The following is a 42,913-nucleotide window of genomic DNA, read 5'->3' on the forward strand; positions in this document are numbered from 1 at the left end:
CGATTGTGGCGAAGTGGTTAACGCACCTGATTGTGGTTCAGGCATTCGTGGGTTCGATTCCCATCAGTCGCCCCATAAAAGTCACATTTTTATTTCCGTGACATATACTATCAGTGGGCTATAGCCAAGCGGTAAGGCATCGCACTTTGACTGCGACATGCGTTGGTTCGAATCCAGCTAGCCCAGTAGTGCGGAAGTAGTTCAGTGGTAGAACACCACCTTGCCAAGGTGGGGGTCGCGGGTTCGAATCCCGTCTTCCGCTCCAATATTAAGGCGGCATAGCCAAGTGGTAAGGCATGGGTCTGCAAAACCCTGATCACCGGTTCAAATCCGGTTGCCGCCTCCAAATGTAATGCCGGTGTGGCGGAATTGGCAGACGCGCACGACTCAAAATCGTGTTCCTCTGGAGTGCCGGTTCGATCCCGGCCACCGGTACCACATCGCGGGTGTAGTTTAGTGGTAAAACCTCAGCCTTCCAAGCTGATGATGAGGGTTCGATTCCCTTCACCCGCTCCAACTTACATACGACAGACTTTCTCTTTATGAGGAAGTCTTTTTTATTGTTTACATTTCAGCATATTATTTTCAATCCCACTTAATCATTTGCAAACCTCGTCTCTACCCAAAATTCACAACCTTTTCATTTACCCAATATCCACCAAAACAAAACCCATCTAGTCAAAATAGTGCACCTTCTTCGTCAATTGAGTTCCCCTATTTAAGAAAGCGCTACCATTATAATGAAAGAAAGCGATTACACAGTTAGGGTGGTGATACGGGTGGAACCAAAGATTCAGACTGGACCAGTGAGCCCGGATGTACAAATGAAGGCAGTGACGAAAAAAAAGTTCAAGTATAAGAGCTTGCTGACGTACGCTGCCTTTGTTGGACCGGCACTTTTATTTTTCTTAGTGATTCAGATTCTTCCATTCTTGATGGGTGTGTATTATTCCTTCACCTCATGGAATGGTGTCAGTTCGGTTGTTGAGTGGGTCGGATTGGATAATTATAAAAAGATCTTCACTGATGACAAGACGTTCTTTAACTCGTTCATGTTCACGACGAAGTTTATGTTTGCGGCAGTGATCATCAGTAATTTGATTGGTTTCGGATTTGCTCTGTTACTGAATGCCGCATTGAAGACGCGCAATATTCTGAGGACGGTATTCTTTATCCCAAACGTCATCGGGGGATTGTTACTCGGGTTTATCTGGCAGTTCATCTTTGTTAAGGGTTTCGCGTCACTCGGGAATATGACGGATATCGGATTCTTTAAAATGCCATGGCTTGGTGATGAGAAGACGGCTTTCTGGGGTATTGTCATCGTATTTGCATGGCAGATTTCGGGGTATATGATGGTCATTTATGTAGCGGCGTTGCAAGGGGTGGACAATTCACTGCTTGAAGCAGCGAAGATAGATGGTGCATCGAATTGGACGCTCCTGACGAAGATCATCATTCCATTGATACTACCGGCATTCACGATTTGTTTCTTCTTGACGATTTCGATGGCCTTTAAAATATTCGATCTGAATATCTCGCTGACAGGCGGCGGACCGTTCAATTCTACACAATCTGTGGCGATCAATATCTATCAGGAAGCTTTCCAGAATAACCGTTATGGACTTGGGACGGCGAAGTCGATTCTGTTCTTTGTGGTAGTGGCTGTGTTTACGACAGTCCAGGTGATGGTGACGAAGAAGAAGGAGGTTGAGGCATAATGGGCAATCGTTATACGAAGAGAACGTTTGTATTAGAAATCATCGGGATTGTGATCGGGCTCATTTTCCTTATCCCTTTTTACTTCGTGTTGGTCAACTCGGTGAAACCATTTGCTGCGATTTTGATTGATGCGGCAGCATGGCCGGAGGAATTTATGTTTTCCAACTATGCCAAGGTGTGGGAGGTTATTAATTTCCCCCGTGCTTTCTGGAATTCGCTAGTCATCACAGTTTTCAGTAATATCGGATTGGTGATCATCAGCTCCATGGCGGCGTGGAAAATGGTACGTACGCCTGGGAAGTTCAGTAAGATTCTGTTTGTCATCTTTGTATCAGCCATGGTGATTCCTTTCCAAACGGTGATGATCCCCTTGATGAAGGTTGGGGGGACATTGGGACTGACAAATAGCATTCCTGGTCTCATTATCATGTACTTTGGGTTCGGAGTGCCACTTTCCCTGTTCTTATATCACGGATTTGTGAAAACTGTCCCGATTGAAATCGAGGAATCAGCGATGATAGACGGCTGCAGTCAGTTTGGCGTGTTTTGGAGAATCGTCTTCCCGTTACTGAAACCTATTACAGTTACGGTGATCATTTTGAATACATTGTGGATCTGGAATGATTACCTGCTTCCACTCCTTGTATTACAGGATGCGGAACTGCGGACGATCCCACTTGCAGCCAGTTCGTTCTTTGCCCAGTATACGAAGCAATGGGATATGGGCCTTGCAGCATTGGTGCTTGGTATAACACCAGTCATCATATTCTTCTTATTTTTACAGAAGCATATCATAAAAGGGATTGCTTCAGGTTCGATCAAGTAGATATAAAGTTTCTGTCAAAATGGTCTATCATTGATACAGAAATTTATATAAAATATTTTATATCAGGGAGGTCAATCCATTTATGAAACGTATTTTATTACTTTGTATGTCTTTAGTTTTAGTATTTGGAATCATTGCAGGTTGTTCTTCTAAAGACAAAACAAGCAGCTCAGGCGGGGAGTCCGGTTCAGGTGATGATGTCGTGACACTTAATTTCTTCCAGTTCAAAGTTGAAATCGCCGACCAGCTTCAAGAAATGATCAAGGAATTCGAAGCAGAGCATCCGAACATTAAGATCAAGCTTGAAACAGTTGGCGGAGGTGCCGATTACGGTGCTGCCCTTAAAGCGAAATTCGCGTCTGGTGAAGAGCCGGATATTTTCAACAATGGTGGATTCAAAGAGTTAGAGCTATGGAAAGAGAAGCTTGCGGATCTTTCCGGTGAGCCATGGGTAGAGCATGTCCTTCCGATCGGGAAAGTTCCGATGACGGATGAGGACGGCAAGCTTTATGGTATGCCAGTTAACTTGGAAGGTTATGGTTTTGTTTACAACAAAGATTTATTTGAAAAAGCAGGCATCACTGAGCCTCCTAAAACGATTGATGAGCTGAAAGATGCAGCGAAAAAGCTTGAAGCGAAGAAAATCACTCCGTTCTCAGCTGGTTACGGTGAGTGGTGGGTAATCGGTCAGCATTTACTGAACATTCCATTTGCACAACAGGAAGATCCGGATAAATTCATTGCTGGACTTTATGACGGATCTGAGAAGATTGTAGGAAACGAGAAGTTCAAACAGTTCAAAGAGGTACTGGACACTGAGCTTAAATATGCCAACGATAATCCTTTAACGACGGATTATAATACGCAGGTTACCCTATTTGCCTCTGGTGAAACAGCGATGCTTCAACAAGGGAACTGGACGGAGAACATGATCACTGAGATCAATCCTGATATTAACATGGGCTTCCTACCGATTCCAATCAGCAATGATGAGAACGCAGATCGCCTTCCTGTCGGTGTGCCGAATAACTGGGTACTGAATAAGAACTCTAAGCACCTTGAAGAAGCGAAAACATTCTTGGAGTGGATGGTTTCTTCTGAAACAGGTAAGCGTTATATCACAGAAGAATTTGCGTTCATCCCTGCATTTGACAATATCGAGCCGAATGGTCTTGGTGACCTGGGTCAATCCATCCTTGACTACTCTAAGGATGAGAAGACGATTCCTTGGACTTGGTTCAAATGGCCGGATGGAGCGAACAAAGAATTCGCTGCGACCATCCAGGAGTATGCAGCCGGAAAAATTGATTATGATACTGTACTTGAGCGATTCCAACAAACATGGGATAACTTGAAGTAAACAGAGTAATGGAAAGCATGTCTATTAAAGGCATGCTTTCTATTTAATAAGTTTAGTAGGAATATTTCGAAAAAACACTTCCAAGAGCGGGGAATAACACTTTATACTAGTGTATAAGTGAGACCTGGGAGGTCCGTCCCTCATGTTAAAGACAAGCATTCGGAATAAGTTGATTGCGCTGTTGATGATTACGACAATCGTGCCGTTTGGCAGTTCGATCATTATTACATATTTGTATACGAAGGATTCGATTGAGGAGCAGGTGGTGAAGGAGAGCAGTAACCTCCTTTATCAGGGGAAGGTGAACCTGGAGAGCTATATCAATGAGCTCAACGGGTTATCGCTGTCCCTCTATAATAATCCCGATTTCATTAATTTCATGAGGTCACCGGGTAAGGAGAATAATTACCTGACGATCGGCATCGTGAAGAATATTGTGCAAACGATTCTCTACACAGGGGACACGATCAACGGAGTACGCATTTCCTTTGCCGACGGAGACCGGGTCATTTCGGCAACGAAGCGTTCCACCGTTGTGTTCTCCAATAGAATAAAAGATTCACAGTGGGAATACTTCAGAAAAGCAGAACGAAGCCCGTACAATATGTACATTGAACCCACAAATAGCCAGGAAGAAGAGAACATTAACCGGTCGAAGGAAATCATCACGATCCACCGGGCATTTCGAAATGTCCCCGGGGATGAAGTGTTGGCCTATATTTCGCTGGACATCTCACCTGATAAAATCATCGATTTGAGCAGGAATCTCTATAACCCAGAATCAGAGGAATTTTATTTATTATCTTCAGAAGGGGAAATGATCTACAGCTCGGATCGCGACGTATCGGATGATGGAAACAATCAGAAGTGGATCAGAAGAATCATGAAGTCAAAGGATGTCTCAGGGACACTTGAGTGGAAGGAAGATACCTTCAACGGGGTGATGATGTACGATCAGCTTCCAGCTTCCGCCGGCGGATGGTTCCTGGTGAAGAGGGTATCGTATGCGAACCTTTATGAAAGCGCATTTAGTGTGGCGAAAATCAATATTTTGTTCGGGGTCCTTGGATTGACCCTCGTGGTGCTGGCGACTCTGTTTGTTTCCTTTAAAATTACATCACCAATCCGGATACTGCTTTCAAATATCCAGGAGGTTGAAAAAGGGAATATGAAGGTACAGGCCGAATCATTCGGCTTTGATGAAATCGGGATCCTTGGAAATCGGTTTCAGCAGATGATCGAGCGGATCAATCATTTGATCAACAGGGAATATAAGCTGGAGCTTGAAAACAAAACGAATCAATTAAAGGTTCTGCAGTCGCAGATCAATCCCCATTTTCTCTACAATGCTCTCCAGTCCATAGGGACGATTGCACTTAAGAACAAGGTTCCGCAAATATACTCCCTGATCACCCATTTATCTAAAATCATGAGGTATGGGATGAATATGGAGGAGGATGTGGTTCCTTTAAGCAAGGAAATCAACTATACGAACGCTTATCTCCTTTTACAAAAGGAGCGGTTCGGCGAAAACCTGGAGTACAGTGTCGAAGTGGACGAAGAGGTGAAGGAGGTCCGGGTTCCCAAAATGATCCTGCAGCCCCTCATAGAAAACTACTTCAAGCACGGGTTCGACATCCGTGATGGAGTGGGGAGGATTGACCTGACCTGCTTTCAGGATGGGACAGAACTCGTGATGATCGTCCGGGACAATGGAGCAGGGGTGACAGCAGAAAGGCTCAGGGAAATAGAAGAGCACTTCAAAGCAGATGCATGGAATAAAACCGGTGAAGAAACCAATATCGGGCTGAAGAATGTTTATGTAAGATTGAAGCTTTACTATGACCATAAGGCCACTCTTCTGCTTATGAATCATGAAGCTGGAGGCTTTATGGTCACCATGAGGCTGCCATTACGAATGGAGGGTGAGGCAAATGAAAGCAATCATCATTGACGACGAAAAGCATGTTCGTGAAGGGTTACTTTTGTTGGCGGAATGGGATAAGCATGGCATTCACACCATCCTCGAGGCGGAAGATGGAGACGAAGCCATCGAATTGATCAAAAAGCACAGGCCAGAGATCATCTTCACGGATATGCGGATGCCGAAGAGGGACGGCATCAGCCTGTTAAAGTGGCTTCATGCCTCTGATCTGACAAGCAAGACCATCGTCGTGAGCGGGTACGATGACTTTGAATATATGAGAAACGCAATCCACTATAAGAGCTTCGATTACATTCTGAAACCGATTGAACCGGATGTACTGAATGACACGTTGAATAAAGCGGTGAAGGAATGGGAGGAGCAGGCACGCTCAAGAAAATCTCAAGTAGAGGAAAGCCGGGTCATGAATGAGGTGAAGCCCCTTTACTGGGATCGATTCTTCTCAAACCTCTGTTCGAAAGAGGGCATTACAAAAGAGATGGCAGAAAAAGTTGAAAAAGAGTTCGGTGTGTCCATCGAGAAGTTGCATAAGACTGTGGCACTCCTGCCGATCAAGCCGATCGTAATGAAGTCCTTTCAAGGAGACCGGGATCTTGCCTTTTTTACCATCATCAATATTTGCAATGAGCTTTTACGAAAGCAGAACGATGGGGTTTGTTTCCGGAATAGCAACAAAGAAGAAGAACTTGTTATTCTCTTCTGGAATCATAAGCATGTAACGTATTTATTAGAGGAAATCCACTCATTGATCTATCAATATGGAAGGGTTTCCCCGGTCACGGCTCTAGGTAGGAAGTCGAGAAAGGTGAAGGAAGCTTATGAATCTGCTCTTGAAGTGTACTCCAGGCATCCTCTGCTTGCCCAAAAGAAGTTTGTCACCCACCTGGATGTGGAGACAGGGTCCCATCTCCATTTATTGGATCACTCCAATGAATTGAAGTGGGCGATTCTTTCGGGAAGCAGGGAACAGGTCCAGTCCCAGCTGGAAGGGATCTTTTCTAAATTAGAAAACAGTCATATTCTATCCCTGGACCAGATTCAGGTGTGGGAGGACCAGTTTGAGATCCTGCGGAATAATTGGTTGAAAGAATACGAGATCAGGAGTCAAGAAGCTTTTTACCGGGGCAGGGATTATTGGAGGGAGGACGGCTCCTTTTCCTTCAGGAAATTTAAAGAGGAAAAGACGAAAGAGTTTATCGAACTCATTCAGACGCTGACACAGGCTAAATATCAAAAGGAAAAAAACAATATGCAGTATATTGAGGAATATCTGCAGCAGCATTACCAGGAAGATATCAATCTTCAAGATATTGCCGACAGGTTCTACTTAAGCAGGGAATACATTTCCCGTAAGTTTAAGCAGGATTACGGGGCAACCATCACAGATTATGTCACGAATATCCGGATGGAAAAGGCAAAGAAGCTCCTTGAGAATCCTTACTTGAAGATTTACGAAGTGGCCTATGGTGTAGGGTATGGAAATGAAAAATATTTCAGTAAAGTGTTCAAAAAACATGCAGGCCTCACACCAAATGAATACCGGCATGCACAAACTTAACTTGGGGGTTTTACAATGATAAATGTAACAGTATGGAATGAAAATCGTCATGAACAAAAGAATCCGAAAGTGAAAGAAGTGTACCCTGAAGGAATTCATGGTGCCATTGCCTCTTTCCTCGGAGAAGCGTCCTATAACGTGAAAACCGCTACATTGGATGAAGGGGATCACGGGTTAACGGAAGATGTACTGGAAGGTACGGATGTATTGGTCTGGTGGGGACACATCGCCCATGAGGAAGTGAAGGATGAAGTGGTGGAACGGGTGAAACAGCGGGTTCTTGACGGAATGGGCTTGATCGTCCTTCATTCAGGTCATTTCTCTAAAATATTCAAAACCTTGATGGGGACCTCTTGTGACCTTAAGTGGCGTGAAGCCGATGAGAAGGAACGAATCTGGATCGTGGACCCGAGCCATCCGATCACAGCCGGTATAGGGGAATATTTCGAGCTTGAAAAAGAAGAAATGTATGGGGAGCATTTTGACATCCCGGCTCCTGATCAGCTTGTGATGGTAAGCTGGTTCGAGGGTGGAGAAGTGTTCAGAAGCGGGTGTACGTATCAGCGTGGGAACGGAAAAGTATTTTACTTCCGTCCGGGACATGAAACCTATCCAACATATTACAATGAAAATGTCCAAAAGGTCATCGTCAATGCAGTGAAATGGGCTGCACCGGTGGATCATGCAAGACCTGTATATGGTAATGCAAAACCGCTCGAAGAAATCAAAGGAACAAACTGATAATAGAGGAGGAAAAATCATGAATACATTAAAAATCGGGGTCATCGGATGTGGGAGCATCGCTCAGCACCGTCACATTCCGGAATATGCAAATAATAAAAACGTTGAAGTGGTCGCGGTGTGTGACATCGTCGAAGAACGGGCATGGAAAATCGCCGATGCAGTCGGAGCGAAAGCCTATACCAATTATAAAGAACTGCTGGCCAACGCTGATGTGGAAGCAGTGAGCGTATGTACACCGAACTACCTGCATGCACCGATTTCCATCGATGCCCTGAACGCAGGAAAGCATGTACTATGTGAAAAGCCGATGGCGACTTCAAGTGAAGAAGCAGAAAGTATGATTGATGCATCCGTAAAAAGCGGAAAAAAGCTGATGATCGCTCACAACCAGCGTTTTGTCCCTTCGCATCAAAAAGCGAAGCAGCTGATTGAAAACGGTGAAGTGGGCAAAATCTACAGCTTCCGTTCGGCATTCGGCCACGGTGGTCCTGAAGGCTGGAGTGCTGATGGCAAGGATAGCTGGTTCTTCAAAAAGGATGAGGCGTTCATCGGTGCCATGGGAGACCTTGGTGTTCATAAAACAGATCTTCTTCGTTACATCTTAGGGGAAGAATTTACCGAAGTCGGCGCCTTTGTGGAAACAAGTGCAAAGGAAAATGCCGATGTGGATGATACGGCAGTATGCGTATTGAAAACGGAAAGCGGTACAATCGGCACCCTTGCAGCAAGCTGGTCTTATGTGTCCAAAGAAGACAACTCGACAATCATATATGGTGAGAAAGCGATTCTCCGTTTAGAAGATGATCCGGTAAACTCCCTTGTCGTGCAATATGTAACGGGGGAAATAGTGAAGTATGAGCTTGGCGGCATCCAAACGAATGACGAGGGAGGACAGTCGAATTCCCGCGTGATCGATCAATTTGTACACTGCATCCTTCATGATGCAGAGCCTCCCGTACCGGGTGAAGAAGGAAAGAAATCACTTGGGGTTGTTTTGGCTGCTCTTGAATCAAGTGAAACAAAACAAATTGTAAAGCTATAAAGGGGTATGCGAGCAATGACCAAACTTCGGATGGGAGTGATCGGCGTCGGGGGGATCGCCCAGACGCGTCACATCCCTACTTTTATTAAACTATCAGATTCTGTAACGATTGAAGCGATCAGTGATATCAATCCCGTCACGGCCCAGACCGTGGCAGAAACCTTTCCCATTCCGAACGTCTTCAGTGATTATCGCGACATGTTCGGGCATGTGGATGCCGTAACGATTTGTACTCCGAATAAATTTCATGCGGAAATCACGATTGCCGCCCTCAAAGCGGGTCTTCACGTGTTTTGTGAGAAACCGATGGCCATGACTCCTGATGAATGTGAAAGAATGATCGATGCCGCCGAAGAATCAGGGAAGGTTCTGGCAATCGCTTATCATTATCGTTTTATGAAGGACTCCCGTGCGGCGAAGCGAGTGATCATGGAAGATGAAATCGGAGAACCGATGGTCGCCAGGGCAAGAGCGATCCGCCGCCGCAAAGTACCGGGCTGGGGAGTGTTTACCAATAAGGAGCTTCAAGGCGGCGGCAGCCTGATCGATTACGGATGTCACTTCCTCGATTTATCCCTATGGCTTCTCGGAAATCCGGCACCTGTTGAGGTGACGGGGACGACCTATAACAAACTTAGTAGAATGCCCGATCAAGTGAATCAATGGGGGGATTTCGATAAAGAGAGCTTTGAAGTCGATGACCACGTGACCGCTTATATCAGATTCGATAACGGTGCATCCATGCTTTTTGAGACGTCCTGGTCTGCAAACGTGAAGAGTGACGAAGAAAGCATGAGCATCTCAGGGGTAACGGGAGGAATCGATTTATTCCCGTTCCAAATGAACCAGATGAAGCACGGCATGCTTCTGAATAGTGATGCGGATTGGGTTCCCGGTGAAGATGATCCGAGTCTTCCCCAGGCAAGGAACTTTATCAACAGCTGTCTCGGTTTAGAAGAATTGGTTGTAAAACCACAGGAAGCCATGCAGGTGTCCCAAATCATAGATGCCATTTATAAAAGCAGTGAAACCGGACAAAGTATCCGGTTGAAATAGGAGGAAGCGTATATGAAACTAGGTGTATTTACAGTACTATTCTCACAAAAGAATTTGGAAGAAATGCTCGATTATGTAAAAGAAGCGGGACTTCACGCAGTGGAAATCGGCACGGGTGGATATCCCGGGAATGCCCACTGTGACCTGGACGCCCTTTTAGAAAGCGAAGAAAAGAGAAACGAGTACTTAGAGAAGGTAACGTCACGGGGACTCCAGATCAGTGCGTTCAGTTGTCACGGAAATCCGATTTCACCTGATGCTTCCTTTGCTGAAGAATCCCATGTTGCCCTACAGAAAACGATCAAACTTGCCGGGTTGATGAATGTACCTGTTGTGAACTGTTTCTCCGGAACAGCAGGGGATCATGAAGGAGCCAAGCATCCGAACTGGCCGGTCTCACCTTGGCCGAATGAATACGGGGATATCCTGAAATGGCAGTGGGAAGAAAAGTTGATTCCGTATTGGAAAGAGATAGGGAAGCTTGCAGAGGATCATAATGTGAAAATCGGTCTCGAGCTCCACGGGGGGTTCCTTGTACATACACCGTACACGTTATTGAAGCTTCGTGAAGAAACATGCGAGGCGATCGGTGCCAATCTGGACCCTAGTCATCTTTGGTGGCAGGGGATTGACCCGGTTGCAGCGATTAAGATCCTTGGTAAAGAAAATGCGATCCACCATTTTCATGCGAAGGATACGTATATCGACCAGGATAACGTCAACATGTACGGTCTGATGGATATGCAGCCATACGGCAGCATCCAGACAAGAGCGTGGTCCTTCCGTTCGGTGGGCTGTGGACACAGCTTGCAGGAATGGTCGGATATGATGAGTGCCCTGCGTACATTCGGATATGATTATGTCGTCAGCATCGAGCATGAAGATCCGATCATGTCGATTGAAGAAGGATTCGGCCGTGCCGTGAAGAATCTAAAGTCGATTTTGATTGAAGAGCAGCCGTCGGATATGTGGTGGGTGTAAGTTTTATGAGAAGGGGAGTCCATTGGGCTCTCTTTTTTGAGTGGGAATTTTTTGGGTGGATTCAACCATCTGCTACTGTTTGAATATCAAGATTCATGAAAAGGCAGGAGGAGCTGCTACAATTTTCAAAATCTTATTTAAATACATCGGATACGATCCTTCGTCATCTTTTAAAATAGATCCTCTATCCTTTAAAGAAGCAAAAGTAAAAAAATTAGCGGAGTTTTTCCGGTTACATTCAGAATGGAACTTGTTTTGGGGCAAATAAGGGGAGATTTTCCGGTTGTGAAAGAAAAATCACCCATTTTGGTATTCGTTTGAGTAAATAGGCGGAATTTTTCCTTCTATTTAGCGGCTCTGTTGTTCGACCTGATCTCCCAACCGATAAGTGAAGCCCCTCTTGAACGCAAAGGTTGTTTATTGATCAGCTATAGCAATCAAAAAAATTGGTCATCAAAAATGCATTGCAAATGACGGAAGTTTTGCCACTCTTTTTAAAATGTACATTTCTTATTGTCTATCATCCTAATCATGTAAATTGATTCGTCATAGTTTATGGGATTTTGCAGAAGCCTTGAAGACGTATAGTCATTCATACGTCTTCAAGGCTTTTAAAAAAATGCACTGAAAACGGAATCCATCATAAAAAGGTTTCCTGCTCCGAATTATCCACCAACCACTTCATAGGACCCTTCCCCACCATGGATCCCGATGAACATTTCCATCAATGATTTCGTCAGTTTTCCGCTTTCTTCTTTAGAAAGGGAAGGCTTAAGGAAGATGATTTGAACGGCATCTTTGGTTTCCTCGCCAACAGGGGCACGGGCCGAATCGACGAATGGACTTCCGAAAGGTCCGTCCCCGTCACAGGCGACGATGAGGTTATCCAGGGAGTTTTCCCGGCCGTTTAGCCCTGTGTAGGTTTGTCCGGTTCCCCCCACTTTTAATTCGATCTGTTTCCCCTTGAGCTCTGCACAGTCGTAGATGCCGATTGGCACTTCGTATTGAAGGGAGAAGAAGTTATTGAGATCGATGGCAGAATTAATGGTAGTCAGATAGTTTTGTTTTTTGACACGGCGGAAAAGGGCCTCGGCTGAATGACGGTAACGGTTCGGATCTTTTCCTGTACTCTTGAAGATTTCCCTCCATGCGGCAATCCCTTCAAGTTCGGTCACGCTCTTATCATGAAGGTCAAAGAAGATCGATTCCTGAAACAGCTGAAGTCTGCCTTTCAGCATTTGAGGAGAAGAACCGACTTCGATATGATGATATTGAATGAATCCGACTTTGAAATCGGGGATTTTACTCGTAATGGATGAATCAATTGTGATTTCCACTTATTTTCCCTCCACATTTGTTTTAAAATAGTTTATCATAATACTCACTGCCATTTCACAAATGCTTAGTTAAAAAAATTCAGAAAGGAGGTAAGGTCTATGGATATGGATCAATTAAAACAGGATATCATTCGGTACAGTAAGGAGATTGGAATAGATAAGATTGGCTTCACCACTGCCGATACGTTCTCTGAAATGAAGAACCGGCTCCTTCGTCAGGAGATGCTCGGGTATCAATCCGGGTTTGAGGAAAAGGATATTGAGAAGCGGGTGGATCCTTCCTTGATATTTGGTCAACCGAAGTCAATCATCGCCATTGCCCTTGCCTATCCTTCTAAAATGAAGAATGCCCCCCAGAGCAAGCGGGGAGAAAGACGGGGGATTTTCTGCAGGGCATCATGGGGGACGGATTATCACCATGTGCTCAGAGATCGTCTTTCAAAGCTTGAGGAGTATATTGTTTCCAGAGTCCCACAGGCACGTTTCAAATCCATGGTGGATACGGGGGAACTCGTGGACCGGGCCGTGGCGGAACGTGCAGGGATTGGCTGGAGCGGAAAGAACTGTTCGATTATTACACCTGAATTCGGCTCTTATGTGTATTTGGGGGAAATGGTGACAAATCTGCCATTTGCACCGGATACACCGATGGAAGACCAGTGCGGGACGTGTAATAAATGCGTAGACGTATGCCCAACGGGTGCCCTCATTGAAGGAGGGCAGCTGGATTCCCGGAAATGCATTGCCTTTTTAACCCAAACAAAGGGCTTTCTTGCTGATGAGTACCGGGTGAAGCTTGGCAACCGCCTGTACGGATGTGATACCTGTCAAACCGTTTGTCCTGAGAATAAGGGAATGGACTTTCATTTTCATGAAGAGATGGAGCCTGACCCGGAAATCGCAAAGCCGCTGTTGAAGCCGTTATTAACCATCAGTAACCGTGAGTTCAAAGAAAAATACGGTCATGTATCGGGTTCCTGGAGAGGAAAGAAGCCCATTCAGCGAAACGCCATCATTGCTCTTGCTCACTTTAAAGATGTTACGGCAGTAGATGACCTGATCCACGTCATGGAAAATGATGTGAGGCCCGTCATGAGGGGAACCGCAGCATGGGCCCTGGGGAAAATCGGTGGGGAATCAACTGAAAAAGCACTCCTCATACAGCAAGCGGCTGAAACGGATGAAGAAGTCTTAGAAGAAATACAAAAGGGTCTTAACTTAATACGCCAGAAAGGATAAACTCATCATTTCCCTTGAGTTTATCCTTTTTTGTTTTGAACGGTATGAGTGGAGCATAACAATTAGTGAGGAGGGAAGACGATGATCCGAAAGCTGTTAATGGAAAAAGTCCAGCATGTAATCGAAGAATATACTTCTCGCAGTCAAACAGATTACGAAAGTGACAAAGTGAGAAGGAAAAAAGTATCTTGTCAGGGGCGCCACGCAGAGATTGTGAAGGTGGATGCAACCGGAAAGGTCCTCCGTGTTACACAAGAAAGCAATGAGACTCAGACCATTTTATATGATGTTCATTATAAATATCTCATCAAACAGGGGGCCCTGCTCTATTTGGAAGAGGAGGTGGAGAATCGAAGGGCGGTCTTTTACAATGATAAAATGTATGAAGATGGAGAAACCCAGATTCATCGTGAAGAGAGTGTGAGAGAAGAGGAGAACGTCACTCATGACGAAGAAGAAAGAGTGACGTACCGGTATGACCGACTCAGTGCCGTTCAATATGCAGAACGGTGGTGGAACAGCTATAACCCGGCATTCAAGAAATTCGAGAATGATTGCACGAACTATATTTCGCAATGCCTTCATGCAGGAGATGCTCCGATGCGTGGATATCCCACCAAGGGGAAGGGGTGGTGGATGCGGAATCAGAACTGGAGTTACAGCTGGACGGTGGCGAATTCCTTGAGGTGGTATATCCCTAATTCGACGATCGGTCTTCGCGGGAGGCTTGTGGATGATCCGAAAGAATTAAAGCTTGGGGATGTGATCTGCTACGATTTTGAAGGGGACGGACGTTTTGATCATACGACCATTGTCACTGGGAAGGATGCCGGGGGGGAGCCCCTCGTGAATGCCCATACATTCAATAGCAGGATGAGATATTGGAAATACGAAGATTCCACTGCCTATACACCTAATATGAAATATCGTTTTTTTACGATCGTAGATGACCGTTAAGTCTTGTTCTGTGGGGTAGAAATGGTATAATGTCACTTAGAGTTTTATGAATGAGGTGACATTGACATGGGAGTACATGTTGTATTATATCAACCAGAAATCCCTGCTAACACAGGGAATATTGCAAGAACGTGTGCAGCGACAGACACAACCCTGCACTTGATACGACCACTTGGGTTCTCGACGGACGATAAAATGTTAAAGCGCGCCGGCCTTGATTACTGGCAGTTTGTAAACATTGTCTACTATGACTCCATCGAGGAGTTCTTTGAGAGAAACGACGGCGGTGAATTTTTCTATTTAACAAAGTACGGGAAAATCCCTCACACGAACTTTGATTACAGTGTGGAAGACAAAGAATATTTCTTTATTTTCGGCAGGGAAACTTCTGGCCTTCCTGATGACATCATCCAGAATAATCTGGACCGGGCACTCCGCATCCCTATGAATGAAAACGTCCGATCTTTAAACCTTTCCAACACAGCGGCGATACTCATCTATGAAGCATTAAGACAGCGGAATTATCCTGGTCTGTTATAAAAAGCAGGAATGAAAATCAAATGATTTTCATTCCTTTTTTTATTTAGCTTATACTAAGAGGATAATGAGAAAGGGAGAGAATGCATAATGAATGAAACCATCGAAACCATCCTGAAACATCGATCCATTCGTGAATTTAAAAATGAATCACTGACCGAGGAAGAGATCCGTACGATTGTCTCCAGTGCACAAGCTGCGAGTACATCGAGTTATATACAGGCGTATTCGATCATTGGCGTGAAGGATCCCGTGAAAAAGAAAAAGCTTGCTGAGCTTGCCGGGAATCAACGTTATGTCGAAGCAAACGGTCATTTCTTCGTATTCTGTGCTGATTTATACCGCCATGAAAAAATCGGTGATTGGGAAGAAGCTGACGTGATTCCTTCTTTGGAAAGCACGGAAAAATTCATGGTGGCCCTCATTGACGCTTCCCTGGCGGCCCAGAATGCAGCCATCGCTGCTGAATCAATGGGACTTGGGATCTGCTATATCGGGGGGATCAGAAATGATCTGGAATCAGTGAGTGAACTGCTGGGATTGCCGGACCGGGTCATCCCTTTATTTGGACTCGCAGTCGGTATCCCTGAAAACCATTCGGATGTTAAGCCGAGGCTGCCGATGGAATCAGTTTATCATGAGGATTCATACAATGGTGATGAGACGTCCATAAGGGAAGGGCTCGACCGTTATGATGAAACCATTTCTGCTTATTATCATGCCCGGACCGCGGGGAAACGATCGGATCGCTGGACCGCGCAAATGGCGAAGATGCTGTCTGGTAAGAAGCGGATGTATATGAAGGAGTTTGTGGAGAAGAAAGGATTTAATAAAAGATAAGAAGTTCAATCGGGGAAATAAAAAAGAACTGGCCATGTGGTCAGTTCTTTTTTTGCTTTTGGTATCATCCAGCAGTCCCTCGAGGTCATAAGACAAACCAACCAAAAAGGCAAAAGGCGCCTTTCCGGTTGGTTCGTCTTATGCTTGTCGCCTCTGGGCGAGTCGCCTGCGCTTTAGTTTGAGCCCGGTTTATCGTTATATCCAGCAGTGAAAATCGCTACTAAGAATACTAGAGATACACCTACGATCATGACAGTACCCATGTTTTGCAACCTCCCAGTTAACATATTTCACAGTCTGTCCTTAGTATAGCCTATTTTTAAATCGATGTGAACGAAAGTTGGATTTTTTTTCTGTTTTGTGAAAGTTTGAAGGACGGGAGAGAAAGCGTTTCATATTAATGCCCTATTCCAATAAATGAAGTGAATATCGACCGTTTGTCTTTAATTAAAATATCTTATTAACATGTTCGGGTGAACAAGCGCATAGAGTATATTAATCGTCTCTCATTAAGCGACAGGGGGAGGTCCTTATGGATATTTTAAAAAGAATTGAACATTACCGAGAAGAAGAAGAGAAACTGAAATGGGAAGGGACGTTTGCTCAGTATTTAGACCTGCTGAAAGAGAAGCCTTGGATCGGGCAGTCTGCTCATTCAAGAGTCTTTAATATGATTAAAGATGCCGGAGTCGAGGAGGTCGAGGGGAAACGGAAGTATAAATTCTTCAGCAATCAATTATTTGGCTTAGAAGAGGCGCTGGAAAGACTCGTTGAAGAATACTTTCATCCTGCTGCGAAACGATTAGACGTGAGAAAAAGGATCTTATTATTGATGGGTCCTGTAAGTGGAGGGAAATCGACACTCGTTTCCATGCTGAAACGGGGACTCGAGCAGTATTCACGGTCTGAAAGAGGAGGAGTGTTCTCCATTAAAGGCTGTCCGATGCATGAAGACCCGCTGCATTTGATCCCTCAGCATTTACGTGAAGATTTCTATGAAGAATATGGCATCCGAATAGAAGGAAATCTCTCTCCGTTGAATACAATGCGTTTGGAGAAAGAATATCATGGCCGCATTGAAGACGTCCAAGTGGAAAGAGTCTTCTTCTCAGAAGATAAACGTGTTGGAATTGGTACATTCAGTCCATCTGATCCAAAGTCACAGGATATCGCCGATTTAACAGGAAGCATCGACTTCTCGACAATTGCTGAATTTGGTTCAGAATCGGATCCACGTGCGTACCGGTTTGATGGGGAGTTAAATAAAGCAAACCGTGGTTTGATGGAATTTCAGGAAATGCTTAAATGTGATGAAAAGTTCTTATGGCACTTATTATCCCTTACCCAGGAAGGGAACTTCAAAGCAGGACGGTTTGCCCTGATTTCAGCCGACGAGCTGATTGTGGCTCACACGAATGAAACCGAGTACCGCTCCTTCATTGCGAATAAAAAGAATGAAGCCTTACATTCACGTATCATCGTCATGCCGGTTCCGTATAACTTGAAGGTCACCCAGGAAGAGAAAATCTATGAAAAGATGATCAACGAAAGTGATGTTTCGAACGTCCATGTGGCTCCTCATACATTAAGGGTGGCAGCGATGTTCACGATCCTGACCAGGATGAAGGAACCGAAACGCGGTGACATCGATTTAATCAAAAAGATGCGCCTGTATGATGGAGAAAATGTAGAAGGTTTTAATTCTGCCGATGTGGATGAAATGAAGAAGGAATACCAGGATGAAGGAATGAGCGGTATCGATCCGCGTTATGTGATCAACCGTATCTCGTCAACCATTATTCGAAAAGAAGTACCAACCATTAACGCGTTAGATGTTCTCAGAGCTTTGAAGGAAGGGCTGGATCAACATCCATCGATTACCAATGAACTTAGGGAAAAATATTTAAACTTTATCTCCCTTGCCCGGAAAGAGTATGATGATATTGCGAAGAAAGAAGTCCAGAAAGCCTTTGTGTACTCGTATGAAGAGTCTGCGAAAACACTTATGGATAACTACCTTGATAATGTTGAAGCCTATTGTAACAAAGCAAAGCTTCATGACCCGTTAACGGGGGAAGAAATCAATCCGGATGAAAAGCTGATGCGTTCCATCGAGGAGCAGATCGGAATTTCTGAAAATGCGAAAAAGGCATTCCGTGAAGAAATCCTGATCCGTATCTCTGCCTATGCCCGTAAAGGGAAGCGATTCGACTATAATTCACATGACCGTCTGCGTGAAGCCATTCAGAAGAAGCTATTCGCTGACTTGAAGGATGTTGTAAAGATTACGACATCATCCAAAACGCCAGACGAACAGCAGCTGAAGAAAGTCAACGAAGTGGTTGCCCGCCTCATCGATGAACATGGCTACAACTCAACATCCGCCAACGAATTACTGCGATATGTGGGCAGCCTGTTAAACCGTTAATAGAAGTGCGATCGGGAGGTGCTGTGCATCTCCCGATTTTTTCAGGGTTGTTTAAATCTCTCATCTAAAGGGAAAAGTAGTATCCAAGAGGTGAAGAGATATGAGTAAAAGCAAACACGAATTAGATAAAAATTATGAACCTGAAAACGGTTCAATGGCACATGATATGGAAGAGATGGAGCAGTTGGGGAAGCAGATGGATAAGCTCAGAACGAATGAAGAATTGAAAGAGGATAAGAAGCAGCCCGATCCCGTTCAATATAAAGAGAGAGACAAGGAATAGTTGACAGAAAACTCTGAATACCATAATCTATAGATAGAGAGCCGGACCCATATCGAATGAAGGTGGGTTGATAGGATGTCTTTTATACCTAAACCTCGGGAAGAAGCGGAACCTCTTAACGGAAGCATGGCCTCCAATATGGAGGAAGTCATTAAACTGGGAAAGCAAATGGAGAAGTTACGTTCCAGTGGCGAATTAAAGTTGCACAATCGAGTTTCAGACCCGGCTCAATATGAAGAGGATGCTTAATCAGGTGATCGTGCCTGATTATTTTTTTTGGAATCCGGTCAATCCGGGACAGGCATTACAACCTGTCAGAAAAATAGGCTCGTCCAAATAGAAAAGAACGGTTAATTGTCGAAATTATTTGTAAATTTATCAATACTTCTGCATAGGATAGAGTAATCCCCGTTTCACTTCATGGGATACGTGCAGTTTAGACAGTCAACATAGTGTATGCAGGAAAATGAAAAAATGTGAAAAAAATTAAGGAGGGGAATAATTTGAGTCAAATGGATAATCATCAGTTTGTCATTTCCAAGGAAGATTGGGCCCTCCACCGCAAAGGTCACGATGATCAGCAGAGACATCAAGAAAAAGTACAGGATGCCATCCGCAATAATTTACCAGACTTGATCACAGAAGAAAACATTGTCATGTCCAATGGTCGAGACGTCGTCAAAATCCCGATTCGTTCGTTAGATGAATATAAAATCCGTTACAACTATGATAAAAATAAACACGTCGGGCAGGGAGACGGTGAGAGCCAGGTAGGGGACGTCATTGCAAGGGACGGATCGCAACAGCAGCAGGGTCCAGGAAAAGGTCAAGGGGCCGGAGACAAAGCCGGTGAAGATTATTATGAAGCAGAAGTGTCAATGCTTGAAATCGAAGAAGCCTTATTCAGCCAATTGGAGCTTCCGAACCTGAAGAAGAAAGAGCAGGATGTTCAAACCGTCGAGCATATTGAATTCAATGATATCCGTAAAACCGGCCTAATGGGGAATATAGATAAGAAGAAAACGATGATGTCTGCCTTCAAACGAAATGCCATGAAAGGAGCACCAAGTTTTCATCCGATTTTCACTGAGGATCTGAAGTTCAGAACATGGAATGAAGTATTAAAGCCAGAATCAAAAGCCGTCGTATTGGCGATGATGGATACGAGTGGCAGTATGGGGGTTTGGGAGAAGTATATGGCAAGAAGCTTCTTCTTCTGGATGACCCGATTCTTGCGCACAAAATATGAAACCGTGGAAATCGAATTCATCGCTCATCATACAGAAGCCAAGGTGGTGTCAGAAGAGCACTTCTTCTCGAAAGGGGAAAGCGGGGGAACGATCTGCTCATCAGCTTATCGAAAAGCCCTGGAGCTCATCGATGGAAAGTATTCTCCAAGCCGTTACAATATTTATCCTTTCCATTTCTCCGACGGGGATAACCTGACGAGTGATAATGTGCGGTGCGTCAAGCTTGTCGAAGAATTGATGAAAGTGTCCAGCATGTTCGGATATGGGGAAGTGAATCAGTATAATCGTCATTCCACGTTAATGTCAGCCTATAAAAATATTAAAAACGACGATTTCCGCTATTACATCCTTAAGCAAAAAGCCGATGTATTCCATGCCATGAAGAGTTTCTTCCACAATGAGCAGGAAAAGGCATTCGCGTGAGAAAAACCAGCCGACGAGGCTGGTTTTTCAATGTCATCTATTTATCTCGTTACATATGAAATCATTAGGTTATTCTGTATCTAAAGTGCTAGAATATAGAAAGGCACTTTAAAAACATTCTATAAACGGTGAGGGTTGTCATGACAAGTGAAAGTCAAGAAATTAAGCAGCTAAAGCAGGAAGTTAATGAATTGAAAGAACAGCTGGTTCAATCAGAGCAGCTCATCATGGAGATTTCAGCACCGATTATTCCATCCATCATCCCTGAAACCATCCTGATCCCCATTACGGGAAGGCTGAGTTCGGAACGCTTTGAAAGGATCATTACAAAGATATTGGACGTTTCTTATGGAGAAGACATTAACACCATCATTGTCGATTTCTCAGCGATATCAGAGAAGGAAATCGGTGAAATTGATATTTTCGGTGCGTATATTGATAACATGGCAAAGGCCATCGGGTTAATGGGAATCGAAACTCTTTTTGTCGGATTCACTCCTTCTCTCACTCAAATCATGATCAATTCAGGAGTGAGGGAGCTTCAAGGGATCAAAACCTTCCTGACATTCCGGACAGCACTGCAATATTTGATGAGGGAAAAAGACATGGAATTCCAAAAAGCCAACCAATAAGGTTGGCTTTTGGACTGGGGGACATCAAGTCAGGTTACTCTTTGGTGAGACAACCTCCACGCCATCTCGTTTCCCGACAATCATCAGGGTTGTCAAGTTAATGAAAAGACCTGTTTCCACGACACCTAATAATCGTTTTAATCGGGAGTGAAGGGAGGCAGGGTCAGCAATGCCCGTGAAATGACAATCCACGATATAGTTACCGTTATCGGATATAAATCGTTCATCGTTTCTTTTTCTTAGAACCGGGGTACAACCCAATTCAGCGAGTGATTGGCACGTCACTTCCCATCCGAAGGGAATGATCTCAACAGGGAGTGGAAAGGAGCCAAGCTTTGAAACCAATTTGGACTCGTCCACGACAATGATGAACTTGTGGGTGAACGTATCAATAAACTTCTCCCTTACCAATGCTCCGCCTCCCCCTTTGATTAAGTTGAACATGGCATCCACTTCATCGGCGCCATCAATCGAAATGTCCAACATGTTCACTTCAGCGAAGGTGGTCAATGGAATACCCGCCTTTTTTGCCAGGCGTTCTGTGTCCACTGAAGAGGGGATTGCCTTGATCTGTAATCCTTGAGAGACAAGGTCCCCCAATTTTTGAATCGTCCAATAAACGGTTGAGCCGGTACCTAATCCGACCGTCATTCCGTCTTTTATATATTCGGTTGCTTTTTCACCGGCCAACTTCTTTTCCAGGCTATCCACTGCATTGCCCCTTTCCAACGTAATTGTCGTTTTACTTAGCATTCTATACTAGAATAAACATGAATGAAAGAAGGAGAGATCATATGATTAGATTCGGAATCATCGGAACCAACTGGATTACTGATCGTTTTATTCAAGCGGCAGGAGAAGTGGACTGTTTCCAATTAGGGGCGGTTTATTCAAGGACGGAAGAGAGGGCAAGATCATATGCTCTGACCCATGGGATCCCCCGTTATTTTACCGATATAGATGAGATGGCAGATAAAGATCATATCGATGCCGTGTACATAGCCAGCCCAAATTCCTTTCACTGCAGTCAGGCCATCTCTTTTTTAAGGAAAGGCATTCACGTATTATGTGAGAAGCCGTTAGCTTCGAATGAAAGGGAAGTTCAAGAGATGATTGCTGCTGCAAAGGAAAACGGTGCCATACTCATGGAAGCGGTCAGGACCACATTCCTGCCCAACTTTCAGCTGCTTAAAGAGAAGCTGCACACCATCGGGACCATTCGGAAAGTCAATGTCAGCTGCTGTAAATATTCATCCAGATACGACGCGTATAAAGATGGAACGATCCTGAATGCATTCAATCCCGCATTTTCCAATGGTGCCCTGATGGACTTGGGCGTCTATTGCATTTATCCCATGGCCGTTTTATTCGGCGAGCCGAAGGAAATAAAGGCAACTGGTATCATGCTGGATTCAGGTGTTGATGGTTCTGGTACAGTCATCATGAAATACGAAGAAATGGAAGTGGTGGCCACTTTCTCGAAGATTTCTAATACACTCATTCCGACTGAAATCCAAGGGGAAGCCGGAACCGTTACGATCGATCAAATAGGTGAATTCAGTACACTGACGTTTTATTATCATAATGGGGAAAAATGTGTTTATACTCAAAAAGAGGACTTTCCATACATGTATTACGAAATAAATGAATTTGTTTCAATCATCAAAAATGGAGGGGAATACGAATCTGCCATTAATTCTTACCAGCATTCTTTAATCAGCTCCAGGGTGATGGATAACGCCAGAAAGCAGATCGGATTGGTTTTTCCGGCAGATCGGACTTAACGGTTCAGAAATGATGTCTTACTAAGTAATCATGAAAAGGCGGGTGCAGGTGAATAAGATATTAAAATGGGCAGGGATTGTTTTTCTGGCAGTCATTGTTGTTGGTTTTCTGGGATTTTATATTTGGTCAGAACAAACGTACTCAGCCACGGAGCAGTTGACGAAGACAGTCCATAAGGATGACCCTTTTATAGAAGAAAAAAATGACTGGCTTATTTTTAAAAGTGAAGATTCAAATGGGAAAGGCGTAATACTTTATCCCGGAGCAAAGGTGGAAGTGGAGGCTTATGGGTATATCGGTAAGTCTCTATCTGATAAGGGGTACACCGTCGTCATCCCCAAGATGCCGTTTCATATCGCTTTTCTCGGCATTAATGAAGCTGAAAAGATCATCAGTGAGTTCGATGAAAACCTTGATTGGTATCTGTCCGGTCACTCATTGGGAGGTGTGGCTGCGGCATCGTATACCTATGATCATCAAGATGAGGTGAAAGGTGTCATATTCCTGGCGTCCTATCCGACAAATTCAGCGAATTTCTCCAAGAGTGATATACCGGTCCTTAGCATCTACGCAGAGAATGACGGTCTTACCACAGGGGATGACGTTGAAAAAAGTAAGAAACTGCTGCCGTCTAAAGCGGCCTTCCATAAGATTGACGGAGGCAACCATGCAGGATTCGGAGTTTACGGTCCACAAAAAGGTGACAAGAAAGCGAGTATTTCCGTGTGGGAACAGCAGGATGAAATCATACAGGTGATGGACGATTGGATGAAGGAGAATTAACCTTTTTAGTGCCGCTTGAGTCAAACTCAAGCGGCCTTTTTGATTCCTGAATAAAGGATTATGGACGGAGCAGGTCGTATATGTCATGGTGAAGGGAGGGAGAGAAATGGAATTTATCTATGTATTAAAGTTGATTCCACGCTTGTATCAAGAAGAAAATTGGACGGCCGGGGATGAAGAAATTGTGAAACGTCATTTCGAACGGTTGAAAGAATGGACGGACAATGGGACAGTGATCCTTGCTGGCAGGACATTAAATGAAGAGGAAAAGGCCTTTGGAATCGTAGTGTTTGAAGCAGATGACGAGGAGCAGGCAAAGGCATTCATGAAAGAAGATCCCACTGTGACCGAGGGCATCATGACAGCCGAACTGTTCCCTTATCGTGTGGCTCTTCTAAGAAAAAATTAACATGTCATAGACAAGGAGAGATAGGATGGAAAAGTGGATTCAAGAACTATTTACAGAGGATGTATTAAAGAATGCAGCTTCACGTTTCGGCTGTGACACAAGTCACGCGAAGAAGCTTGGTGATTTCGAAAACTATGTGTATGAGGTGCACAGGGGAGAGATTCCTTATATCCTCCGCCTGACTCACAGTTCCCATCGTTCTAAAGGGGAAGTGGAAGCTGAGTTGCAATGGATCAATTACTTACATAAACATGGGGTGAATGTTTCACTCGTGAACGATTCAGAAGCAGGAAACCTGGTTGAAGTCCTAAAGACGGGGGATACACATTTCTTTGTGTGTTTATTTGACAAAGCTCCGGGAGCTCCTGTGAAAATCAATGACCCTTTATTTGATGATGGGCTATTTCACAAATGGGGAAAACTCACAGGACATATGCACAGGGTAACCAAAGGATACAATATGGATGAACACAGCCGTAAGCGATGGGATTTAGATGACGTGCTGGATTACAGGAAATATTTGACGAGTGATGAAGACAGGGACATCATTAGTAAAGGCAGTCAAAACAAGGAAACGATCAGGGGATTTAAGGAGACAAGGGAATCGTTTGGACTCATCCATTCGGACATTCATTCGGGTAACTTCTTTTATCACGATGGGGATCTCCATGTGTTCGACTTTGATGACAGTACACAATTCTTTTTTGTAAGTGACGTGGCCATCCCGCTATATTATTCGGTGTGGTGGAAGTTCCGGAATGAGACCCTCGAAACCCGCAGTAGGTTCGGGGAGAGATTCCTCATCGCGTTTCTTCAAGGATATTTGACGGAGTGTGACATCGATGACGAATGGGTCAAGCGCATCCCGCATTTCCTGCTTCTAAGGGATCTGACTCTATACACAGTCTTTCATAAAAAGTGGGACCTTGATAATTTATCTGAGGGAGAGCAGTCATTGTTGTCCCAAATCAGGGAGAGATTACAGAAGGATGAACCAATCGCCGACCTTGATTATGAGAAAATCCTTCGTGAAGTCCGAACAAGATGATTTGGGCATTACTAATTGCCGGGGGAATCATCGGGTTATTAGTCAGAGGGATGAGGGTGACCTTCAAAAGTGGATACGGCATGTCGGAAGACTTGTTCGAGCCGCCAGTGTATGTGAAAACGTGCAGTCATTGTCATAAAAAGATTCCAAAGGATTATTCTAAATCCCTATGCCCCCATTGCGGGAAGCTGGTGGAATGATGGAAAGGCTCTGGGAGGAGTGGTCTCCCTGAGCCTTTTTAATTGGGGCGTGAAAGATTTTAATAGAAGCGAAAGTTTGGTATGATGCTAAAGACTGTTTACATAAAATCGAGAGGTGAAGAAATGGATAAAACCATTGGATTTATAGGATGTGGAAATATGGCGCAGGCCATCATGGGAGGGATATTGAAGTCGGGGCTGGTGACACGGGAGTCCGTACGTGCGAGTGCCAGGACTCAAGAAACCCTGGATATGGTCAGCGAGAAATTTGGAGTGAAGACGACAGATGACAATCAGAGTGTTGCGGCTTTTTCAGATATTGTGTTCCTTGCGGTGAAACCGGATCAATACAAGGAACTGATCGAATCGGTCAAAGATTCCTTAAAAAAAGACAGCATCATCATAACGATTGCGGCTGGAATCACGATTGAATGGATGGAAGAGCAGATTTCCCCTTCTGCCAAAATCGTACGGACCATGCCGAATACTCCGAGCCTTGTAGGCGAAGGAATGACCGCATATTGTGTGAACGAAGAAATAACAGAAAGCGATTTGGAATTTGTCCAGGCTATCCTTGAAAGCTTCGGGAAAGCGGAAAAGATCGAGGAAAGCATGATGGATGCGATACCGGCTGTGAGCGGGTCCTCTCCTGCCTATGTATTTATGTTCATCGAAGCACTGGCCGATGGAGCCGTCCTCCAGGGAATCCCAAGGAGTCTTGCCTATCAGCTGGCATCACAGGCTGTGCTTGGGGCTGCGAAGATGGTTCTTGAAACCGGCAATCATCCCGGAGAACTGAAGGATGCCGTATGTTCACCCGGGGGAGCAACGATTGAAGCAGTGGCGGCCTTGGAGAAACACCAGTTCAAGGGGGCTGTATTATCGGCAATGGAAGCCTGCGGGCGGAAATCGAAGTCACTGGGGGAATAAAGATTGGAGAGAAAAAGCTCAATTCCTTCTTACCTGCCTATTTAGTCGAGGGGAAAGTGGGGGTCTGTTGAAGCAATAAGCCTTCTTTCCCCTATAGGTCCGTCCCTCCATAAAAAAACTGCCTCAGTAGTCATCTACTTTGGCAGTTTTTTTAATGTGTCCTGAATTCTACTGTGATGATAGCTGTGACGGCAATCTGGCCTGGCTGAACGGCCGTACTTTCGTCGGCTGCCTTTAAATAGGCGGCGTTCATAAAGGGGACGGCTGCGGGTCGGGATTGTTCGGTAATGGATTTGGGCTGCGGATTAAGCTGCTGATTCGACTGGCGGGATAATGTGAGTGCCTTTTGATATGCCTCTTGATAGGCTAAAGCGAGTGCCTGCTGGTAGGATTCAATGGGATCAGACTGGACAAATTGAATGTTTTCCACACGATTCGCCCCGCTCTTTATAGCATCATCAATCATCTTCCCGACTTTTTCTATCGATTTAACAGTGACCTTGAATACTTGTCGAACTTCATAACCGGTGAACGTTTGTTTTCCATCTTCAAATTGGTACTGTGGAAATACTTGATAGCTGGATGTCTGGATATCCTGTCGGCGCACTCCATTATTTAAAAGGGATTGTACGACACTGTTGGAAAGTTTCTGATTCTCGTTTTGGGCAACTTCAAGCTCCTTATCATTCGTAACAATACCTATCGATAGGATGGCTTGATCCGGATCGACATATAATGTATGTTCCCCGCTCACGGTTATGAGGCCGTTCGATTGATTGGTTCGATAGTACGGATAGGAGTGCATCGCCACACCTACACGCACGTAAACGATTCAATTTTATCCAAGTCGATGCCGAAGTACACCCATGTGAATCCGATCCATCTCCATCCGGCAATGGAACGGCGCCCGACAAACACAGGGTAGAACCAGAAAGCATCTCTTCTTAACCATATATACGTGTAACGGAATAAGCATCTTCTGATGGCACCCGGATCGACTGCAAAGGTGCTCGGTCCACCCTGCGTTCCTTGAAATGCCGTTTTTTGCGGTTGGAAGTTCGGTGGTGGACCGGGTGGTGGTTGGTTTTGTCCGCCCTGCCCGCCTGATGGGGGTGGTGAGCCTGGTGCTCCTTGTCCTCCACCGGGAAAACCGGGAATGCCTGGGAAACCGCCGCCACCGGAACCCTGTCCTCCCCCGGGAAAACCAGGAAATCCGCCACCGGATCCTCCGCCGGGCAAGCCGGGGAATAATTGTCTGTGATCGTACATAGAAGAACCTCCTCATAAAGAATTCTCTTTATCTTATGAGGAGGGGGAGTGGGCGTGCGTGTCTTATCTGCTTCGATATGGTGACGGATCAAGTTTCCAGTGCTGTTTTCATGACGTTTTTCAACGTTTGTGCAGAATGGGAGAACTGTGCCTTCTCTTTTTCATTCAAGGGAAGTTCGACGACTTTTCGGATTCCATCCCGGTTGATGATGGCCGGTACACCGATATACATATCCCGTTCCTTATATTCTCCTTCGAGAAGGGCAGAAACGGTCAGGATGCTGTTTTCATTATTGAAGATGGCTTTTGAAATCCGGGCAAGTCCCATAGCGATTCCATAATACGTTGCCCCTTTTCGTTCGATGATGTGATAGGCTGCGTCCCTTACGTTGACAAAAATGTCATCGAGTTCTTTCTGGACGTTCTCCTGCTCCATATCAATCAGTTCATTCAGCTGACTTGCCCCCACCGTTGTATGGCTCCATACCGGGAACTCCGTATCACCGTGTTCCCCCATGATATAGGCGTGGATATTCCGTGTATCAATATCGAAGTGCTGCCCAACCAAGTAACGAAGTCTTGCCGTATCGAGTATCGTCCCTGAACCGATGACTCTTTCTTTCGGCAATCCGGAGAATTTCCATGTGGCATATGTCAAGATGTCGACAGGGTTCGTCGCCACAAGGAAGATCCCGTTGAAACCACTATCCATGACGGAGTCTACGATGTTTTTGAAGATCTTCACATTCTTCTCTACAAGGTCCAATCTGGTTTCACCAGGCTGCTGGTTTGCCCCGGCTGTGATGACGACCAAATCGGCGTCCTTACAATCACGATAATCCCCGGCTGAAATCTTCATAGGGGAAGCAAAAGCAAGACCGTGATTTAAATCCCGTGCATCTCCGTCGGCTTTCTCCTTATTCAGGTCGATCATCACAAGCTCATGGGCAATTCCTTGATTGAGAAGAGCGAAGGCATAACTTGAACCAACAAATCCTGTACCGATTAAAGCTACTTTGTTTGTGCATTTGATTGTCATACATCATCACCTATTCTTTCAAAATTTGTCCTAGCGATTCATAACATGCATCTCCGCTGATTCGAGGGGATGATAGGATTGATAATGCCTATATTGTGAAGTTATTCACAAATAGATCATAACATGTTTCACACTGATATTCTATTGGTAAGCGCATCATATCATACATATTTGTGAAATTATTCACAAATATGTCAAAGTTATCGGAGAGGGACGGACCTTGATTCCTAGGACCTGGTCCTAGGAATCAAGGCCCGTCCCTCTAAAAGAAGGGTTTTTCATCGGCTTTGATGAATGTATATAGGAAGAGCTTTGTTTATGGAGGTGTGGGTGTATGAATGTGAGAAGTGGGGAGTTGAATGTCCGTCCGTTAGTGGATGGTGATAAGTACACGCTCTCAAGGTGGTTATCGGATCCTGTCGTTCTGGAATATTATGAAGGCAGGGATCGTCCTTTCACGGCCCAGATGGTGGAGGAAAAGTTCTTCTCGGACAGGGGAGTCATGAGTTGTCTTGTTGAATATGAAGGAATTGAAATCGGTTATCTTCAATATTATCAGCTCGATCATGAGACGATGATACGATACGGCTATACGAATCTGGATGAAGTGATTTACGGAACGGATCAATTCATCGGGGAGTCGGATTATTGGAATAAGGGAGTCGGAACACAACTCATCCGTGCTGTGGTGGAGTACTTGCTTCAGAAGGAGGGAGTCCACCGCCTCGTGATGGATCCGATGACTTGGAATACGAGAGCGATCCGATGTTATGAGAAATGCGGATATAGTAAAGCAAGAATATTACAGGAGCATGAGCTTCATGAAGGGGTATACCATGATTCTTGGTTGATGGAGTTCATTCCCGAGTAAATGGAAGATATTAAAGAACCCGATGCATTTAGAGAGTACCCGGTAGTTTTGGATGCACATGATTGCAAGTTACCTGTCTAAATGTCGAAGTACATATCGAATAGTCATGGGCTGTTCAAGCAGAGCAGCCCTATTTATTGGTGTAAAGAGAAGGAGTGAAATAATATGACCGTGACTAAACTATATCTGGTCAGGCATGCCCATTCGGTTTATACCCCGGAAGAGCGAACGAGGCCACTGTCCGAAAAAGGAAGACGGGACGCAGTCTCAGTGACCGAACGGCTGGTGAAGGAAAAAATCGATGTGGTCTGTTCCAGTCCCTATAAAAGAGCCGTGGAAACGGTTGAAGGAATAGCGGGGCATATCAATCAGGAGATCACACTAGTAGAAGAGATGAAAGAACGCACCCTATCCTCAATGCCTGTGGGAAACTTTCAGGAAGCAATAACATCGGTCTGGGCTGATCCGGCCCTTTCATTTGAGGGAGGAGAGTCGAATCTTACCGCTCAAAAGAGGGGCGTTCATGGGATATTTAAAATAATGGAAGAATATAATGGGAAAAACGTGGTCATTGGGACCCACGGCAATATCATGGTCCTGATCATGAATTATTTTGATGAAACGTATGGAGTTGAATTTTGGAGAGAGCTTGAGATGCCGGATATATACTGTTTATCATTCGATGATGCCAATCTAGAGACTGTATCGAGAATATAGTCGCAGCCCAAATAAAAAAGACCGTTCACTGTGAACGGTCTTTCGAGTATCTATTCTAATCAATGAGGCAGAAATGCCAGTTGGTAGAAGAACAGGACAGCAAAGATATACACAAGTGGATGTACCTGCTTCCATTGTCCTTTCACTACTTTAAGTAAGGGATAAGAAATGAATCCCAGTGCAATCCCCGTTGCGATGCTTGATGTTAGTGGCATGCTCAGGATGATTAAAAACGCAGGGAATGCTTCATCCAACTGATCCCATTTGATCTGGGAGATGCTTCCCATCATCAGGCTGCCCACGATGATCAGGGCAGGAGCCGTAATGGCAGAGATCCCTGATACGGAACTGACGAGTGGTCCGAAGAAGGCTGAAGCGATAAACAGGATCGATACGGTCAACGTTGTTAATCCCGTTCTTCCCCCTGCAGAAACCCCCGCCGAAGACTCTATATATGCGGATGTCGGGCTAGTACCGAACATCGCACCGATCGTGGTCGCGATGGAATCGGCCAGCAGTGCCTGGCGGGCTCTCGGAAGGGTGTTTCCTTTCATCAAGCCTGCCTGCTGTGCCACTCCGATCATCGTTCCCGTAGTATCAAAGATGGTGACTAGAAGGAAAGAGAAGACGACCGCATATAATCCATACTGGAAGACGTCAGCAAATGCCGTTACCGGGTTTGCCACCATCAGTCCTTCAGGAAGATGGGGAATGGCCACAAATCCTTCTTTAAAGGATAGATCTCCTGTAAAGTACGCAATCAACCCAGTCACGATCATCCCGATAAACAGGGCACCATGGACATTCAGGACCATGAGGATCAGGGTTACAGCCAATCCGGTCAATGCAAGGAGTGCTGAATGGGAATGAAGATCCCCGAGCTGTACTAAATTTGTAGGATGTGCCTGGATCAATCCTGTCAGACGCAATCCTATAAAGGCAATGAATAAACCGATTCCCGCTGTAATTCCGTGCTTCAAATTTTGAGGAATGGCTTCAATCAATTTTTTTCGTAAAGGTGTCAATGATAGCAGGATGAAGACGATACCTGCTACGAAAACGGCAGAAAATGCAACAATATATGAAATGTCATCATGTGCACCGACCACTGAGTAAGTAAAATATGCATTCAATCCCATACCAGGAGCAATGGCGATCGGGTAATTTGCAAACAATGCCATCCATAATGTACCGGCTACGGCCGAAATGATGGTTGCTAAGAATACCTGATCAAACGGGACACCCGCATCGGATAAGATGATGGGATTCACTACCACTATGTACACCATCGTCAGGAATGTTGTGATCCCGGCAAGTATTTCCGTTTTAGGATCTGTGCCGTGTTCCTTTAATTTAAACATCGTAAAACCTCCAATAAAAACGAACATTAAAAACACACAACTTCTATAATATTCGGTAATAGAACGAATTTCAATAGAAAAGACCGAATTATTTTTAAGAAAATATCTTGAAACCCCTTCCAAACCCCATCCTTTTTCGATAAGATGTTATCAATTATAGAGGAATCAGTTTCTATAATGCCCATGCATTGAACGATTTACCACGCATAGGCTCATATTTCTTTAAGATAGGGGCGGTACTATGTATACTCAACTGAAAAATAAGTCAACTTCTGAACAGATTGAACTTATCACACGATCCTTAATCGCTCTGCAAAGTTATAACGGTACAATCGGCGAAAGTGAGAAAGCTTTATTTATATATAAGTTGATCTCTTCGTTTCCTTATTTTCAGCATCACCCCGATAGAGTCTGGCTCCAGGAAGTCCCTAATGATCCGATTGGAAGGAAGAATGTTTTTGCCATCGTAAAAGGGACGTCCTCTAAAACCGTCGTATTTCATGCCCATTACGATACGGTGGGAACCGATGATTATGGAGCCCTCCAGGATATGGCCCATGACCCGGATTTCCTTCAGAAGTACTTCATGGATTATGAAGGGGAAGAAAAGGTGAAGGAAGATGCACTTTCAGGAAACTGGCTGTTCGGGAGGGGTGCCTTGGATATGCAGAGCGGAATCGCCGTCCATTTAGCGAACCTTTTGTTTCATTCAGGTGAAAAACAGCCGGGTGGGAATTTACTCTTCCTGTTCAATGGGGATGAGGAAAGTGAGCATGCCGGGATGATTGCGGCTTTAAGCGATCTCCACCGCTTGAAAAACGAAGGCATGGACTATTTGGCAGCCATCAACACGGATTTCATTTCCCCTATTTATGACGGTGACTGTAAAAGGTATATATATACCGGAGCGGCGGGAAAGCTTCTGCCAAGTTTCTATATATATGGAAGAGAAGCACATGTCGGAGATGTCCTGACTTCGATCGATCCAACCGTGATCGCTTCCAAGCTCAATCTCGAAATCAATCAGAATCTTGATTATCTAGAAGATATTCCGGGTGAGTTCACACTACCGCCTTCATGTCTCTATTTTAAAGATGATAAGCATACGTATAATGTTCAGACCCCTCTCAGCACGTCTCTATATTTCAACTATTTTGTATACGAAAGGACGGCTCGGGAAGTGCTGTACGATATGAAAAAGGTCGCATTGAAGGTAGTAAGTGAAATAGAAGAGCGAAGCAAAAAGCAGTTTGAACAGTATCGGAGCTATCACGGATTCCCTGAACGGGAATTTTCATGGGAAGTGGAAGTCCTTACATTAAGGGAGTATATATTCTGGTTGAAAGAAAGGGGCATAGATCCGGATCCCGTCATGAAGAAGATCTTTCATGATATGGAAGGGGAGGACAGACGGACGATTGCTTATTCAATGGTGGAAGCACTGCAACATCTTGATCCCGACCGGACACCAAGGGTCATCCTGTTCTTCGCTCCGCCCTTTTTACCACATAATTTTGTGAATGAGGAAAATGAGTACGGCAAAAAGGTGAGGGATGCGCTCGGAAACTGCTTAAATGAAATATCGAATGAGACAGGGGAAGAGTTCGTCATCAAAAGGTTTTTCCCTTATCTCGCAGATGGCAGCTTTCTTTCCCTTCATGAAGAAGATGAAGATATCGACGTGTTCAAGAAGAATCTGCCCCTGATTGATCACCTGTACCCCGTGCCCATCGACTTGATCAGAAAGCTGAACATACCCTCCATTAATATAGGAGTCTACGGGAAGGATGGTCATCAGTGGACCGAGAGAGTATATAAACCTTATACGTTCTCCGTGCTGCCGCAGATCATCAGGCGGGTGACGAAGGACTTATTGGAAATATGATATGGAAGGAATAGAGAGGGTATTTTCCTCTCTATTTTTTATTATTAAATTGTCACAAAACGGTCAATCCCAAAAGATGCATAAAGGGAATAAGTTTACTATAATGTAGTTATTATATTGTGAAATATTTCACTAACTTTTTAACCTTGGAGTTGAGAGTAGCGATGAAAGAGCTTAATCAATTAGCTAAAGAGCAAAGAGCATCTACAATGACACTTTACGGGGCGTCCCTGTTGATGGGGGGGGTCGTTGTTGGACAGGCATATTTGCTCGTAAGCATTGTTAATTCAATATTCATAGAGAAGATCGGGTTCCAGGAGATACTCCCGATGCTAGGGGCTTTGCTTCTCATACTCTTAGGGAGGGCCGCCATTTCATATGTCAATGGCCGGATAGGAATCAGGATGGCAAGAAAGGTGAAGAGGGATCTGAGGAAACGGCTGTTAACGAAATGGGCAAAAAACCCACTTCAGACATCCATTCATGGTCAGTCCGGTCAAAAGGTCAGCACGATGATGGATGCGGTCGATGGGTTGGACGGGTATTACAGTCAGTATATACCTCAAAGGATTCAGACCACCATCGTACCTTTGATCCTGTTGGTCACCATCTTCACGGAGCATGTGTATACAGGTTTGATCATGGTGGTGACGGCTCCATTCATTCCAATATTCATGGCCATCATCGGGGTCATGACCAAGAAGAAATCCGAGAAGCAGATGGACAAGCTGACCGCGTTTTCCGGGAGATTCCTCGATACTCTTCAAGGACTGACTACTTTAAAGTTACTTGGGAGGGGGGCACGGCAGAAAGAGGGAATCAAATCAAGTAGTCTGGACTTTCGGGAAGCGACCATGGACGTATTGAAGACGGCCTTTTTGTCTTCATTGATGCTTGAATTCATTTCCATGCTGAGTATCGGCCTGATCGCCCTGGAGGTGGGGCTGAGATTGGTAGTCTTTGAGAGTATCTCATTCTTTACCGCTTTCTTCGTGCTTGTCCTGGCACCGGAATTCTATCAGTCTTTAAAAGAGCTTGGGCATGCGTTTCATACCGGGCGTGGGAGCATGGGGGCTGCAAAAAAGGTTTTGGAGGAGCTTCATGAAAAAGTTCAGCCGGTCAAATGGGGGGAGAGGGACCTCATATCAAATGGGAATCCTCCTACAATCGAACTGCGTAACCTCGGATTCTCCTATGGTGAAAAAGGATATGCCCTGCAAGGGGTCACCGCCGTCTTTCCATCACGGGGCCAAGTGGCGATCGTCGGTCAGAGTGGTGCGGGGAAGACAACCATCCTTCATCTGCTGGCAGGTCTGCTTGATCCTTCTGAGGGAGATCTTCTCATTAATGGATTCCTAAGAAGAGAATATGTGGAAGATGCCTGGTTTGATCAATTGAGTTACATTTCACAGAATCCGTACTTATTTTCCGGTACGATAGCTGAGAATATTGCAGTTGGGGGAAGAGATGGGGTCACCCGTGAAGAAATTGAATCCGCTGCTGAGAAAGCGGGAATTTCCGAAATGATTTCAGGACTTCAGAAGGGTTATGATACACCGGTCGGGGAAGCGGGGAGAGGCATTTCCGGCGGTGAGAAGCAGCGCATTGCCATTGCAAGGGCGTTTCTCAAAGGTCCGTCCCTCGTCCTGTTTGATGAACCGACAACCGGATTGGATCTTGTTACCGAGCAAATACTGCAGTCTTCGATAGAGGAGTTGGCTAAGTGTGCCACTGTCATTACCGTAGCGCACCGCCTTCATACAATACGTAAAGCAGATACCATTTTGTTGTTGGATAAGGGGAGAGTGGCTGGGATGGGAACTCATGAAGAGCTCATGGAGTCGGCTCCTCACTACCGTGAAATGGTAAATGTACAGCAGGGGGTGAAACACTAGATGAAAGAATTAGCATTTGTTGTGAAGCTGATGATGAAGGAAAAGAAGGATATTGTGTATTCAATTCTTTTGGGATTTCTGGCTGGAATAACTTCGGTGGGACTATTTGCTTCGAGTGGATATTTAATTTCAAAAGCGGCCCTTGAGGTACCGTTTTACGCCTTGACCGTCATGATTGCTCTTTTAAAATTGTTTGGATTAACGAAAGCGATCAGCCGTTATGGGGAACGTTATTTTTCCCATCGGGCAACTTTCACGATTTTGGCAAACTTGCGGGTGTCCATCTACGAAAAGATCGAACCGCTCGCACCGGGGATTTTCGGGCGTTATCGTAGCGGGGATCTCCTCTCAAGAATCGTAGGGGATGTTGAGAGTCTGCAGAATTTCTTTCTCCGCGTCTTTTATCCCCCCATCATCCTGGTGATGGTATTTTTAAGCACGATTTTGTTTACACTGTTTTACTCTGTTTCGATTGCCTTGGTCCTTTTAGGAGGACTATTGTTGACAGGCTATATCGTCCCCGCCTACTTCGCTTTTAAACAGAGAAAAATAGAGGCGACCCTGCGGGAAAGACGAGGGGAGTTATCCACAGAGGTGACGGAATTTCTTTATGGATTCAGGGACCTGAAAATCTATCGTAGACTGGAGGATAAAAAGGCAAGTCTTGTTCAGGCAGCTGGAGATTATGTGAGTGAGCAGGAAAGGGAGAGCCGGTATTCACTTTTTAGTCATTCAACGAACATCCTGGTTGCCCTGCTCATTTCATGGATTGTTTTGGCTTTGGGGGCTTATTCAGTAGCGGCAGGTCGACTGGACGGAATATTTCTTGCCATGCTTGTCATGATTTCATTAACTGTATTCGAAAATGCCACTCCAATGGCGATCCTGCCGACCCATTATGAAGATTCACGCCGAGCGGCAGCCAGACTCTCTACTATCACGCCCAAAGAACCTATCGAGAGGGACGCACCTCCCTTGGGGTTGGTACTTGAAGGGGATGCTCCTTCCTTTTGCATGAAGGATGTGAGCTTTACCTTTGACGATGAGGAAAGAAAGTCATTGGACGGGGTGAGTCTCGAACTCCCCGCAGGTTCGAAAACAGCGATCGTGGGACCATCGGGATCAGGAAAGTCGACATTACTTCAATTGTTATTACACTTTTACTCGGCGGATGAAGGGGCGATTTTCGTCAATGATGCTTCCATTAAGGATATTGATAAAGGGGCATTGTGGCGAAATGCCAATGTTGTACTTCAAGAAAACCATTTCTTCTACGGCACAATAAAGGAGAATCTGATGCTGGTGAGTGATGATTTGACAGAAGAAGAGATGGAGTCGGCATTGGAAACAGTGAAACTGGGTCACATTTCTTTAGAGGATGAAGTATTAGAGAAAGGTGAGAATCTTTCCGGGGGAGAAAAGCAGCGGTTGGCGATTGCAAGGGCCCTGTTGAAAGACTCCCCATTATGGATGCTCGACGAACCGACATCTTCCGTTGATGCATTGATGGAAAAAGATATATTTGACCATCTGTATTCAGCAGCCGATGGGGATACACTGGTTCTGATCAGTCATCGATTGACAGGTCTTGAAAAAATGGACCAAATCATCGTCATGGATCAGGGGAGTGTAGTGGAATCAGGAAACTATAATGAGCTTATGAGTCGAAAAGGGTATTTCTATGAAATGAAGCAGATTGAAAAGAGCGTCCTATTCTAACTCATAGAAAAGCCACATCCAATTCAGGATGTGGCTTTAGTAACAGGCACTCATTCTGCCCAATCAATTAAGTTTCGGATATCCAGTCGTTCTGTCTTTCGTGCTTTTTGAAGCGGTTTCCCGATTGTGATCAGCATGATGGGAAGATAACGCTCGGATACATTGAATTCAGAAACGAGGGCAGCCGGATTGAAACCGCCGATCGGGCAAGTGTCCCAGCCCTTCGCTTTCGAGGCAAGCATGAATTGCATGGCAGCGAGTGACGCATTGCTGAATGCCGCATCCCGCGGGTATTCCTCACGGCTGTACGCGCCTTCGATCTGTTTCTTCAGGACCTCTTTGATCTCTGCTGTCATTTCGCCTTTCTGAATGGCAGGATCAAAGACGGGATCAATGTTCTTATCCGCTTCAAGATCACCGAGTATGGCCACGACAGCAGAAGCATCATGTACCTGCTGCTGGTGATAGGCGATCGGAAGTAAGCGTTCCTGTACTTCTTTATGGTCAAATACAAGGAATTTCCATTGCTGCAGATTCCAGGCAGATGGAGCTTTCCCAGCCGCTTCGAGCAGACTGACCAATTCCTCACGGGGGATTTCCACGTGAGGGTCGTATACTTTTGTGGAGCGACGTTCGTCGACGATTTGAAAGAAATTATCCATGAGTATGCCTCCTTGATGTATGAAGAAATGTTATAATGTGGTATATATTTGTATGTTACTTACTTTTTGTAAGTTGTTAAGCAATAAGAACAATATAACCGACGTTATAGTATGCGTCAAGGAATGAAGTTATAGGATGCGTGAAAGAACGATCCGTGGTGGATGTTTTGAATATAAAAGAAAATGGTTCAATAAATACTGTTGCTTATGGCTATAGCGAGTAGTGGTTGATTTCCGCTGCAGGTGCTGAGCCTCCGGTCTCAAGATCTAGCTACGGTGGCTAGCCCCTCGAGGTCATAAGCTAAATGGTCCAAGAAGGCAAAAAAACGCCTTCTTCGCCCATTCATTTTATGCTTGTCGGGGCTGAGCAAGCCACCTCCGCTTTTCAAACTTTCCCGCGTTTCCCGCAGGAGTCGAGCACCTGCAGCGAGAATCAACTTTCCAAGTGTAAGTTTTCACTATAATAATGTAATGTAGAGATTGCTTTACCATCACATTCACCAACTCTAATTCCATTGGGTGCAGTGACCGATTACTGTACAACCTGACGTGAATGACTCATTTTGCTCCGACACATCCAAAATGAGCGAACATTCGAAAACTGCAGTCTGTGTATGTATAACAATCTGGTGAAATGGTCCTTTTATAATTATTGCTAAAGCACATCCAGTGCATAAAGCAGGATCTAGCTATTGATTGGAGTGCAAGACGAAGACTCCTACGGGAAAAGCGGAATAGGTAAGACCCCGCAGAAGCGTAAGCGACGAGGAGGCTAGCCGAACGCCCGAGGAAAGCGGAGTCTTGCACGGAAATCAATAGCGGTGTAACAAGTGATCCTAACTAATTTTTGGTTTTTAGAGAAAATGGATAAAGTTATGTTCCAGTCTCATACGTATTAAAGGAGCTTAGAGTTGTAGATGTGCTCAAAGGGATCATTTTGATCGTAGGAAGTGTGAAATTGGATGGGCTTTAATGCAGCGTAGCTTCCTCCGATGATGATGGCACAGAGAACGGGTAAGGATAAAATGCCGAGCATAGTATGGCCTCCTTATCATGTTTTAGGATTGAAATAGCGATGGGATCCTGGCATGACTTTACTTTAAAGTGTGAAACGCGTTTCAGAGCAAGCGTTTTTTTGAATTGGAATATTGTTACTTGAGGGGTATGGGAATGACAAATATTAGAAGTATTGCGAAGCTTGCAGGAGTTTCTGTGTCAACGGTTTCGAGGGTATTGAATGATCATCCTTATGTGAAAGAAGAGAAACGCCGAAAGGTCCTCCATGCGGTGGAGCAGTTAAACTATATAAAGAACGCGAACGCCGTCCATTTATCAAAAGGGAAAACCTATAGTATCGGAGTGATTCTACCCTATTTGAATCTTCCTTATTTCGGAGAGATTCTTCAAGGTATTGCGGGGGAAGCGTTAAAGCATGGTTATCACCTCCAACTTTTTCAGACGGATTATGACAGGGGAGCTGAACTGGATGCCTTTCATCGACTTCAGATGAAAGAAGTGGATGGGTTGATCCTGACGTCACGCTCCAATTCTCTGGATGCTCTTGCTTCATTTATCAATCCTAATGTGGTTTTTTGTGAAAATGTGTTCGACCCCACTTATAAAAAGGTGTTCATTGATCATTATCAGGGGATCCGAAGTGGGCTTGAGTATCTTTATTCTAAAGGGCACTCACGAATCGGGTTGTGTTTGCATAGGACATTTGGGACGAATAGCGAAGAGCGGATCCGGGGATTCTTCGACGGCGCAGAGGCTGCCGGCCATCCCGTGGGTGACGGATGGATATTCAATGACTGCTACGATCTTCAAGACGGGCGGGATGTGTTGAGTGCATGGGAAGAGATGGAAGAAAAGCCCTCCGCCCTTATCGTAACGAGTGATCAAGTATCTGCGGGCATGGTGGCGGAGGCAGGAAAAAGATCAATCAGGATTCCAGACGACCTGGCTATCCTCAGCTTTGATAACCATCCCCTTGCCGATGCCCTGGGTATCACTTCTTTTGAAGTACCGATAAGAAAAGTGGGGGAAGAAGCATTTAAACTATTTCTGGAAAATAAACATCCTGATCCGGTCATATTGAACACAAAATTGTTTGAACGTGTAAGCGTGTAAGTTGTACTTTTCACAAGAGGGAGGGAAAACAATGCAGGGGAACAAGGAAGAAAAGGTACTCGTCATCCTGATGGGAGTTGTCGCATGTATTGTATTAATCGCAATCGTAGGAAGATACCTTTTATAAGGAATTTTATAGTTTTCATAACTCACTTCTTTTTACCATATCTTATAGTGGTGAAGCATCTTCAGATAAGACAGGGGTGATTGAATTGGGGAAGTTCCTGGGCTCATTGGTTGACCTTCTTCTTATTGCTACGAGTATTTTTCTAATGGTTAAACTGGTGAACCGCTTAACTGTCAGTGATCAGGCTTCTAAGGCAAATCGGACGAACAATCTTGAAGTCCTGCAGGAAATCAGAGACATCCTCAAGGACGATTTTAGGAGTGTGCGGTTAGAGGCACCGGCACCTCTCAAAGCCCGTGAGCTTCTAACAAAAAGCGGCATGAAAATTCAAATGAGGACGGATCGTAAGTCAAAGTGAATTCATGATTATTGCCTAAATCCTACTTTTATAGTAGGATTACTTTGTGTTACAAGACTTTCGTTTAAAATCATACGTACAAATGGGGTAATGATCATGAAAAAAATTCATATCATTCATGAAAACAGTGAATGGACCAATCATTTAACGTCCAGGCTTGATGAACTCCAATTGCCTTATGAGGAATGGTTCCTTGATCGTGGACTCGTCGAATTATCATCAAAGCCGCCGGAAGGTATTTTCTATAATCGAATCAGTGCCTCGTCACATACGAGAAACCATCGTTTTGCACCGGAATTGACGGAGAGCGTTCTATCCTGGTTAGAGCGAAACGAAAGAAAAGTCCTGAATGGAAGCCGTGCCCTTCGCTTGGAAGTAAGCAAAGTGAATCAGTATACGGCCTTGAATGCTGCAGGTATCAAAACACCGGAAACCATTGCAGCCATTGGGAAAGAACAAATAATCGAAGCTGCTGAAAAGCTCGATAAACCATCTTTCATCACGAAGCATAATCGTGCAGGTAAAGGATTGGGAGTTCAGTTGTTCCAATCTGTGGACGCACTGAAGAATTATGTGTACAGTGACGACTTTGAAGAGCCGTTAGACGGCACGACACTCATACAGGAGTACATCGAAGCACCCGATTCATCCATTACACGCTGTGAGTTCATTGGTGGTAAGTTCATGTATGCTGTGAAGGTGGATACATCGGAAGGATTTGAATTATGTCCTGCTGATGTATGTCAAGTGGATGATCTATTCTGTCCTGTAGGGGAACAGGAAGACCAGCCTAAATTTCAGGTCAGGGAGAACTTTTCACATGACATCCTGACATCATATGAAGCGTTTATGCATGCGAATCAAATCGATATTGCCGGGATTGAATTTATCCAGGACAAAGAAGGCAACATCTACACGTATGATGTGAACACGAATACGAATTATAATAAAGATGCAGAAGCGAAATCCGGACAATTCGGTATGCTTGAGCTGGCAAAATATCTTGGTGAACAATTGAAAACGGTGTAAGGTGATGGCTCTCCTGTAGGTATACAGGAGAGTTTTCTTATGTAAATACTCGGTTACATATATAATTGTAACGATTTAGGGTTTAGTATGGTAGAATTTTTATAAAGAAGACAATTTTTGTGAAAGGTCAAAGGGTTAGGATGATTATTTTTAATCAGGATGTCATTAATAATTTCTTTTATATCATTTTGAGTATTTTTTTAATTTTTTTCCTTGTTGAAAAAAAGATGATACACGGTTGGTATACAAGGTTAGCAACCCTTGTTTCTTTAAGCATCGCCATTATAATGTGCATGCTTTCCCCTATATACAATAACCCATATTGTGTTCACGATCTCAGAATGATCCCGTTTGTTCTTGGCATTCTGTATGGCGGTCCATTGACAGGTATCGCATTGCTTGCTGTCTTATTGGTATCCAGGACGATGATCTACAGTTGGAGTGTGGTGGCATTCGTGATTTATGCAGTGATCTACCTCTTGACGCTCATCGGGATGAAATGGTTCGACTTCAACCGGTTATCAAGCAGGAAGAAGATCATCTTCTCAGTGGTGCTTTTTACGATTCATTCCATCGTAGCGGCTCTTATTGCGAAGGCAATGACTGTGTTTGTAATTGACGAAAGCTATCTAATAAATTTCATTTTCCTCCCTTCACTGGGCATGCTGATCCTGACATACATATGTGAGACGTTGCTGAAACAAATTCAAATCAAACAAGCACTTGTGAAGATAGAAAAGATGGAAGTACTCGCCCAGCTTGCTGCGAGCATTTCCCATGAGGTGAAAAATCCTTTGACGGTGATCAAAGGTTTCCTGAGACTGCTCCATCAAGAAAATCTTCCCGTGGGGAAAAGGGAACAATATCTAACCATTGCATCATCCGAACTGAACCGGGCAGAAGAAATCATCAACGATTATCTCACATTTGCCAAACCTGATCCGGATCATGTGGAGAATATCTCCATTTCGGAGCAACTTAATAAGCTCGCCGACATGGTTGAGCCCTTGAGCAATCAACAATCGGTACTCGTACATAAACAAATCCAGGATGCCTCCATCGTAGGGAACACCCGCAGTTTTCAACAGGCATTTCTCAACATCATCAAAAACGCCATCGAATCCATGCCTGACGGAGGTACACTCAACATCTTTTCGAAGGTTCAAAAAGGGACGGTAAGCATTTCCATCACTGATACCGGCGTCGGAATGACCCCGGATCAAAAAGAGAGACTCGGCGAACCCTATTTCTCTACAAAGGAAAAAGGAACGGGCCTCGGACTGATGGTTTCTTACCGGATCATCGAAGCCATGAGGGGGGTCATTACCGTGGAGAGTCGAGTGGGCAAAGGCACGACTTTTCAGATTGTGTTCCCTGTGGATCAAGTGAAGGACCCTTCATCTGTATAGGTGGAGGGTTTTTCTACTTTAATAAGGGGTGTCGACCGTGAACAAGGAGCCTCCGCTTTTCGTGTTGTCCAGCTCCGGCGGCTAGTCCCTCGAGGTCATAAGCTAAATTGGCCAGAAAGGCAAAATG

General features: G+C 44.7%; 42 protein-coding genes, 5 tRNA genes and 1 pseudogene. 40 read left to right on the top strand and 8 right to left on the bottom strand.

The window, feature by feature from the left end; all coding sequences use genetic code 11:
• Window positions 1–114: 114 nt before the first annotated feature.
• The 15 genes from NQ095_RS13815 to NQ095_RS13885 all read left to right on the top strand — a co-directional run bounded on the left by NQ095_RS13815 (window position 115) and on the right by NQ095_RS13885 (window position 11,502).
• Window positions 115–186 (top strand) — tRNA-Gln (locus NQ095_RS13815).
• Between the two features lie 4 nt (window positions 187–190).
• Window positions 191–265 (top strand) — tRNA-Gly (locus tag NQ095_RS13820).
• A gap of 7 nt (window positions 266–272) precedes the next feature.
• Window positions 273–346, top strand: a tRNA-Cys gene (locus NQ095_RS13825).
• A gap of 8 nt (window positions 347–354) precedes the next feature.
• A tRNA-Leu gene (locus NQ095_RS13830) sits at window positions 355–438 on the top strand.
• 4 nt (window positions 439–442) lie between these two features.
• A tRNA-Gly gene (locus NQ095_RS13835) sits at window positions 443–516 on the top strand.
• 308 nt (window positions 517–824) lie between these two features.
• The gene (locus tag NQ095_RS13840) at window positions 825–1,721 is read left to right on the top strand and encodes a carbohydrate ABC transporter permease (RefSeq protein WP_258264233.1); all 897 of its coding nucleotides are present in this window, start codon (window positions 825–827) and stop codon (window positions 1,719–1,721) included.
• Window positions 1,721–2,548 carry a carbohydrate ABC transporter permease gene (locus tag NQ095_RS13845; protein WP_258264058.1) on the top strand — a complete coding sequence of 276 codons (828 nt, stop codon included), beginning with the start codon at window positions 1,721–1,723 and terminating at the stop codon, window positions 2,546–2,548. Before NQ095_RS13840 ends, NQ095_RS13845 begins: the two co-directional genes overlap by 1 nt.
• A gap of 82 nt (window positions 2,549–2,630) precedes the next feature.
• A complete protein-coding gene (locus NQ095_RS13850) occupies window positions 2,631–3,908 on the top strand; it encodes an ABC transporter substrate-binding protein (RefSeq protein ID WP_258264059.1) in 1,278 nt (425 codons plus the stop codon).
• A 142-nt stretch (window positions 3,909–4,050) separates the two neighbouring features.
• Window positions 4,051–5,862, top strand: a complete 1,812-nt coding sequence (locus NQ095_RS13855) for a cache domain-containing sensor histidine kinase (protein ID WP_258264060.1) — start codon at window positions 4,051–4,053, stop codon at window positions 5,860–5,862.
• Window positions 5,843–7,411, top strand: a complete 1,569-nt coding sequence (locus NQ095_RS13860) for a response regulator (RefSeq protein WP_258264061.1) — start codon at window positions 5,843–5,845, stop codon at window positions 7,409–7,411. The genes NQ095_RS13855 and NQ095_RS13860 overlap by 20 nt, the downstream gene beginning before the upstream one ends.
• A gap of 15 nt (window positions 7,412–7,426) precedes the next feature.
• Window positions 7,427–8,152, top strand: a complete 726-nt coding sequence (locus NQ095_RS13865) for a ThuA domain-containing protein (protein ID WP_258264062.1) — start codon at window positions 7,427–7,429, stop codon at window positions 8,150–8,152.
• A gap of 19 nt (window positions 8,153–8,171) precedes the next feature.
• On the top strand, window positions 8,172–9,197 hold the full coding sequence (locus NQ095_RS13870; RefSeq protein ID WP_258264063.1) for a Gfo/Idh/MocA family protein: 1,026 nt from the start codon (window positions 8,172–8,174) through the stop codon (window positions 9,195–9,197).
• Between the two features lie 15 nt (window positions 9,198–9,212).
• Window positions 9,213–10,253, top strand: a complete 1,041-nt coding sequence (locus tag NQ095_RS13875) for a Gfo/Idh/MocA family protein (RefSeq protein ID WP_258264064.1) — start codon at window positions 9,213–9,215, stop codon at window positions 10,251–10,253.
• Window positions 10,254–10,265: 12 nt separating this feature from the next.
• Complete coding sequence (locus NQ095_RS13880) at window positions 10,266–11,234, top strand: sugar phosphate isomerase/epimerase family protein (protein ID WP_258264065.1); 969 nt, start codon at window positions 10,266–10,268, stop codon at window positions 11,232–11,234.
• Window positions 11,235–11,313: 79 nt separating this feature from the next.
• A complete protein-coding gene (locus NQ095_RS13885) occupies window positions 11,314–11,502 on the top strand; it encodes a hypothetical protein (protein ID WP_258264066.1) in 189 nt (62 codons plus the stop codon).
• Between the two features lie 397 nt (window positions 11,503–11,899).
• Here the strand turns inward: NQ095_RS13885 and NQ095_RS13890 are convergent, their stop codons facing one another.
• A complete protein-coding gene (locus NQ095_RS13890) occupies window positions 11,900–12,571 on the bottom strand; it encodes a B3/B4 domain-containing protein (RefSeq protein ID WP_258264067.1) in 672 nt (223 codons plus the stop codon).
• 99 nt (window positions 12,572–12,670) lie between these two features.
• Between NQ095_RS13890 and queG the strand changes: the two genes are divergently transcribed.
• From queG to NQ095_RS13935, 10 genes and pseudogenes are all read left to right on the top strand, one after another.
• Complete coding sequence (gene queG, locus NQ095_RS13895; protein WP_258264068.1) at window positions 12,671–13,810, top strand: tRNA epoxyqueuosine(34) reductase QueG; 1,140 nt, start codon at window positions 12,671–12,673, stop codon at window positions 13,808–13,810.
• Between the two features lie 84 nt (window positions 13,811–13,894).
• Entirely contained in the window at window positions 13,895–14,767 is an 873-nt protein-coding gene (locus NQ095_RS13900) for an amidase domain-containing protein (protein ID WP_258264234.1), read from the top strand.
• A gap of 5 nt (window positions 14,768–14,772) precedes the next feature.
• Window positions 14,773–14,817: pseudogene (locus tag NQ095_RS22585) on the top strand (hypothetical protein); the annotation flags it as partial.
• A gap of 16 nt (window positions 14,818–14,833) precedes the next feature.
• A complete protein-coding gene (gene trmL, locus NQ095_RS13905; protein ID WP_258264069.1) occupies window positions 14,834–15,307 on the top strand; it encodes a tRNA (uridine(34)/cytosine(34)/5-carboxymethylaminomethyluridine(34)-2'-O)-methyltransferase TrmL in 474 nt (157 codons plus the stop codon).
• Window positions 15,308–15,394: 87 nt separating this feature from the next.
• The gene (nfsA, locus tag NQ095_RS13910) at window positions 15,395–16,144 is read left to right on the top strand and encodes an oxygen-insensitive NADPH nitroreductase (RefSeq protein ID WP_258264070.1); all 750 of its coding nucleotides are present in this window, start codon (window positions 15,395–15,397) and stop codon (window positions 16,142–16,144) included.
• A 532-nt stretch (window positions 16,145–16,676) separates the two neighbouring features.
• Window positions 16,677–18,572, top strand: coding sequence for a PrkA family serine protein kinase (locus NQ095_RS13915; protein ID WP_258264071.1), 1,896 nt, complete (start codon window positions 16,677–16,679; stop codon window positions 18,570–18,572).
• 100 nt (window positions 18,573–18,672) lie between these two features.
• Window positions 18,673–18,855 carry a hypothetical protein gene (locus NQ095_RS13920; protein WP_258264072.1) on the top strand — a complete coding sequence of 61 codons (183 nt, stop codon included), beginning with the start codon at window positions 18,673–18,675 and terminating at the stop codon, window positions 18,853–18,855.
• A gap of 75 nt (window positions 18,856–18,930) precedes the next feature.
• Window positions 18,931–19,104, top strand: coding sequence for a multidrug ABC transporter ATPase (locus tag NQ095_RS13925; protein WP_258264073.1), 174 nt, complete (start codon window positions 18,931–18,933; stop codon window positions 19,102–19,104).
• A gap of 263 nt (window positions 19,105–19,367) precedes the next feature.
• Window positions 19,368–20,528 carry a sporulation protein YhbH gene (gene yhbH, locus NQ095_RS13930; RefSeq protein ID WP_375162844.1) on the top strand — a complete coding sequence of 387 codons (1,161 nt, stop codon included), beginning with the start codon at window positions 19,368–19,370 and terminating at the stop codon, window positions 20,526–20,528.
• A gap of 140 nt (window positions 20,529–20,668) precedes the next feature.
• Entirely contained in the window at window positions 20,669–21,160 is a 492-nt protein-coding gene (locus tag NQ095_RS13935) for an STAS domain-containing protein (RefSeq protein WP_258264075.1), read from the top strand.
• A gap of 24 nt (window positions 21,161–21,184) precedes the next feature.
• On the opposite strand, the gene rpiA is transcribed toward NQ095_RS13935, so the two are convergent.
• The gene (rpiA, locus tag NQ095_RS13940) at window positions 21,185–21,913 is read right to left on the bottom strand and encodes a ribose-5-phosphate isomerase RpiA (RefSeq protein ID WP_309137646.1); all 729 of its coding nucleotides are present in this window, start codon (window positions 21,911–21,913) and stop codon (window positions 21,185–21,187) included.
• 41 nt (window positions 21,914–21,954) lie between these two features.
• On the opposite strand from rpiA, the gene NQ095_RS13945 reads away from it, so the two are divergent.
• The 6 genes from NQ095_RS13945 (at window position 21,955) to proC (ending at window position 26,315) form a co-directional block, all read left to right on the top strand.
• Entirely contained in the window at window positions 21,955–22,944 is a 990-nt protein-coding gene (locus tag NQ095_RS13945) for a Gfo/Idh/MocA family protein (RefSeq protein WP_258264076.1), read from the top strand.
• A gap of 49 nt (window positions 22,945–22,993) precedes the next feature.
• Window positions 22,994–23,728 carry an alpha/beta hydrolase gene (locus NQ095_RS13950; RefSeq protein WP_258264077.1) on the top strand — a complete coding sequence of 245 codons (735 nt, stop codon included), beginning with the start codon at window positions 22,994–22,996 and terminating at the stop codon, window positions 23,726–23,728.
• Window positions 23,729–23,834: 106 nt separating this feature from the next.
• Window positions 23,835–24,137 carry a YciI family protein gene (locus tag NQ095_RS13955; RefSeq protein ID WP_258264078.1) on the top strand — a complete coding sequence of 101 codons (303 nt, stop codon included), beginning with the start codon at window positions 23,835–23,837 and terminating at the stop codon, window positions 24,135–24,137.
• Window positions 24,138–24,162: 25 nt separating this feature from the next.
• A complete protein-coding gene (locus NQ095_RS13960; protein ID WP_258264079.1) occupies window positions 24,163–25,185 on the top strand; it encodes a phosphotransferase enzyme family protein in 1,023 nt (340 codons plus the stop codon).
• Complete coding sequence (locus NQ095_RS13965) at window positions 25,182–25,385, top strand: hypothetical protein (RefSeq protein ID WP_258264080.1); 204 nt, start codon at window positions 25,182–25,184, stop codon at window positions 25,383–25,385. The genes NQ095_RS13960 and NQ095_RS13965 overlap by 4 nt, the downstream gene beginning before the upstream one ends.
• A gap of 123 nt (window positions 25,386–25,508) precedes the next feature.
• A complete protein-coding gene (proC, locus tag NQ095_RS13970) occupies window positions 25,509–26,315 on the top strand; it encodes a pyrroline-5-carboxylate reductase (RefSeq protein WP_258264081.1) in 807 nt (268 codons plus the stop codon).
• 151 nt (window positions 26,316–26,466) lie between these two features.
• On the opposite strand, the gene NQ095_RS13975 is transcribed toward proC, so the two are convergent.
• From NQ095_RS13975 to NQ095_RS13985, 3 genes are all read right to left on the bottom strand, one after another.
• A complete protein-coding gene (locus NQ095_RS13975) occupies window positions 26,467–27,138 on the bottom strand; it encodes an SIMPL domain-containing protein (protein ID WP_258264082.1) in 672 nt (223 codons plus the stop codon).
• The gene (locus NQ095_RS13980; RefSeq protein WP_258264083.1) at window positions 27,129–27,584 is read right to left on the bottom strand and encodes a hypothetical protein; all 456 of its coding nucleotides are present in this window, start codon (window positions 27,582–27,584) and stop codon (window positions 27,129–27,131) included. The genes NQ095_RS13975 and NQ095_RS13980 overlap by 10 nt, the downstream gene beginning before the upstream one ends.
• An 88-nt stretch (window positions 27,585–27,672) precedes the next feature.
• Window positions 27,673–28,623 carry an L-lactate dehydrogenase gene (locus NQ095_RS13985; protein ID WP_258264084.1) on the bottom strand — a complete coding sequence of 317 codons (951 nt, stop codon included), beginning with the start codon at window positions 28,621–28,623 and terminating at the stop codon, window positions 27,673–27,675.
• A gap of 334 nt (window positions 28,624–28,957) precedes the next feature.
• Between NQ095_RS13985 and NQ095_RS13990 the strand changes: the two genes are divergently transcribed.
• Both NQ095_RS13990 and NQ095_RS13995 read left to right on the top strand, forming a co-directional pair.
• A complete protein-coding gene (locus tag NQ095_RS13990; RefSeq protein WP_258264085.1) occupies window positions 28,958–29,494 on the top strand; it encodes a GNAT family N-acetyltransferase in 537 nt (178 codons plus the stop codon).
• Between the two features lie 171 nt (window positions 29,495–29,665).
• Window positions 29,666–30,211 (top strand): histidine phosphatase family protein, encoded by a 546-nt coding sequence (locus tag NQ095_RS13995; protein ID WP_258264236.1) that lies wholly within the window; start codon window positions 29,666–29,668, stop codon window positions 30,209–30,211.
• 59 nt (window positions 30,212–30,270) lie between these two features.
• On the opposite strand, the gene NQ095_RS14000 is transcribed toward NQ095_RS13995, so the two are convergent.
• On the bottom strand, window positions 30,271–31,572 hold the full coding sequence (locus tag NQ095_RS14000; RefSeq protein ID WP_258264086.1) for an NCS2 family permease: 1,302 nt from the start codon (window positions 31,570–31,572) through the stop codon (window positions 30,271–30,273).
• A gap of 241 nt (window positions 31,573–31,813) precedes the next feature.
• Here NQ095_RS14000 and NQ095_RS14005 point away from each other — a divergent pair, with 241 nt between their 5' ends.
• The 3 genes from NQ095_RS14005 (at window position 31,814) to cydC (ending at window position 37,071) form a co-directional block, all read left to right on the top strand.
• Entirely contained in the window at window positions 31,814–33,457 is a 1,644-nt protein-coding gene (locus NQ095_RS14005) for a M20/M25/M40 family metallo-hydrolase (protein WP_258264087.1), read from the top strand.
• 164 nt (window positions 33,458–33,621) lie between these two features.
• Entirely contained in the window at window positions 33,622–35,352 is a 1,731-nt protein-coding gene (cydD, locus tag NQ095_RS14010) for a thiol reductant ABC exporter subunit CydD (RefSeq protein ID WP_258264088.1), read from the top strand.
• Window positions 35,353–37,071: a thiol reductant ABC exporter subunit CydC gene (gene cydC, locus NQ095_RS14015; protein ID WP_258264089.1), complete on the top strand. Its 1,719-nt coding sequence runs from the start codon at window positions 35,353–35,355 to the stop codon at window positions 37,069–37,071.
• A 50-nt stretch (window positions 37,072–37,121) separates the two neighbouring features.
• Here cydC and NQ095_RS14020 read toward each other — a convergent pair whose 3' ends face one another.
• On the bottom strand, window positions 37,122–37,739 hold the full coding sequence (locus NQ095_RS14020; protein WP_258264237.1) for a nitroreductase family protein: 618 nt from the start codon (window positions 37,737–37,739) through the stop codon (window positions 37,122–37,124).
• Window positions 37,740–38,628: 889 nt separating this feature from the next.
• Entirely contained in the window at window positions 38,629–38,769 is a 141-nt protein-coding gene (locus NQ095_RS14025; RefSeq protein ID WP_224520595.1) for a hypothetical protein, read from the bottom strand.
• A 134-nt stretch (window positions 38,770–38,903) separates the two neighbouring features.
• On the opposite strand from NQ095_RS14025, the gene NQ095_RS14030 reads away from it, so the two are divergent.
• The 4 genes from NQ095_RS14030 to NQ095_RS14045 all read left to right on the top strand — a co-directional run bounded on the left by NQ095_RS14030 (window position 38,904) and on the right by NQ095_RS14045 (window position 42,786).
• Window positions 38,904–39,863 (top strand): LacI family DNA-binding transcriptional regulator, encoded by a 960-nt coding sequence (locus tag NQ095_RS14030; RefSeq protein ID WP_258264090.1) that lies wholly within the window; start codon window positions 38,904–38,906, stop codon window positions 39,861–39,863.
• A gap of 164 nt (window positions 39,864–40,027) precedes the next feature.
• Complete coding sequence (locus tag NQ095_RS14035; protein WP_258264238.1) at window positions 40,028–40,348, top strand: MscL family protein; 321 nt, start codon at window positions 40,028–40,030, stop codon at window positions 40,346–40,348.
• Between the two features lie 96 nt (window positions 40,349–40,444).
• Window positions 40,445–41,377 carry an ATP-grasp domain-containing protein gene (locus NQ095_RS14040; RefSeq protein WP_258264091.1) on the top strand — a complete coding sequence of 311 codons (933 nt, stop codon included), beginning with the start codon at window positions 40,445–40,447 and terminating at the stop codon, window positions 41,375–41,377.
• Window positions 41,378–41,604: 227 nt separating this feature from the next.
• A complete protein-coding gene (locus NQ095_RS14045; protein WP_258264092.1) occupies window positions 41,605–42,786 on the top strand; it encodes a HAMP domain-containing histidine kinase in 1,182 nt (393 codons plus the stop codon).
• Window positions 42,787–42,913 lie beyond the last annotated feature (127 nt).

The organism is Rossellomorea sp. SC111 (genome assembly GCF_024733565.1).
Taxonomy (GTDB): domain Bacteria; phylum Bacillota; class Bacilli; order Bacillales; family Bacillaceae_B; genus Rossellomorea.

What these genes read in the sequence shown, in the direction of transcription:
- NQ095_RS13840 (WP_258264233.1), top strand. Translation starts at nt 825, where the DNA reads ATGAAGGCAGTGACGAAAAAAAAGTTCAAGTATAAGAGCTTGCTGACG.
- NQ095_RS13845 (WP_258264058.1), top strand. Translation starts at nt 1,721, where the DNA reads ATGGGCAATCGTTATACGAAGAGAACGTTTGTATTAGAAATCATCGGG.
- NQ095_RS13850 (WP_258264059.1), top strand. Translation starts at nt 2,631, where the DNA reads ATGAAACGTATTTTATTACTTTGTATGTCTTTAGTTTTAGTATTTGGA.
- NQ095_RS13855 (WP_258264060.1), top strand. Translation starts at nt 4,051, where the DNA reads ATGTTAAAGACAAGCATTCGGAATAAGTTGATTGCGCTGTTGATGATT.
- NQ095_RS13860 (WP_258264061.1), top strand. Translation starts at nt 5,843, where the DNA reads ATGAAAGCAATCATCATTGACGACGAAAAGCATGTTCGTGAAGGGTTA.
- NQ095_RS13865 (WP_258264062.1), top strand. Translation starts at nt 7,427, where the DNA reads ATGATAAATGTAACAGTATGGAATGAAAATCGTCATGAACAAAAGAAT.
- NQ095_RS13870 (WP_258264063.1), top strand. Translation starts at nt 8,172, where the DNA reads ATGAATACATTAAAAATCGGGGTCATCGGATGTGGGAGCATCGCTCAG.
- NQ095_RS13875 (WP_258264064.1), top strand. Translation starts at nt 9,213, where the DNA reads ATGACCAAACTTCGGATGGGAGTGATCGGCGTCGGGGGGATCGCCCAG.
- NQ095_RS13880 (WP_258264065.1), top strand. Translation starts at nt 10,266, where the DNA reads ATGAAACTAGGTGTATTTACAGTACTATTCTCACAAAAGAATTTGGAA.
- queG (WP_258264068.1), top strand. Translation starts at nt 12,671, where the DNA reads ATGGATATGGATCAATTAAAACAGGATATCATTCGGTACAGTAAGGAG.
- trmL (WP_258264069.1), top strand. Translation starts at nt 14,834, where the DNA reads ATGGGAGTACATGTTGTATTATATCAACCAGAAATCCCTGCTAACACA.
- nfsA (WP_258264070.1), top strand. Translation starts at nt 15,395, where the DNA reads ATGAATGAAACCATCGAAACCATCCTGAAACATCGATCCATTCGTGAA.
- NQ095_RS13915 (WP_258264071.1), top strand. Translation starts at nt 16,677, where the DNA reads ATGGATATTTTAAAAAGAATTGAACATTACCGAGAAGAAGAAGAGAAA.
- NQ095_RS13920 (WP_258264072.1), top strand. Translation starts at nt 18,673, where the DNA reads ATGAGTAAAAGCAAACACGAATTAGATAAAAATTATGAACCTGAAAAC.
- NQ095_RS13925 (WP_258264073.1), top strand. Translation starts at nt 18,931, where the DNA reads ATGTCTTTTATACCTAAACCTCGGGAAGAAGCGGAACCTCTTAACGGA.
- yhbH (WP_375162844.1), top strand. Translation starts at nt 19,368, where the DNA reads ATGGATAATCATCAGTTTGTCATTTCCAAGGAAGATTGGGCCCTCCAC.
- NQ095_RS13935 (WP_258264075.1), top strand. Translation starts at nt 20,669, where the DNA reads ATGACAAGTGAAAGTCAAGAAATTAAGCAGCTAAAGCAGGAAGTTAAT.
- rpiA (WP_309137646.1), bottom strand. Translation starts at nt 21,913, where the DNA reads ATGCTAAGTAAAACGACAATTACGTTGGAAAGGGGCAATGCAGTGGAT.
- NQ095_RS13945 (WP_258264076.1), top strand. Translation starts at nt 21,955, where the DNA reads ATGATTAGATTCGGAATCATCGGAACCAACTGGATTACTGATCGTTTT.
- NQ095_RS13955 (WP_258264078.1), top strand. Translation starts at nt 23,835, where the DNA reads ATGGAATTTATCTATGTATTAAAGTTGATTCCACGCTTGTATCAAGAA.
- NQ095_RS13960 (WP_258264079.1), top strand. Translation starts at nt 24,163, where the DNA reads ATGGAAAAGTGGATTCAAGAACTATTTACAGAGGATGTATTAAAGAAT.
- NQ095_RS13965 (WP_258264080.1), top strand. Translation starts at nt 25,182, where the DNA reads ATGATTTGGGCATTACTAATTGCCGGGGGAATCATCGGGTTATTAGTC.
- proC (WP_258264081.1), top strand. Translation starts at nt 25,509, where the DNA reads ATGGATAAAACCATTGGATTTATAGGATGTGGAAATATGGCGCAGGCC.
- NQ095_RS13980 (WP_258264083.1), bottom strand. Translation starts at nt 27,584, where the DNA reads ATGTACGATCACAGACAATTATTCCCCGGCTTGCCCGGCGGAGGATCC.
- NQ095_RS13985 (WP_258264084.1), bottom strand. Translation starts at nt 28,623, where the DNA reads ATGACAATCAAATGCACAAACAAAGTAGCTTTAATCGGTACAGGATTT.
- NQ095_RS13990 (WP_258264085.1), top strand. Translation starts at nt 28,958, where the DNA reads ATGAATGTGAGAAGTGGGGAGTTGAATGTCCGTCCGTTAGTGGATGGT.
- NQ095_RS14000 (WP_258264086.1), bottom strand. Translation starts at nt 31,572, where the DNA reads ATGTTTAAATTAAAGGAACACGGCACAGATCCTAAAACGGAAATACTT.
- NQ095_RS14005 (WP_258264087.1), top strand. Translation starts at nt 31,814, where the DNA reads ATGTATACTCAACTGAAAAATAAGTCAACTTCTGAACAGATTGAACTT.
- cydD (WP_258264088.1), top strand. Translation starts at nt 33,622, where the DNA reads ATGAAAGAGCTTAATCAATTAGCTAAAGAGCAAAGAGCATCTACAATG.
- cydC (WP_258264089.1), top strand. Translation starts at nt 35,353, where the DNA reads ATGAAAGAATTAGCATTTGTTGTGAAGCTGATGATGAAGGAAAAGAAG.
- NQ095_RS14025 (WP_224520595.1), bottom strand. Translation starts at nt 38,769, where the DNA reads ATGCTCGGCATTTTATCCTTACCCGTTCTCTGTGCCATCATCATCGGA.
- NQ095_RS14030 (WP_258264090.1), top strand. Translation starts at nt 38,904, where the DNA reads ATGACAAATATTAGAAGTATTGCGAAGCTTGCAGGAGTTTCTGTGTCA.
- NQ095_RS14040 (WP_258264091.1), top strand. Translation starts at nt 40,445, where the DNA reads ATGAAAAAAATTCATATCATTCATGAAAACAGTGAATGGACCAATCAT.
- NQ095_RS14045 (WP_258264092.1), top strand. Translation starts at nt 41,605, where the DNA reads ATGATACACGGTTGGTATACAAGGTTAGCAACCCTTGTTTCTTTAAGC.